Genomic DNA, 57,437 nt, shown 5'->3' on the forward strand with positions numbered 1-57,437 from the left:
ACAGGGCAATCTTAGAGCGCTCGGTAGCCGGCAGGGCGCCAACAGAACGGCAAACCAGGATGTCCGGTTGAATACCGATAGAACGCAGCTCTTTAACAGAGTGCTGAGTAGGCTTAGTTTTTACTTCGCCGGAAGCCGGCATGTAAGGTACCAGCGTCAGGTGCATGAACATGGCGCGCTCGCGGCCGACTTCTGTACCTAACTGGCGGATAGCTTCCAGGAACGGTTGTGATTCAATATCACCTACTGTACCGCCTACTTCAACAATTGCCACATCGTGACCTTCTGCACCGTCGATAACGCGACGCTTAATTTCGTTGGTGATGTGCGGGATGACCTGGATGGTTGCACCTAAATAGTCACCACGTCTTTCACGGCGTAATACTTCTTCGTAAACCCGGCCAGTGGTGAAGTTATTACGCTTGGTCATACGGGTGCGGATAAAACGCTCGTAGTGACCTAAATCTAAATCGGTTTCTGCGCCATCATCCGTGACAAACACTTCCCCGTGTTGAATTGGGCTCATTGTTCCCGGATCAACGTTGATATACGGATCCAGTTTTAACATCGTAACGGTGAGACCACGCGCTTCAAGAATGGCTGCTAACGAAGCGGCAGCAATACCTTTACCAAGCGATGATACGACACCACCGGTGACGAAAATATAATTTGTCATGCGAAACCTAAGGCTTTGGATTGTATGGCTAATGTGCTGAGAGTTGGCAAAACGGGATTCAGCACCTGGACGGCGCAATATTATAGCGAAAGAGTAGCAGGCAAACAATCTGTTTGCCTGCTGGTCTGGCGGGTTTATTTCAGGTAAGTTAATAAAGCCTTAAGTATCACGCCTGACTTAGCCGTTTTAGCGTATAAATTAAATCCAGTGCCTGCCTGGGAGAAAGCTCATCGGGAGACAAATTATTCAGTGCATCCCGCAGCGGGTCAGGCATATCGGTAAAGTGCATTTCCGATTGTCCGGCTCTGGTCGTGGGAGCACCGGAATCTGACGAAGTTTTTGTTGTCTTTGTGGCCGGGGCGTCTTCCTGTGGTGCCCGGTTTTCCAGTTCATGTAATTTAGCCCGGGCAGCATTGATTACCGGGCGGGGAACGCCGGCAAGCTGGGCAACCTGTAAGCCATAGCTTTTGCTGGCCGCACCGGTTTCTACAGTATGCATAAAGCGGATGGTATCGTCGTGCTCTACGGCATCTAAATGCACATTGACCACGCCTTCTTCAGAATCAGCTAATTGTGTCAGTTCAAAATAATGGGTGGCAAACAAGGTATAAGCATTAATCTCCCTTGCCAGGAAGCAGGCACATGCCCAGGCGAGAGATAAGCCATCGTATGTACTGGTGCCGCGCCCGATTTCATCCATTAATACCAGCGAGTGCTCAGTGGCATTATGCAAAATATTGGCGGTCTCGGTCATTTCCACCATGAAGGTAGAACGCCCTGACGCCAGGTCATCTGATGCACCAATACGTGTGAAAATACGATCCACACGGCCGATTTTTGCATTTTCTGCAGGTACGTAACACCCAAGGTATGCCATCAGTACAATCAGAGCGGTCTGACGCATGTACGTTGATTTACCGCCCATGTTCGGACCGGTAATAACAAGCATGCGCTGTTTGGTGTCCAGTGTTACCGGGTTGGCAATAAACGGGTCCGTCATGACCTGCTCAACCACAGGGTGCCGACCGGCTTCATAAGTGATTTCACGGTTATCTGTGAGGGTAGGGCAATGTAAGTCGAGCGCGGTCGCCCGGTCGGCAAAACACTGAATCACATCCAGTTTAGCCAGTGCTTCCGCTGTGTTTATCAGCTTAGTAAGCTGAGGCTGGAAGGCATCGAATAATCCTTCATAAAGTTGCTTTTCCAGAGCCAGCGCCCGGCCCTGACTGGTCAGTACTTTATCTTCATGTTCTTTCAGCTCAGGCGTAATGTAACGCTCGGTGTTCTTCAACGTTTGACGGCGGATATAATCTGCCGGGGCAGCGCCACTGTTTGCGCGGCTTAATTCGATAAAAAAGCCATGCACTTTGTTATAGCCCACTTTCAGTGTAGAGACGCCGGTACGCTCCCGTTCTCTGACCTCCAGAGCATCCAGGTAGTCCGTGGCTCCCCTTGACAGCGCCCGCAATTCATCAAGCTCTTCATTAAAACCTTCAGCGATAACACCACCATCGCGGATGACAACCGGAGGGTTATCTACGATAGCCTGATTTAACAGGCTTTGTAATTCAGGATAGGTGCTCACAGCATTGGCCAGATCTGCACATAACGGGTCCTCAAGAGAGGATAACTGGTCGAGTAGTCCGGGCAATTCGTTAAATGCATTGCGTAAACGGGAGAAATCCCTGGGACGGGCCGAACGCAGGGCTAACCGCGCCATGATACGTTCTATGTCACCAATGCGTTTTAATGTATCGGCGATATCTTCATGACCCTGTTCAATCAGTTTTCCGATGGCCTGCTGGCGTCGGGTGAGTTCATAATGATCGGTAATGGGGGCGTGCAAATAGCGTTGAAGTAATCTGCTGCCCATGGGGCTGGCGGTAGAATCCAGCACGCTGAACAGGGTATTTTCCTGACTGCCTGATAAGTTCGAGGTTAATTCCAGGTTTCTTCGCGTGGCGGCATCTAACTGAATACGTGTTTCCTGCTGTTCACGATGAATACTGCGAATATGGGGCAGGGCGGTACGTTGAGTATCTTTAACGTATTGCAGTACACAGCCGGCTGCACCGGTGGCTTTATCTAAGCCGTTGATCCCGAAACCATCCAGTGATTTTGTGCCGAATTGCTGATTGAGTTGCTCAGTTGCCGTTTGCTGATCAAACTCCCATTCGGGACGGCGACGTAAACCTTTTCGTTTTTCAATAAGAGGTAAACCCTCGAATCCTTCCGGATAAAGCAGTTCTGCAGGATTAAGGCGTTGCAATTCGGCCAGCAATTGTTCATCGCTGTCACATTCAACCACCAGAAAACGTCCGCTGCTGATATCGAGGGTGGCAACGCCGTACTGCATGCTGTGACCACACACTGCAGCAAGCAGGTTATCACGGCGCTCTTCTAATAGTGCTTCATCGGTGACTGTACCCGGGGTGACAATACGCTGAACCTGACGTTCTACCGGCCCTTTGCTGGTGGCAGGATCGCCAACCTGCTCACAAATCGCCACGGACTCGCCCATTTTTACCAGGCGCGCCAGGTAACCTTCTACTGCGTGATAAGGCACTCCCGCCATGGGAATGGGTTCACCGCCGGATTTGCCTCTGGCTGTTAATGAAATATCCAGCAGGTGTGCGGCCTTTTTGGCATCGTCATAGAAGAGTTCATAAAAGTCTCCCATCCGGTAAAACAGTAAAATATTAGGATGTTGTGCTTTTATGGCCAGATACTGGCGCATCATCGGCGTATGTGATTCCAAGAAAACCTCTTTGTTATGTTGATGCTGTTTGCGAAGGCGCTATTGTCCGGAAGACGGAACTGCATTTGAAACACGGCGTAAACCCATCCATGGGGCCTCGACTGCCGCTTCCCTGCGGCAGACGGTTTCAAATGCAGTCCTCGTATTCCGTACGCGCGCCTTCTCAGTCAGGCGCTTCCGGCCGGAGCATGGAACTGCATTGGAAACACGAAGCAATTCCTTCCCCGACAGGATTGAACTTAATCACTCCGGCGTCCGCTAAATGTGTAAAATGGTACAACGGAATTAATTCATTGGTGAGTATTATTCGTATGAGCGCAGATTTTTCAACTGTTTCACAAGACAGTGCCTTACTTAAACAGGTGGTTGCCACCGGAGATGTGCTTCGCCGGCGGAACTGGCATTTATCCTGTGCTGAGTCTTGTACCGGTGGTGGAATTGCTTACGTATTAACTTCTGTTTCCGGTAGTTCTGACTGGTTCAATCAATCCTGGGTCACTTATTCAAATGAGGCTAAGCAATCACTTATTGGAGTGAAAGCTGAAACGCTTGCGGAATTTGGCGCAGTGTCGGAACAAACTGTAGCTGAAATGGTGCAGGGTGTTGTTCAGGAGAGTGGTGCGCAGGTTGGCGTGTCGGTGAGTGGTATTGCAGGGCCTGGCGGCGGTTCGGCGGAAAAGCCGGTGGGTACAGTTTGGTTTGGCTTTATGATAGACGGTGAACTCATCACGCAGCGTCACGTATTTTCCGGTGACCGGTTAGCGGTGCGGGAACAGGCCATTGCCCATGCAGTTTCATATCTGTACCAACGACTGGTTGCTGTATAAAACGGGATTTGACAGACTAATTGTGAAATCTTACTTGACTGTATGCTTATACAGTATAAAATGCACTCAACATTCGAATTACGTTTCGTGAGTTACTGAAGCGCTGACCGAATCATATTTTGCGGAAGTTAAAAAATAACAGAAGTAAAAGTGGCAGCGTAATACGACAGGGTAACTACCGGACAGTCATTATCTTGAGGATAATATCGTGGACGACAACAAAAACAAAGCTCTTTCCGCCGCTCTTGGCCAAATTGAAAAGCAATTTGGTAAAGGTGCCATTATGCGTCTGGGTGACAATCAGGCGCATGATATCGAAGCCATTTCTACCGGTTCACTCAGTATCGACATTGCACTTGGAATAGGCGGTTTACCTTGCGGGCGTGTTGTTGAAATCTACGGTCCTGAGTCATCAGGTAAAACAACTCTGACACTGCAAGTTATCGCTGAAGCGCAAAAGAAAGGCAAAACTTGTGCATTCGTTGATGCTGAACACGCACTGGATCCTGTCTATGCAAGAAAGCTGGGCGTAAACATTGACGACCTGCTGGTCTCTCAGCCTGATACCGGTGAGCAGGCGCTGGAAATCTGTGACATGCTTGTTCGTTCCGGTGCAGTCGACGTAGTAATTGTTGACTCGGTAGCTGCGTTAACACCGAAAGCAGAGATTGAAGGTGAGATGGGTGATTCTCACGTGGGTCTTCAGGCACGTCTGATGTCTCAGGCACTGCGTAAGCTTACCGCTAACATCAAGAAATCGAATACGCTGTGTATCTTCATCAACCAGATCCGTATGAAGATTGGTGTTATGTTCGGTAACCCTGAAACCACAACAGGTGGTAACGCGTTGAAATTCTATGCCTCTGTGCGTCTGGATATCCGTCGTATCGGTGCGGTTAAAGAAGGTGATGAGGTTGTTGGTAACGAAACCCGTGTGAAAGTGGTGAAGAACAAAGTTGCACCACCGTTTAAGCAGGCGGAATTCATGATTCGTTACGGCGAGGGTATCAGTAAGGAAGCTGAACTTATTGACCTTGGTGTGAAGCAGAAGCTGGTTGATAAAGCCGGTGCCTGGTATAGCTACAACGGTGACCGTATTGGTCAGGGTAAAGCGAACGTAATGGCGTTCCTGAAAGATAACCCTGATATTGCGAATGACATCGAAACTAAGCTGCGCGCAGAGTTACTGGCTCAAAAAACAGTGAAGCCTGAAGAAGCCGAAGGCGAAACAGAAGAGAAATTGTAAGATTTATGTCCGGCAGCCTGTGAAAGGCTGCGCATGAAACGACAAATCAATAGACAGTAAATTAAATCAGAAGCCAGCTGAAAAGCTGGCTTCTTTTTTTGTGTGAAAAACCGGTTTTAAAAAAATCAATACCCGGAAAGGCGAGCCGTCCTGTAAGAAGGCCTCTGTAGACCATTTAGCTCCTTTTATTAGTGTTATCTAATGAAAAGAACAATAAAATCAGTAGGTAATGAACTGTACAAAAGACGAGGAATGCACTTTTTTATCGTTCAATTTACTGTAGAAGTGAAGATGACTGCCGTTAAAAACATAAACTTATAAAAAAGATTTCACCAGCTCCCGAATATGGAAGGTGAAACACAAACACGGGAACGCGTTATGAAATCACTCTCACTTCAGAAAAAATTTGTGCTCATTGTTGGCGGTGCTATCGCATTGTTACTGATTGTAGCAACGATTTTCCTGCTCAATATTGTCAGCGATAAAACCAGGCAGACCGTTGAGCGGGATCTCCATTTTCTCGTTACCAGTGAAGCGGAATCTGTAAAAGGTTTCTTTGCTACCTACGGAGGTGTCGCTTCTACATTTCTGAACAATCCTTTCTTCACTGACTTTTTTACTCAACACTCGCAGCGTGGCGGTACGTTAAGTGGTGAGGCTGCTGACGATATTTTTGCGTCATTCAGCGCCATCAGCAGTAATGACAAGCACATTAAGTCTGCTTTTTTCGGTACCGCCGGTACCGGAGAGTATTTTTATGAGCAGGGCCGTGTGGGTGAAGAAGATAATTACTTTGCAAATCAGCGCCCGTGGTTTTTGACCGCTGTAGAAAAAGGGGGCATCTATGTCACACCTCCGGCGACAGATTCACAGGATGGAAGCGTTTCGACGGTGGTTCAGGGGCCTGTGTACCGGGATGGTAAGCTTCTGGGAGTGGGTGGCGTGGATATTCTCATCACCACAGTCGCAGATATGCTGTCAGAGATCCAATATGAGAAAGCCGGCGCTGCGTTTCTTGTCGATGACGAACAAAATATTGTGTACTTCCCGGGGAGCAGGGAAGCCCTGCCACTATCATCTCCACTGGCGTCCATTGATAAAAGCCTGAAAGGTGCTGATGGCTTTGCAGCTTTAAGCGTAGATATTGCCCGCCATCCGGAAGGTATGACGCCAGTTTCATACAACAATGAAAATTATTTTGTTGTTTATAAACATGTCACTCTAGCTTCGCCGCAAATGAACTGGACATTGGGATTACTGGTTCCGAAGGCCGTGGTTGAAGCGCCGGTACAAGAGGCGTTACATACTTCACTAATTGTTGCTGTGGTTGTACTGGTTATCGCCGGAGCAGTTACCTGGTTTGCTGGTGCAGTGATCACCCGTCCGATTTTACAACTCAAAGACGCTATGGCTGATATTGCTTCAGGAGATGGTGACTTAACCCGTCGTCTTGAAATTAAGTCGGGCGATGAAGTCGGGCAACTGGCTGAACAATTCAATGTATTTACCGGTAAAATTCATACATTACTACAGGATATTGTTCAGCATACCAGAGCTGTCGCTGAGGCCGCAGACCACTTGCGTGATGTGTCCGGCGCCAGCAGCCGCGAAATCAATCAGGAAAGAACTGAAGTAGACAGTGTGTCGACGGCAGTAACGGAAATGGCGCATACCGTACAGGAAATTTCAGCTAATGCTGCCGAATCCAGCAGAGCCGCAACCGTAGCAGAGCAGCAGGCGACAGACGGCATGTCGCAGGCACAAAACATGTTAACTGAGATCCATGCTCTTGCAGACGCAATCAGTCAGGGCGTTCAGACAGTTAGTGGTTTGAGCCAGGAGTCAGATAATATCGGCGCGGTCGTTGATGTGATCAACAGCATAGCGGAGCAAACAAATTTACTGGCATTGAATGCGGCTATTGAGGCTGCCCGTGCCGGTGAACAGGGAAGAGGTTTTGCGGTCGTTGCTGATGAGGTACGCTCGCTGGCTTCGCGGACTCAGGACTCCACTGATGATATCCGCAAGATGGTAGAAAAGCTCCAGAAGATGGCATCAGAAACCGACACGGCGATGAAGGCTGGTAAAGAGCGCTCATTAAAAGGCGTAGAGAAAACCGAACTGGTGGTGTCTTCCTTGCGGGATATCAGCCACTCGATCAGTACTGTTCAATCGCAGAGTACACAAATTGCCAGAGCGACTGAGCAACAAACCGTGGTGGCAACTGAAATAGATGAGGCGCTGGTTAAAATCATTAATCTGAGTGAAAAGACCAGCGAACATTCAGAGGAGCTGGCTGCCGAGGCTACTCAGCTCAGCGATGTATCTACCGAGCTGAGAGATTTGGCGGGACAGTTTAAGTTGTAACTTTGCGGTCAGGCCGTATCGGGTAAACAGGCCGGCAGGTTTCTGTGCCGGCTTATACCCGCTGGGGAAGTTGCCCGCTGTTCTCCCAGCCTTCCGGCATTTTGCCCTGAAGCACATAGGACCAGGCAATCAATTCTGCAATTACATAATACAGAGATTCCGGGATTTCCTGCCCGAGATCTAATGTTGCCAGCAAGTCAGAAAGGTAGGGATCTTCGTGAATAAGAATGCCAGCATCTTCAGCGGCCCGAATGATTTCACCGGCCAGTTCACCGTACCCTTTTGACACGACTTTAGGTTTTGCTCCGGCTTCGCCACTGTTGTATCTCAAGCCAATCGCTTTACGTGTTTTGTCACTCATACCAGTGTCTCGAACAATTGATAGGGCGTGTCTTTGAGTGACGGTGGTATTTTTCCCCGTTGACAACTGTGCTGTTCAACCTCAAGTCCCAGGCTTTTTAATCGCTTTAACAGCCATGGCATGGTGTCCATAACTTTTATCAACAGTGCATCTGTCGATGTGTATACATTGATATGAATAACGTCCTTATCAATTTTAGTTTTTGCCAGCAGCTCTCCATACTCGCCTGCACTGAGTTTCATGGTCAGATGCCATATTCTCTGTGCGGATGACTTTGCCTGCTCTTCCCGCGCGTCCCGTTCTTCGACACGAATAAACAGTTCGGGAGGTGGCTGCTCATCACCGGCTACAGGCAACACATAATACAAGGTGTCCTGGCCCTGCAACCGGGCTTCTGCACTCTGGAGTTTTTGTTGCTGATGATTAGCGAGCAGTGACTTAACATGATCGAGCAAATGGGTTCTGCTGTCGATTTGCGCCATATCGCCGGCAGTTTTTGATGGCGGACTACCCCCGCCGGCGGAAGCACCACTTCTGACTATTACCGATTCAGCTTTATCCAGCGCTTTTGCAAGGTCGGGCTGATTTCGAACAGCACGGCCTGCAAAACTGATTTGTAATAGTGTGATAAGGGCATTCACGAAACCGGATTGTGATGGCGGATTAAGAATATTCGTTGGCGTTGTGACCAGGGCGGGTGTCTGCAACAGCTGTTTAATCGACTGCGCCGTATCCTGAGACGGAATGCCAGTCTCTGTTTGAACGGTAACGGCATGTTGAATATTGTCAGTTCCAGCGGCAGTTTTTATAACAGGAAGCGAAGCGGCTATCTGAGCGGATAAAGCACTCATTAAATCCTTTGTGCCGGCAGCCGTTCCCGGAGACGCTTTGGTAAGGATAGAAACCAGTTTAGTCAGTGCTTCTGATGTAGAACCTGTTTCTGCGAGAAGTTGCCGTGAAAGCTGACGGATATTTTCACTGACGCGGCTAAGCTGTTCGGGCGGCAGGTTCAGCGGCCCTGCAGAATGGACATCTTTTATATTATTAGATGTCGCGCCTGATATTTGCTGACCGGCTACCGGAGCCGCCAGATCCGGTGGCGGTTGGATATGCAATACCGGCAACCCTTTCCGGCTTGCAATGTCTGCCAGTTTAAGCGGGACCGGCGGAAGAGCCTGCAGAGTATTGCTTGCAGATGTCGCTAAAGCAGGTGGCAAATTGACCATAGCAAGGGGGCGTGTTTGGGTGCCCGTCGCTGATAGTTGCGTTCCGCGCATGCTGACATTCAGGGTTTGTAATGTTTCTCTTCCCATACTGCCTGATGGTCCATCGGGTAAATGCAATGAACGTTGCAGAGCCCCCTGCAATTTCCCCTCAATGCTGAGCCCTTCACTGACCAGCGCTTTTGCCAGAGCCAGTTTTACTACCGGCGCCGATGCCGGTACATTCACACTTTGAGCAGGCTGGGCAGAGCCTTTCCCTTGTGGCGTTAAGGTAATTTGCCATCCTGACTGCCTGTTGTCAGTTGAAGGCGTTATTTTTAACGAAAATTTATCGCCGGCCTCAGTGGCACCGTGTTGGGTTGCCGGTAAATCCAGTTTAATCACTGGTGCGCCGGGTAACTGTAACCTGAGTGTCAGTTGTTTGGGGGACGCCTGCTCAACTATGGCACCCAGAGATAAGGCCGGATTATTTTTGACAAGGCTGAGTTGCTGCGACTGTGCCAGCCCTTCTGCCAGTGCTGTAACCAGTCTTTGTGTGTCAGCCTGTGTCAGCACTGCACTGTGCTTCACAGGCAGAAGTTCAAATAACGTCATCTGACTGACTGATGTTCTGGCCAGGGAAACCTGCGGCTGAGATGTGCTGAGACCGGGATCTTTTACGACAAGTCCCTCCTGAGGGAGGGCGTTCCCGGTTAACTGAATAAGCGGACCGGGTAAACGGGTTATGGCTACTGCAGGCAGCTGCTGCAAGGTGTCTGAACGCAATGCTCCTGCGTCGGCATTAACCGGTGCGGCAGTGGCATTCGCCGAAAACAGTTGAGCAATCTGCAAGTTCATGTCAGATTTATCGGCAACTAATTGAAAAATTCAAGCATTTTGTGCATTTCACTGTTGTCAATGGTCCTTCAGTTTGAACTAAGTCATAAAAAAGTTTAATACGCCAATGGGCGTGATGTGTTCCGTTTTGCCTATGCTAGAATGCCAGACCGGAATATACAAAGATATGTTAAAGAGGATAGCGGTTTGTCGGGACTGGTTGCCAGCAAACTAACGTGCATTAAACGGGACAGAGTACTGTTCGAAGATCTGTCTTTTCAGCTCCTGCCAGGGCAGCTGATTTATTTGCGTGGGCCTAACGGTGCCGGGAAAACCAGTTTGTTGCGTATCCTCAGTGGATTAAGTCAGCCTCAAAGCGGCTCCCTTCTCTGGCAGGGGAAACCATTGGGCGAAGACTGGTTCACCAGCCTCATCTATATAGGACACAAAGCCGGCATAAACGGCATCTTGTCGCCTTTCGAAAACCTTCAATTCTGGTGTGCGCAGCATAAAGTCAGCTTTAACGAAGACAATCTTTATGACGTGCTGGCTCTGGTGGGGCTGGTGGGTATGGAAGATGTACCCTGCCGCACACTGTCTGCAGGGCAACTTCGCCGTGCCGCTTTGGCAAGATTATGGTTGAAGCAGGCAGACGTGTGGATCCTCGATGAGCCTTTTACCGCACTGGATACCCGTGGCGTTGCCCAACTGGAAGATAAAATGTGTGAACATGTAAGCACTGGCGGTGCTGTGTTGACTACCTCACACCAGACACTGAGCCATCGTGCGGGCGGGTATCAGACATTTGATTTGGAGTACCGGTTTTGAGCGGCCTGTATCAGGGGGTTTTTAAACGGGACCTGGCACTGGCATTTCGTCAGAAGGCCGAGCTGGTACAGCCGCTTATGTTCTTATTAATGGTAGTGACATTGTTTCCGCTGGGAATAGGACCCGGCCCTGAAACCCTGCAACGGATAGGACCGGGCGTTATCTGGATAGCCGCAATATTGTCCTCATTGCTCGGGATGGAGCGGTTATTCCGGGACGATTTCGCAGATGGTTCACTGGAACAGTTACAATTATCCGGACAGCCCTACTATGCCGTCGCCGCCCTAAAGGTACTTTGCCACTGGCTGGTGACTTTCATTCCGCTTTTGCTGTTGTCACCTCTGCTTGCGCTGTTTCTCAATCTCACTGTTGACATGTACATAGCGCTGGTACTCACCCTGGTGTTAGGAACACCGCTTTTGTCACTGGTGGGTGCAATCGGCATGGGATTAACAGTAGGGCTTCAGCGTGGTGGCGTACTCCTGGCGCTGCTTTTGATCCCGGTTTTCATTCCATTATTGATATTTGCTACCTCGGCAGTGGATGCAGCTGCGCTACAATTACCCTACAGGGCGCAAATTGCTATTATTGGCGCGATGTTGTTGCTGGCAATGGCATTAGCTCCGGCTGCCATTGCCTACTCTTTAAAAGTGAGTCAGAACTGATGTGGAAGTGGTTACATCCCTACGCAAAGCCTGAGCGGGCTTACCAGCTTTGTAATACGCTGCTCCCCTGGTTTTCAGTGGCTGCAGTAATCAGCTTGTTGTGCGGTACAGTATGGGGGCTTTTATTTGCGCCTCAGGATTATCAGCAAGGTGACTCCTTCAGGATTATCTACATCCATGTGCCATCTGCCATGTTGTCAATGAGTACCTATGTCGCCATGGCCGTAGCTGCACTGGTGGGAATGGTCTGGCAATGGCGGACCGCGTACATGGCCATGATTGCCATGGCGCCTGTGGGTGCTGCAATGACATTCATTGCTTTGCTTACCGGTGCGGCATGGGGGAAACCTATGTGGGGCGCATGGTGGGTGTGGGATGCACGGCTCACGTCAGAACTTATTCTGCTGTTTTTGTATTTTGGCGTCATTGCCTTGTATACCGCGTTTGAAGATAAGCAGCAGGCGGGTAAAGCGGCGGGTGTTATGGCGCTGGTGGGGGTTGTGAACATCCCGGTGATCCACTATTCAGTAGAATGGTGGAATACATTGCATCAGGGTTCCACCATCACCAAATTCGACAAGCCGTCTATTGCACCGGAAATGTTGTGGCCACTGCTGATTAATCTTGCAGGCTTTGCGCTGTTTATCGCCGCTGTTACGACCATGCGTATGAAAACTGAAATTCTGCGGCGGGAAATGCACCGGCCCTGGGTGCGGGATATCACCGGTTTGCGGGAGACATCTGATGCAATTTAACAGTTGGGCAGAATTTTGGGCTATGGGTGGTTACGGATTTTACGTCTGGCTGTCCTTTGGCATTGCCGCGCTGGTGATGACCGGCATTATTTGTCAAAGCTGGCTGGCGCATAAGCAACTCATCCGCCACATTGCTGCTGAGCAAAAACGTAAAGGGCGCATCCGTAAGGCTGCGCAAGCCGCTCAGGCCTTTTCCCCTAATTCTGACAGGAGCGTTTAGTATGAATCCGCGCAGAAAACAAAGGTTATTAGTTGTTACTCTGGTTGGCGCGCTGGTTACCGGTGCTGTGGGCCTGATGCTGTTCGCATTGACCGACAGCATCGATTTGTTTTACACGCCATCTCAAATCGTCGATGGCCGTGAAGGCGTGAAGCCACAGGTTGGCCAGCGACTGAAAATAGGCGGAATGGTTGTGCCCGGCACTGTCAACCGTGACAAAGAAAGTCTCGCGGTATCCTTCGACCTTGTCGATACAGGGCCCGCAGTAACGGTGCATTTCAAAGGCATTCTGCCGGACCTTTTCCGCGAAGGGCAGGGAATTGTGGCTACCGGTACACTGGTGGCAGACCGTGTCATTGAAGCGCAGGAAGTGCTGGCAAAACACGACGAAGATTATATGCCGCCGGAACTGGCTGAACAGATGAAAGGCATTAAACACGTGAAGCCGGCAAATACCGGAGCCGGACAATGATCCCTGAACTGGGTAATATTTCACTGACACTGGCACTGGTATGCGCGATTTTACTGGCTGTGTATCCGCTGTGGGGCGCACAGACAAAGCATACTTTTTTGATGGACACCGCCAAGCCGCTGGCCTCAGGCATGTTCCTGTTTACATTGCTGGCGTTTGTTGCGCTGGTGTGGGCCTTCGTCACCGATGATTTCAGTGTCGCTTACGTAGCGCAACATTCTAACAGCAGACTGCCGGACTATTACAAAGTGACAGCCGTGTGGGGCGGACATGAAGGTTCGTTCCTGCTGTGGGTACTGATGTTATCTGTCTGGACCATGGCTGTAGCAATATTTAGCAAAGGCATTCCGGATGAAATGGTATCCCGTGTTTTGTCGGTGTTGGGCGCTGTGGGGATCGGTTTCTACCTGTTTATGCTGCTCACTTCAAACCCTTTTGACAGCATGTTGCCTTTCTTTCCCGTGGACGGGCGGGACTTAAATCCTCTTTTGCAGGATTTCGGCATGATTATTCATCCCCCCATGCTGTATATGGGATACGTGGGTTTCTCTGTTTCCTTTGCCTTTGCCATTTCGGCACTGATTTCCGGTCAGCTGGATTCAACCTGGGCACGTTGGTCACGCCCCTGGGTGATTGCTGCATGGTCGTTCCTCACCGTGGGGATCGCGCTGGGAAGCTGGTGGGCCTATTATGAGCTCGGCTGGGGCGGATGGTGGTTCTGGGATCCTGTTGAGAATGCGTCCTTCATGCCATGGCTGGTTGGTACGGCGCTGATGCATTCTCTGGCTGTGACAGAAAAGCGTAAGGTGTTTAAGTCCTGGACCGTTCTGTTAGCCATCGCAGCGTTTTCATTAAGCCTGCTAGGCACTTTCCTGGTGCGCTCCGGCGTCATTGTATCTGTACACTCCTTTGCCAGTGACCCGTCAAGAGGACTTTTTATACTCGGTATTCTGGTAGTGCTGTCCGGAACCGGTTTATTGCTATATGCGCTGAGAGCATCACAGCTGAAATCACCAGGCCGTTATGGCCTGTTTTCCCGTGAAGTCCTGCTGATGGGGAACAATGTATTTTTGTGTGCAGCAACACTGGTGGTGCTTCTGGGCACGCTGCTACCTCTGGTTCATAAAGAACTGGGCCTGGGTTCTATATCCATCGGTGCGCCGTTCTTTAATCAGATGTTTACAGTGCTGATAGTACCTTTCGTGTTCTTTCTTGGCCTCGGCCCGCTGACAAGATGGAAGCACCAGGCGCCGGGTGCATTGCAAAAGCAAATTTCCATTGCCGCCGGGCTGAGTATCAGCGCCGGGTTACTGATTAATTTTACCTACGACTCTCCCACCTATATGGCTGCTCTCGGCCTGGTACTGGCTGCGTGGATCCTGGTGACCTCGGTGCTGGAAGTCATGCAGCGCACTGATGCAATGCCGCAGGACAGCTTGTGGCGGAAATTACGAAAGCTCACACCCAGCCACTGGGGCATGGTTCTTGGGCACCTTGGTTTTGCTGTGACGATCATTGGTATCACGCTTGTGTCAAATTACGCGCTGGAGCGTGATATCCGTATGGCGCCCGGAGAGACCGCAGAACTCGGCGGTTACACGTTCAAATTCAGTGAAGTGAAACCGTTTCAGGGCCCTAATTATACCGCTGATATCGGCGTTTTTGATGTGTATGTTGATGGTGAAAAACTTGTCCACCTGGAACCGGAAAAACGCATGTATACCGTGCAGAGAATGCCGATGACGGAAGCGGGCATTCACTCCACCGTCTTCCGTGACCTTTTCATTGCTATGGGCGAGCCTCTTGATGACGGAGCCTGGGCGGTGAGGGTGTACATTAAACCCTTTGTCACATGGATCTGGGCCGGAGCAGTTATTATGGCGCTGGGTGGGATCTGCTCTGTTTCAGACCGCCGCTACCGGATGGCAAGGCTGGCAAAAGTGAAAAAAGTCTTTCGTGCTTCAACGTCCGCTATGGCAGGAGAGCAGGGATGAAAAAAACAGGTTTATTTGTTATTCCGCTGGTGATTTTTCTGGCACTGGTGGTGTTTCTTTTTCAGGGATTGTTTTCCGATCCCAGAGCACTGGACTCACAAGTGCAGGATAAGGTGGTGCCGGACTTCTCGTTGCCCGATCTGATGCAGCCTGATGTTGTTTACACTCCCGACGTTTTTAAAGGCAAGGTCACGATTCTGAACGTGTGGGGCGTATGGTGTGTTACCTGTGCCGTTGAAATGCCTTATCTCACGGAACTACGTAATGAGCAGCAGGTTAACTTTGTCGGTTTGTATTTTGATCAGGACCTGGATCCTGACTTTGGCACGAAAACACTGAGCCGTGTGCAGCAGGAAGTCACATCAATGCTAAGCCGCTACGGCAACCCGTATCAGTATAATATCTTTGATGTTTACCGTGACACCTCGCTGGATTTAGGTGTGACCGGCGCTCCGGAGCACTTCCTGATAGACAGCCGCGGTATTGTCAGAATGCATCACATCGGTGATATCAATCCCAGAGTCTGGGAAACCAAAGTCGGGCCCTTGTACCGTAAGCTCCAGGCTGAGCAGGAATCGGAGCAAGCCGGAGGAGCCCGATGAATACTGTACGGATAGTTCTGCTAATACTGGTTTCAGTTCTGTCTGATACCGCGATAGCGGTGGAAGATAACTATGCTTTTGACGATCCGGCCCGGCGGGCACTTTTTCTCAAGCTGACCGGAGAGCTTCGTTGTCCCATGTGTCAGAACCAGAACATTGCCGATTCTGACGCCATGATTGCCCATGATATGCGCCGGAAAGTGTATTCACTGATGCAGCAGGGCAAGTCGGAAGATGAAATCATCGGCTACATGAAAGAACGCTACGGTGACTTTGTTTACTATAAGCCGCCGGTGAACATTGCCACATTCTGGTTATGGGCTCTACCCGTGCTGTTTATTGCAGTGGTGCTATTCTTCGTCACCCGTAAGTCAGGGCAGAGTATGCCGGTGGACACGGAAGAGAAATTAAAGCGCGCAGAAGCTATGTTAAAGCAGGATAAAGAATGAGCTGGACTGAATTCGGGCTGATTACCTCAGGACTTATCACACTGGTTCTGTTGCTCATTGCCTTCCCCTGGTTACGTCGTCGTGAAGTACGTCAGCGGGATGTATTGTCGAATATTGAAATTGTCCGTCAGCGGCTGACTGAACTGGAAAGAGAGGTCTCTGAAGGTCTCATTTCCGAAGCTGACAGGCAAAAAGCCAGTGATGAACTGAAGCTGGCTATGGTGGATGAGGCCGGTTCTGAAGCGACGGTGAAGAAACAGTCTGCATTTCTGCCTTTGCTGACCGGTGCAGTGTTGGCCATAGCAACGGGCACCATTGTTTACGGGTCGGTCAACCATCTGCAACAGGTCAAACAGGCTGAGGCAGCGATTGAGTCATTACCGGAATTGAGTGACAAGCTGGCATCCGGTGATGCCGGTAACTTCACCGCGCAGGATATTGCCAGCCTGACCTATGCTATCCGTCAGCGGCTACGCAGCGAACCCGAAGATGCTACCGGATGGATGTTTCTGGGCCGGTTGTGGATGTCTGTGGGGGAAGATGAACAGGCCTTACAATCCATTCAGCGGGCTATGTCACTCAAACCCGGTGACATGACTATCAGGATTACCTATGCACAGGCATTGATGGTATCTGATGACGCCGGAAAGCTGGCCGCTGCCCGGCGGGTTTTGCAGAGTCTGACAGAAGAAAACCCTGAGAATGACAACTTGTCTTTGATGATGGCTGTGGTATCGGCAAGGCTGGGTGATCTGGCCGGCACCGAACGGTACTTCGCGCTTATCCGCAATAAACTGCCGCCGCAACATGAAACCCGCCTGGCGCTGGAAGAACGTATTGCCGGTCTTAAAAAACAGCAACAAGCTGTGCCTGTTGCAGCAGAGCAAATGACTGCTAAAACCGGGTTTGATATTACGGTAACTATTGCTGATGAAATAAAAGATAAACTCCCTGACGATGGTTATCTGATTGTTTATGCGCAGGATGCACAGAGTGAAAACCGTATGCCGGCGGCAGTAGTTAAAATGCAGTTACAAAATTTTCCTGTATCTTTGTCTCTAAGTACGGATAATGCCATGGTGCCAACGTTCACTTTGGCATCTCTGCAGCAGGTTAAGCTTACCGCAAGAATATCGACCGGTGATGATGTTATGCCCGCTGCCGGAGACCTCAGTGGAGTACTTACGGTACCGGTGTCACCGGGCGAAGTGCTCCCGCTCCCGATACAAATCAACAAGGAATTGCAGTGATCAATACGTCTAAATCACTCTTCGCCTGCATTTTGCTGGGCATAACGTTAATGTCAGGTTGCGCCAGTCAGCGTGCGGTGGATGAGCAGGCACAGGCCACCAATGAGTTACCGGAAGGTGACCCGAGGGATCCGCTGGAGCCACTGAACCGTGTGGCCTGGAATTTCAACTGGGAAGTACTTGATCAATACATATTGCGCCCGGTAACAATTGGTTATGTGACGGTCATGCCGCAATTTGCCCGCACCGGACTTGTGAATGCCACCAATAACCTGGATGAGCCCGGCAATATGTTCAATAACTTTTTCCAGGGAAAAATTGATGAAGGGCTGGATAGCCTGGCCAGATTTATTATCAACTCTACCGTAGGATTGTTCGGTGCGTTTGATGTGGCCGACGCGATGGGTATCAAACGTCAGCGTGAGAATTTTGGAGAAGTACTCGGCTACTGGGGCGTGGAAACAGGTCCTTACCTTATGTTTCCTGCACTGGGGCCAAGCGACCCGCGCTCACTGGCCGGTGATGTAGCGGATAACGTGTATTATCCGATGACTGTGCTTACCGGTAGCATGAATGTGGCCCGTTTCGCTGTCTCTATTCTGGAAGGCCGAGCAGGGCTGATCGATCAGGAGCCGCAGCTTGAGCAGGCGATTGATGACTATGCCTTCATTAAAAACGCCTATTTCCAGAATCTGGAATTTCGTGTGACTGACGGAAAAAGTGGCGAAAAGGTGATTAAGCAGGAAGAGTTGGACGATTTCGAAGAATTTGAATCTATGCTTGATGATCTCGATTTGCCAGAAGAGCAGAACTAACCGTCATTCAGATTGCTGCTGTAATGAAAAGTATGCGGAGAAAGTTTCTCCGCACTTCGGTTACTTATTCCGGCACACATTTCAGTGTGCCGGCGGCTCATAATCAGTCCTGGTAACCTTTCGGGTTATTTGACTGCCAGTGCCACACATCTTTACACATGTCCTGCAGGTTCTTTTCAGCATGCCAGTTTAGCTCTTTTGCCGCCAGTGTGGGGTCGGCATAACAGGCGGCAACATCACCGCTGCGTCTGGGAGCTATCCGGTAGTTAACGGTTTGCCCGGAAGCCTCTTCAAATGCTTTAATCATCTCCAGCACGGAATAGCCTTGTCCGGTTCCCAGATTGTATACATCCAGTCCCATGTTAAGTGCCAGGCGGTCAAGTGCTTTCAGGTGTCCATTGGCAAGATCTTCAACATGAATGTAGTCTCTTACGCCTGTACCATCTTCTGTATCGTAATCATCACCGAATACACTCAGTTGTTCCAGTTTACCTGTAGCTACCTGAGAGATATATGGCATCAGGTTGTTCGGAATACCATTAGGATCCTCACCAATCAGGCCTGACTTATGTGCACCCACCGGATTGAAGTAACGCAACAACACGATATTCCATTGCTCATCTGACTTGTACAAATCTGTCAGCATGTGTTCCACCATGAGTTTCGACATGCCGTAAGGGTTAGTCGGATGGCCTGTTGCCATTTTCTCATGCAATGGTAACGACACAGGATCGCCGTAAACAGTGGCTGAAGAAGAAAAAACCAGATTCATGACATTGTGCTTTCGCATTGCCTTACACAGGCTCAGCGTGCCATACATGTTGTTTTCATAGTATTCCAGAGGCTTCTGTACAGATTCACCAACCGCCTTCAGACCGGCAAAGTGGATCACTGCATTGACCTGATGCTGGCTGAAAATGGTATTCAGTACATTGTCATCGCGGATGTCACCCTGTACGAATGTCACTTGTTTGCCAGTGATTTTTTCAACACGACGAAGGGATTCGGCACTGGAGTTAACCAGGTTGTCGAGTACGACAACATGATAATCCTGTTCCAGCAGCTGTAGCACTGTATGGCTGCCGATATATCCTGCACCGCCTGTTACCAGGATGGTTTTCATTGTCTCTCCTTAGATAATATTTGTGGCACATACTTGGCGCACAGTGAATATTGAATAGGTTTCACGACTAACGGATACAACAAAAATACCAGCAATGCCCACAGCAATGAGTGCCAGTTCGTCGTTGTCCGTATAATCAATGCAAACACCGGTACGATAACCAGTAGTTTTAAAATATTGAGCAGAGTTTTTTCGGGGACAGTGAGACATTTTGCGGCACTGTCCATCACAGTCATACGCTGAGCAAGGGGAAGAGCGGACAGGCCCGGAATTTGTCTGGTAGAAAAATAAATTGCCATTACTGCTTGATGATCCTGAAAAGAAAAAACCGCTGAACCAGGAATAACGTTACAGCGGTTTATAATAGATTAATCGGTAGCGGGATCAACCCGCCTTTGGTGGAAGGTGTTTAATCTTCCTGTGGCAGCTTCTCCCAGCTACGGGTTTTCAGCGAGAATACCAGAACCAGTACACCGATGACGCCGGCAAACATGGCGATATTGCTGAACAGTGCCGACACATTATCTGACTCTGTACCAAACGCACCGGCCATTACACCAGCAATCACACTACCGATAGAGTAAGTCAGTACGAACAGACCCATCAGCTGTCCTGAGAAGCGGCGGGGGGATAATTTACTTACCGCACTTAATGCTACGGGGCTTAAACACAGTTCACCCACAGTGTGCAGGAAGTAGGTAGCAACTAACCAGTAAGGCGCCACTTTCTGATCGCCCGCTGCATACATGGCTGCAAAAAACATTACGATGAAACCGCTGCCCATGATAAGGGTACCCAGGGCACACTTGATACCGTAGGAAGGATCCATCATTCGTTTACCTAACTGGATCCACAGGGCGGCAAAGAAAGGTGACAGTACAATAATGAACAACGAATTGAGTGACTGGAACCAGGCAAAAGGAATTTCAAAGTCGCCCCACATGCGGTCAGTATCTTCGTTAGCAAACACGTTCAGTGAAGAACCTGCCTGTTCGAAGCCGGCAAAGAAGCAGGAAGAGGCTACGCAGATTAAGAACAATGCAAGCATCCGCTTCTTTTCATTTTCACTTAAATCGCCGAAGAAATAGATGAAACCAAAATACAGCAGGAAAATAGCAGTAAACAGATAGGCTACCGATTCTGCGACTTCTGCAACATCAATGACCAGATAACCCATGCTCATGGCATAAGTGACGATGGACAGTGTGACGAGGAATAAAATAATGCCGGTCCAGCTTTTCTTCACACCGGCTGGTGTCATGTTCACTGTAGGACTCGCTGATTCTGAAGGCAGTTTATGCTGAGTCATTTTGTATTGAACAAGACCAATACCCATGCCCACTGCAGCAGCACCAAATGCCCAGTGATAACCCTGGTTAACGGCTAACCAGCCACACACCAGGTTACCGATAATTGACCCGATATTGATACCCATGTAATACAGGGTGTAACCACTGTCGCGGCGGGCATCATGTTCAGAATAAAGCTGACCGACCATTGCACTAATGTTGGGTTTCAATAAACCTGTGCCAAGCACAACCAGGATCAAACCGATGAAGAAGGTAGAGGTGGTAGGGATGGCCAGCACAATATGGCCGCACATAATAATAATACCGCCGTACCACACTGCATTCTGGCCACCAAACAGACGGTCTGCCAGCCAGCCGCCGGAAAGGCCCATGAAATAAACAGCACCGGTATACAAGCCATAAATGGCATAGGCGGTTTCTTTGTCGAACCCTAAACCTTCCTGCTGGATGGTGAGAGTCATGAAAATAACAAGCAGGGCGCGCATACCGTAGTAACTCATGCGCTCCCACATTTCAGTGAAGAACAGTGTCTGCAGGCCCCCCGGATGGCCAAAGAAACTGGAATCGTTAGATGTTTTTATTGTCACAATGTCGTTCCGTTTTGTAATGATTGTTATTGGTTTTGTAATTCATTGCCTGAGATAACGGCGGTTCTGTTTCCTTGCGGACTCAGTCAGGTGAATTAATGCCTGACTCCACTATACACAAGAGAATTACAGGGTAAAACGCTTAGTCTTTAAAAGGACTACCCTGTAAGGCAGGTGTAGCCCTTTTAGCTGTTTACAACTCTTTGATAGTCGCAATGATAATACGTGCTGTGCCATACAGGATGAGTAAAATGACCCCAAAAAGCACCAGGTTATAGACTATTTTAGGATAAGCATTGTCATCCGGCAGGGTGGGTGACTCGATGGTGACCAGATATTGTAATTTCTGATAGGCCTCGACCCTGGCATTTTCCAGCGACACCAACGAGGACGAAAAAGCCTGAATAGCCAGTTGCAGCTGGATTTGCAGGTCAGAGTACTTTGCCATCTGTTCTGTTACAGACAGCGATTCACCGGTTACCTGGTTGCTGAAGCCTTCCTTTTGAATATTAATCTGTTGTTGCAGGGCTCCAATCTGACGTTTGATGTTTTGTACCTCAGGGGCACTGGGTGACATCATCGTCTCCATGGTATTCAGCTCTGCCTTCTTTTGCGCCAGCGTGGCCTGCAAAGAGAACGCAATTTGCTGGGAAGCGGCACCTTCTGCGGTAGGGTCAAGCACATTATACTTAGACTGGAAAGCGAGGATGTCACGCTTTGCAGTTTGCAGTTTATCTTCTACAACCTGATGTTCGCCCTTAGCGAATTCCATTTTAGATTTGGCCAGATTGTTATTAATGTCGTTCAGAAATTGCTCGGCCTTATTCACAATGGTGCTGTTGACCTGCTGTGCAAATTCCGGCGTGTAAGCTTTTACATTCAGGGTGATAACAGAAGATGCTGAATCTACTTCCACTGAAATTTGTTGCAGGTAATACTCATAAAATTGTGTCTGGCTGTGGTCTTCCGGTAAACGGCTGAACATGTCCGCATGGTCTGCACCGTAATGACTGCTTAACGACACAGTCTGCTCCAGATAACGCATCATATCTTGAGATTTAATATAACTTTCGATGATTTGACTGTCGTTTGTCGACGCTACGCCGCCGATTGATGCGCCCAGTAAACTGGTGGGGTCAAAGGAACTGCCGCCGTCTGTGGATTTAATAATGAGCTTACTTGTACTCTCATATTGCGGTGCAGCCCACACAATCAGGTAGAACGCATATAACAGCCAGGGGGCAAGAATGAAAACCAGCTTGTTCTTTTTCAGTTTGTTGAGGGTTGCTTTCGCTTTCATAATTTTAATATCACTTAACCTAAATTTATTCTGCCATGTAGGCGCTGATGCCTTCTTCCAGGTCGCTGAAATAATTCAGCTTGCCGTCTTCAATAAGAATGGCTGAAGTACAAAATTCTCTGATCTGGTCCAGTTCGTGACTGACCATGATCATACCTGCTGTCAGATTTTTCTCTTTCAGGGCACTACGGGCCTTACGGCGAAACGTGGGGTCGCCCACAGAAGTTGCTTCGTCAATGAGATAAATATCAAAATCAATATTGATACAGCAGGCAAAAACCAGCTTGGCCCGCATACCTGAGGAATACGTCTTAACCGGTAAATCAAACTTCCCACCAATCTCGGCAAATTCCTGCACCTGTTTTTCATACTGAGTCAGCGATTCCACCTGGTTGATACGGCCAATAAACCGCGTATTTTCCCTGCCGGTCATTTGCGGATGAATACCGGTGGCCAGTGCAACCGGCCAGGACATGGATTTATTTGTCAGGATCCTGCCCTTATCCGGATATTCGCTTTTTGCCAGCATACGGAACAATGTGGACTTACCGGCACCGTTTTTACCCAATATGGCCACACTATGGTCGGTGGGGAATTCAAAGTTTAAATTTTTGAAAATGTATTGCGGCCCGAGCCTGCTCGGGTAACTCTTAGTCAGATTTTCTATTCTAATCACCGTGACAACACCTTCTTCCAGGTTGTGTGATAGAGCGCTAATCCGGTAAACAAACTGATTGCGGTAACTTCAACAGCAAACTGCAAAGACACACCGGCATCCCCATAGGTTTCGTAGCAGGCATATCTGGCGAGTTCTATAAAGTGAACAAGTGGGTTCCAGGTCAGCCAGGGCCAGACCTCAGGGGAGAAATCCTGCAGACTGAAAAAGGTACAGGAAATAAAAAAGATAGGCCGGTTAAGCATATTTTTGATTTTTTTAATTTCAGGTATGAATGCGATAAGCACACCGAATACCAGACTGATGGAAAAGCAAAAAACCCACAGTAATGCGAAAAGTGCGATTAAGAGTAGCGGATCATTTACCTCAAAATCAATCTCCATTAAATACACCGCACACACAATCAGGCAAACCACACCAACTTTTATCATAAATTCCATAAACGCCGAGGTGATAAGGGAAGCCATAGGCTGCACCTGCCTGAATGCATAGAGGGGTTTTGCTTTTCCGATAGAGTCTGGCACAACAGACGTACAGGTCATAAACGTTTGTACACCCATTAGACCCAACATCATAAAAACAAATAATGGGACCGAGTGAACGTCGTCACCGCTGATAAAACTGCGGAAATAGGACATGGCGAAAATGAACACGAAGGGCTCAATGAAGGCCCAGCCGAGTCCCAGCTTATCATTGAACTTACTTTGCAGCTCACGGAGAAACAGGGCGAAAATCACTCTTCGCCACGCTGCAACCTGTGATTTAAATGTAATATCCATCAGTTGGTAGCTACGTTGGCCGCCACAGCAATCTGATAAATGACTTGTGTGATATCTTTGATGGTCTGCAGAGACTTAACATCGATAGACGGCAATACCACAACCTGATCACCCGGACGGATAGAGAGCTTTCCTTCGCCCTCAGACCACAGGCTTCCGTGAATACTGTCAAATTCTACGATACCGTTTTGTCTGATAATAAGGATGCGCTCGTCGTCGGCACGTTGGGTAAACCCGCCGGCCCAGGCAACATAGTCAGCGGTGGTCGCATCTTTATTGAAGACAATAGCCTGAGGCATCATTACTTCGCCGCCCACATGAATGAGATCAGTGGCTTCAGGGATGACAATGGTATCATTCGGCTCCAGCAGTACATTGGCCACTTCACCGTTTTCAGCCACAATGACTTTACCCTGTGGCTCTACTTGTCTGGCCCGCTCAATGAAGTCGCTGACCAGTTGCGCTTCCTGAACACGGATAGAACCTTCTCCGGTAGAACTGATTGGTGCTGTATAGATGCTGCGCTCCAGGCGCTGCAGCGACTGTTCTATGAGCTCCCGTTGACTTTGTGCCACGCTTTCGCGACGCAGATAAACATCTGACGCACTGGCGAGTGACGGGTCAACATGAATGTAATCCAGGACATCCTGCAAACGGGTACCCCGGTCAACCATGATTTTGGAAGGACCAGTGTGACCACCTTCAATGTTTATCTGGTAAACCTTCGCGACGTGGTCATTAATGAAATTGACCTCATCACCGGACTGCAAAACAACATTGTTGAATTCATTTAGCGAAACGTACTGGGCAAACTGCTGATCGCTTCTGAGGCCTGCAACGGAAACATGGCTGATAAAATCCCGTGGTCTGGCATAGTCAAGCAAAGTCTCACCCATCAACTCGTCTTTTTTGAATTCAAAGGTATAGCTGTTATTAGCACCGTCGGCGACAGTAACTCTGTCACCTACCGGATGAACAACAATGGTATCACCGTCTTTAAAAGAAACGCCGGGCAGGGTGCCTTCACGGATAAATTCATAAAGGTCTGCCGTGGCAATTACTTTTCCTTCACGGCGGATATCGATTTTACGGAAGCTGCCACGGTTGAAATCAATACCGCCGGCACGCTTTAAATAATAAAGCACGCTGTCTGATGCCAGGCCAGCATACTGGCCGGGGCGGATAACGGGGCCGGTAAGATAAACCGCTACTGGCGTAGACGTGAGCAGATTCACGTAGGTGTTAACGTCGTTGGTATAGATTCTTTTAATACTGTTAGTGACCAGTGCATTCACCGAACCGGCTGGCGTGTCTGCAACATGCACAGGACCAATGTTAGGAATAAAAATATTTCCCTGGTTATCAACAGTTACCACATCGGAGAAGTTGACGGCACCCCACATCCAGATTGAAATCTTATCACCGGGCGCAATCAGATAGTTTTCATTAAGGCCTGAGCTGCGTTCAGATTCAAAACCGCCGATGAAGAGGTTGGCAGCGAATGGCGGGCTGACAAGTGGTTCGCTGTAAGGAAATACATCTTCTACGGTTGGTTCGCCGGGCAGAGACACACCGGAGCGGGGTTCTTTGTTGTACTGGCCGGTAGACGTTGACATGCTGCTGCGTGCGCCCGGCAAAGTACGGGAAGTCTGCACATTCATCGGCGACACGGCTTGAGTCTGGGCGTTCCCGGTTCCAGTGGTAGCGGAATTGCCCGAGTTTTGCTGTTGGGCCTGTTCACGTAATTGCTGAAGATCGGCCAGAGATTGTGCTGTTGCAAGAGAAGAAAAACAGGCACAGGCCAATACCACCTTACCCAAGGTGGAAAGTGTACGGATTACTGACATAGATTCTGCCATGATTATTTAGCTGAGATTTGAGTAAGAAGCGGAGCAAGCATTTGCCATTGCCCGTCCCGTTCGCAAATTGCACGACGGTTTGCCGGATTGGACAGATCCCGCAATGACATACAGGTTAATCCTGATGCAGAGATATAGCGGTTGTGGATCTGATACTGTTCGTTGCCAATCTGCAACATCTCACCCGGCGCCAAATTGCCTTGTGGTACCGGATATACCTGGCTGTCAGCTAGTCGCATTGAATCGCCTGAAACCAGCGGAATATTCGCATTCACCTGCGTAGGGGCTGAAGAACATCCGCTCAACAGTACGGTAAGACCTATCAGACCAGCACTTAAACTTCTGATAATACTCATGTCTTAATAATTCCTTGTCTAATCTGGCCGGATAGCATACCACATTCACCGGCTTTTGCAGTCTGCCCTTTATGCATCTGCGCTAAATCTGTAATTTGTCATGTTTAGTAACCAATTAAAGTGATGGCTTGATAATTGCTTAACAGCTCATGACATTTAAAATGGTGTTGTTACTCAGGAGTGCCTGCAGATGTTTCGTATCTGCATAAGACGGTTTCCCCGTGTAACGTTAAAACTAAAAAATGACGTCTGTGTGAGTCTGTGAAGCTAAAAAAGTTCGCAGTATGCTTTGTAAGGCGGTGGAATGTCAGATGTGTGTCAGAACAGGTAAAGCAGATTTAAAGATTTGAAAGAAAATTTCTCTGTTGTAATTTCAGGAGGTAGTCTTTTTGTCTTTAGTCTATTATTATATTGGCATGTTGGTGTTTGCTGATCAAAATGCTGCCCGGCATCAGGAAGTTTTAGACAAAATGGAATATCGCTATCAACACCGCTCACACACATTTCACATCTACCGGCAAGTCAGACCTATGGTTAGGGATTAGTACTTTGTATGTTTGATTATCTTCAAATTGTACCGTTGTTCACGGCATTTTTTGTCGCCCTGATTTTATTGATTGTGATGACACCACTGGCTCATCAGTTTGGCCTGGTTGATCATCCGACTTACCGTAAACGTCACGCAGGCATGGTGCCTTTGACTGGTGGTGTTGCCATTTTCATGGCTGTGCTGGTGGCGAGTGTTGCGACTGATGTGTGGATGAAAAACAATCCTCTGTTTTTCACTGCATCAGCGTTTATTGTCTTGCTTGGCATGCTGGACGACCGCTTCCAGTTAAGTGCCAAAGGCCGTCTCCTTTGTCAGTTTGGTGTTGCTGCCATCATGGCATGGAGTGCACAGAATTATATTACTTCCCTGGGTAACATTTTCGGCTTCGGTGAAGCGTATCTGGGGATTGCCGGTTACTTCTTTACCATCGTCTGCGTTGTGGGTGTAATTAACGCTTTCAACATGATTGATGGTATTGACGGGCTCGCCGGTGGCATGAGTTTGATTGTTCTGTTGACTGTTGTCGGTATTCTGCTGGGAACAGGTAACGGTGCGGCTATCATGGAGCCGCTGATTATTGTCGCTGCTATCGTGCCGTTTCTGGCTTTCAATCTGAGCTGGAAAGGATTCAAAGGCAATAAAATTTTTATGGGTGATGCCGGCAGTATGTTTGTCGGGCTCACTATTGTGTGGTTGCTGGTGGACCACACGCAGGGCGAGGCCGCCGCTTTCAGACCTATTACCGCTGTGTGGTTGATTGGTCTTCCGCTGATGGACATGGCAGCAATCATGTACCGACGTGCACGCAAAGGGCAGTCAATGTTGCGTCCTGACCGCAAGCATTTACACAATATCTTTATGCGCGCAGGGCTCTCCAGCAGACAAGCGCTGGCTGCGATTTTGTTCCTGGGTTTGTGTTACGCCGGTGTGGGTATTCTGGGAGAAATCCTGATGGTGCCTGAGTATGTCATGTTCTGGTCGTTCCTCGGCTTGCTGATGGTTTACAGCTATATCATTCAAAACATCTGGAAATTGATCCGTCACGTTAAACGATCATTGAAAACAAAACCTTAAAACCGTCAACTGCCCATAAATAGTGCAGACGACAGGGAATAATTTTGGTATGTTTGCTGCCAGTTAAAATAGTGATGTGTTACTGGCGGCTGCCTTGTCAAAAGCAAAAACAACGATAATTCATCAGGGTAAAATTCCTGCCGGTACCGGGTCTCTGGTGGCAATGGCGGTGTATCATAAAGACCAGTTGAACTGGTTGAAGCAAGCTGTCAGCAGCATTACCGGTCAATCCTACTCAACGTTTATTTTCCTTATCATCAAAGACGGTCCTGTCGACAGCAATATCAGTGATTTTCTGACGCATACCGCGGCCGGTGATGAACGTATTTTTCTCGCAGAGAACAGCTCTAATATTGGTCTGGCGGCCAGTATGAACTTTGCTATAGAGTGGGGCATGGCGTTGAACTTTGATTTCTTTTTCAGAATGGATGCCGATGATATTTCATTGCCGGATCGTATCGAAAAACAGGTGACATACCTCAGTAATCATCAGAATGTGGGGATCCTTGGTACAGCACTGACTGAAATCAATGAAAGTGGTGTGGTGGTAGGAGCGAGAATTATGCCGGCATCCCACAAGCAAATTGTTAAAGTCTTACCCCGCCGCTGTTCCATAAATCATCCTACAGTCGCTTTCAGATATGAAATATTCCGGAAGGGCTTTCGCTATGATGCTGAACTGATGAATACTCAGGACTACTTCTTGTGGATCCAACTGGCAGAGGAAGGTTTCGTATTCAGAAATCTCAGTGAGCGTTTACTGGAATTCCGCCGGGTAAATAATTTCTATAAACGCCGGGGCTTTTCCAAGTCGGTCAACGAATTTCGTGCAAGGCTCTACGCTATGCGTGCCTTAAAGCGGATGACGCCCTGGAATCTGTTTTATGCCAGTTGCGTACTGCTGATGCGGATGATGCCTTCAAAGCTGGTTAAACTGGCGTATAAACTGGACCGGAAGATGTTGGAGAGAGGCGAGAAGTCATGAAAACCGGGGTTGTTATAATCCTGTTTCATCCTGATACTTCGCATCTTAGCCGGATGTTAGAAACGCTGATTGATTCAGGTTACAGGGTGGTACTGGTAGATAATTCTCCCCATGAATTGAAGCTGGCATTGCCGCAGGAAGTGGTTTATCTCCACTATCCCCAAAACATCGGGATTGCCGCTGCTCAGAATCGCGGTTTGTTTCATCTTGCCGGGCAACAGTTCAGCCATGCTGTTTTATTCGATCAGGACAGTGCTGTTACGCCTGCGTTGATGGAAGGATTGTGCGCCGGTTTTGTTGAAGCGCAAGCATATTTCGGCAAGGTAGCGGCGGTAGGCCCGCAAATTATCTGCGAATTTTATAATCAGCCGGTAAAGCCAAAAGTGCAGCAGGCAGTAGATGTGCGGGAAGGCTTTGCCAGTGTTAAACAAATAATTGCCTCAGGGATGATGCTCAGCCTTTCTGAGCTGGAAACCATTGGTTACAAGGAAGAGTCATTGTTCATTGACGGAGTAGACCATGAATGGTGCTGGAGAGCCAGACTCAAAGGATTCTCTGTGGTTAAGTTGACGGACGTGACCATGTTGCATAAGCAGGGTGATGGCAGGCATAAGGTCCTGGGAATTACCTTTAAACGTGGTGCACCGGTCAGATTATATTATCAGGTACGTAATGTGCTTATATTAAGTCGCAGAAGCTACGTGCCGCTTTATTGGAAGCTGAGAAACATTCCGGCCATTCCGTTAAGGTGGCTCATTAACCGCTGGGTTTTCGACAATGGAAAGCAGCGGGGCCGGTATTTTGCGAAGGGGTTGGTTGACGGACTCAGAGGAAAAAAAGGACCTTTAGAATAGGTTTCATGTTTCGTCATCAATCCGTCACGGTGGTTAAGTAAACTGTCGCGATTTTAATACATTAGACGACATGAAGAAATTGTTCTAATGAAGTGCGTCTGTGTCTATTTTAGTGCGTGTGCACCGAAGCTGTGCGTAAGTGGCTGCTATTTTGTATTGGTTGCAGTAAATGCAAGTTGATTGAGCCATATTAACTCGTTTATCGTAGAAGCATGGGTAACGCATCCTGCTTATGTAAAATGATATTTAAAGCTGGTGTTAATCACTGACGGCAGCTTAAGTTGTGAACCATGTTGTAGAGCGGAATACGGATTGCATTACTACATCATCGGTTGAGGATTTTCAGTAAAAGGACACGAATATGAGTCAAGTAAAGAAAGCGGTTATTCCGGTAGCTGGTTTGGGAACACGTATGTTGCCGGCAACCAAGGCCATCCCGAAAGAGATGCTGCCAGTTGTTGATAAGCCGCTTATCCAATATGTAGTGAACGAATGTGTTGCTGCTGGTGTGAAAGAAATTATCCTGGTTACTCACGCGAGTAAAAACAGCATTGAAAACCATTTCGATACGTCCTTCGAGCTTGAAGCGACACTGGAAAAACGTGTTAAACGTCAGTTACTCGAAGCGGTACAGTCAATCTGTCCAAAAGACGTAACCATCATGCACGTCCGTCAGGGCCATGCTGCAGGTCTGGGTCACGCAATTCTGTGTGCGCATCCGCTGGTAGGTGATGCGCCGTTCGCGGTTGTTCTGCCTGACGTAATTATTGACGATGTTGCGAGTAATCCGAAGAAAGATAACCTGGCAGACATGGTTGCTAAATTTAATACCAGCCGTGTTAGTCAGGTTATGGTGGAGCAGGTGCCAAAAGAAGATATCTCTAAATTTGGTATTGCAGATCTGGAAGGCGTAGACATTAAGCCGGGTGAATCTGCGAAAATCCACAAAATGGTAGAAAAACCAGAACTGGAAGAAGCACCTTCAGATCTTGCAGTAGTCGGTCGTTATGTGCTGTCCGAGAAAATCTGGGATCTGCTGGAGTTCACGCCTCCAGGTGCCGGTGGTGAAGTTCAGTTAACTGACGCCATTGATTCACTGATGAAAATTGAGCAGGTTGATGCGTATTACATGAAGGGCAAGAGCCATGATTGTGGTAGTAAACTTGGTTATATGAAAGCAAATGTTGAATATGCTCTTCGTCACCCTGACCTGGGTGAAGAGTTCAAGCAGTACATTGCTTCACTGAATGGTTAATGCCGCAACGAGAATAATAATGGAGCCCGCGTTTTGCGGGCTTTTTTATGTGCGGTGATCAATGTTGAACTACTTTTACGCGGTCCCGTACTTTTGCCAGCAATTTTTCACCTATACCTCTTACTTCGGTGAGTTGGTCTACTTCATGGAAATAGCCCTTTTCATTGCGGTAAGCAATGATGGCTTCCGCTTTACTCAGTCCGATGCCAGGTAAGGCAGTCAATTCTTCTGCCGTAACAGTGTTTAAGTCTAATGCATCGGGCAGAGTAATTCCGGCTGCTTCAGTGACATCTGTTTCAATAGTATTGGCAAGAGTAGCGCCACTTTGACTCAAAAAGAGTGTTGCAAATAAAGCGGCCAGTGCCAGTCTGGATTTGTTCATTGTATCTTCCTTGTGTTGAATTAAGTGATTTGTGTGTACCGGTGTACATAAAAAGCTTAAATCCAAAGAAGATAAAATGAGAGGCCAGTTTTTGTACAGGTAAAGGTCAGGACAATAAAAAAGCGGACATGATGTCCGCTTTCTACAAAGTTCATTCAGCCGTTCGCTATCAGAGACGTTCCAGTACCGCGTCGGTAAACTCAGTCGTTCCGGCCTGGCCACCCAGATCACGGGTTGTACGGTCACCGGTTTCGATAACTTCTTTCAGTGCACTGCGGATTTTTTCTGCTTTGTCACCCATGTTGAGATATTCAAGCATCTGGATTGCAGCAAGGATCACTGATGTCGGGTTTGCCAGGTTTTTACCAGCGATATCCGGTGCAGAACCATGTACCGCTTCAAAGATGGCGCAGTCTTTACCGATGTTTGCTCCCGGAGCCATACCCAGACCGCCTACCAGACCGGCGCACAGATCAGACAAAATGTCACCGAACAGGTTGGTCGTAACAATGACATCAAACTGGTGAGGGTTCATAACCAGTTGCATACAGGTATTATCAACAATCATTTCTGTTGATTCGATGTCCGGATAACGCTCACCCACTTCACGGGCCACTTTCAGGAATAAGCCGGATGTAGACTTCAGGATGTTAGCCTTATGCACTGCAGTGACTTTCTTGCGTCCTTCACGGCGGGCAAGTTCATAGGCAAACGTTACGATTTGCTCTGCACCCTGGCGGGTGATTTTACTCATCGCTTCAGCTTCCTGGCCGTCTTCAGAGACCACCTGGCCAAGACCTGAGTACATACCCTGGGTGTTTTCACGTACAGTAATGATGTCGATATCTTCATAGCGGGCTTTGGTACCCTTGAAAGATAACACCGGACGTACGTTAGCATATAAAGAAAACTGCTTACGCAGGCTTACGTTGATTGATGTAAAACCTTCACCAACCGGCGTCGTCAGCGGGCCTTTCAGTGCCACTTTGTTTTTGGCGATAAGGTCGAGGGTTTCTTGTGGTAGCAGTTCGCCATGATTTTCCAGCGCTACCAGACCTGCATCAGCATAGTCATAAGCGAAGTTACATCCCACCTTGTCCAGAATTTTAATAGTGGCATCAATGATGTCCGGACCAATGCCGTCGCCGCGAATGACTGTAATGCGTTGCTGAGTCATGTTGAGGAATCCTTTGGGTTTCTGTTTTTAATTAATCGTCAGGTTGCCAGGCGCTACTGTGACAGCGGTAAAGTTGTGTCACCTACGGAGAGTCGCCAAAGCCGGAAATGCGTAAAACCGATGCCAGCGGCAAAAGTCTTAACCCCTCTATTTTATATCAAGACGACAGGGTGTAACAGAAAACTGCATGTCACTCGCCATAAATTTCATGAATGTTGGCTATGAGCGTTGGCGAAGAGGTAACCACATCAGATAGCCGGTAGCGCCGGCTATCTGTGACAAAGAAGAAGGTGTGAGCTTCAGAGTCTGTAATGCCTGACTTTGAAACAGCTTCGTATCCTCACATTCAGTGCCACCAAACAGCCATTTGTTAGCCAGTAGGATACTGAGTCCGGCTAAAGCCGCGTCTGCCCGTACCACTTCAGGCACATGAGCCGGTAACGTTGAACAATGGCTGATCACAGCCTGATAGCGCGCCGGCTGTTGCCACTGTTTTGCCAGTGAAGCAGACAGGGCAGGGAGGGGCTGGGTCTCCGTCTCCTGCAATGCTGTTAGCTGATACAGCCGCTGCCGCTGAAGCGGCCAGTGTTTTATAATCTTCAGTGCATGCAAAGTAAATAAAGGTGCGGTTGTGAAGGTGGCAATCAAAGCTGCCGTTTGCGGTGTCTGCTTAACATTACTCCTCTCAGCCAGTTCTGATGCAATCGCAGCAACAAGTTCAGCGAACCGGATACAAACAGCAAGCTGCGGGAAGTGCCGCTGGTGCAGACGCTGGTTCAGTGCCCGCATGATAAGCATATCGCCTACCCGGGTAAGGCCGTAAGTCATAATGGCTTGTTTAACGTCTTTCACCGGTAACTGAAGCCGGTTGTCCAGACTGGCCGTTTTCTTCAGATAGTCTGAAAATACCGGCATGCGTGAAAGCCTGCGTGAGAGCTTGTGAATGTCGGTATTGGTATCGTGCAAACTCGTAATGATAGTCTGCAGATCACCGGGTAAACGACTCACAGGGTAGGTATCGGGTATCAGTTGTCTGACGGCAGGTTTAAAAGCCGCATCGCAGGCTTTTACTTCTGATAGCCATTCATTCAGAGACAGAGCCTGATAGCGTGTTATTTTAATCTGACGAAGGTGTTTCTCTTCAACATCCCCGGAGGCTGTCAATACAGCACCTGTGGTGGACGTTAAAGTGAACAGGAAAACACCTTCGCCTTTAGGAAAAGACACTGCGCAGCCGGGCATAAATTCGCCGGGATACTTCAGCAAAGATTCAAACCGGTGCAGATCCCTCTCATTAGTGCGGGGGATAACCGGTTTCAATCTGCTTACCATTGAGCCCTGCTGATTTTTAATCAGTGAAATGACGGAGATAAACAAAGACTGTTCTTCGTTTAACCGGTGAGGATGCAGGAAACGGTGGGGGGCGGGTGCCTGAACCACTTTTTTAAGTTTCAGTAAACCGGAAAAAAAAAGCAGTCGCTTCCCCCGCCAGAAAAGATGACAACCTTCTTGTTGTTCAGCATTGTCCTTCAGACTGCAAACGGCGAAAGTAGCGGCTACGAGGTGCTGAAGATAGTGATCATTAAGTTGAAACTTAAGGCCCAGAAAGGTCATTAAACAAGCTGCACGTTGTGGCAACAGATTGTGAACAGAAGAGTCCTGCGGAAGCGATCCTATGGCAAGAAGTGAGTCGGGTAATGTGCGGCCGGATTTAATTAGCCGGATGGCCAGAGAGAGACTCTGCCTCGTTATTTCTGCGGGAGGACACGCCTGCGTAAACAGCAGGCTGGTTTGATGGATATGGTTTACAAGATCTTCAATGGCACTGTGCATTGCAGGGGAGTTATGACTTCAGATAACTCTGATAGGCACCTTCTCCCCAGGCGATCAACTGATCGCCCTCAAACAACAAAGGTGTGCACTCATCCTGAGTAGTCAGGCCATCAGCCCTGACATGTTGAGTACGGTAAAACATCACCTGGATAGTTGTGCCAGAGTCCATCTTTGCTTCGGTAATGTCCGGAGACCCGAGCAGGGCAAGTACTTCTTCACGGGTGGCACCTAACTTCAGTTTGGTGATTTGAACCTTGTTGTATTCTTCCCGATCCTGCCAGTCCATATTTTCCGGCTTGTCAGGGTAAAATGACATTACCAGAAAAACAAAGAGGGCGTAGGCGCACGCGCCCAGCAAAATCAGTTTTAAAACCTTGCCATTCATCCTTTTTCACTTTTAACTGCGAATTGCCCTCAGTGTACCTTAAAACACCGTTCAACTGTAACGACTAAATCGTAACAAGCTTTAACCGGAACTAGGTATTAATTGTATAGCAGGGAACGTAATCCGAACCGGGCAACTTCATTCGCTGTTGTGATACAAATGACTGCAACAGCGTATCAATGCGTTCCATCATGGCGGGATCGCCGGTAAGACGGAACGGCCCCTGTTCTTTAATCTGTTTTACACCGTCCGCTTTTACGTTACCGGCGACAATGCCGGAAAAGGCTTGTCTCAGTACTTTCGCTATTTCTGAAACCGGCTGGTCAGTGTGCAGAGGAAGGGCAGCCATACTCTCGTGAGTGGGCTCGAAAGGCATCTGGAATGACTCATCGATACGCACCGACCAGTTGAAGCTGAATGCATCCCCCATTGCGCGGCGGAAATTTTCTACTTTTTTCAAACCGGCGCTGAGCGTACGGGCGACTTCTGCGGCATCATCGATAATGATCTGATACTTATCCTGTGCTTCTTTACCGAGAGTTGCACCAATAAACTCGTCTATCGCTTCAAACCAGACTCTTGATTCAGCGGGACCGGTAAGAATGACAGGGAAAGGCTGCTGGGCGTTGCGGTCGTTCATCAAAATACCGAGAAGGTACAGCAATTCTTCTGCTGTACCCACGCCACCCGGGAAGATGATAATGCCGTGTGCAAGACGAACAAAAGCCTCAAGACGCTTTTCTATATCCGGCATGATAATGAGTTCATTGACGATAGCATTTGGCGGCTCGGCAGCAATAATGCCCGGCTCTGAAATGCCAATGTAGCGCCCTTTGGAATAACGCTGTTTGGCGTGGCCGATGGCAGCCCCCTTCATCGGCCCTTTCATGGCGCCGGGACCACAGCCGGTACAAATATTCATTTCTCTCAGACCCAGCTGGTATCCGACTTCCTTGGTGTATTTATATTCGTGCTGCCTGATGGAATGACCACCCCAGCAAACAATGGTATTCAGTTCATCATTGCCTTCCAGTGCCTGGGCGTGACGCAGCATATCGAACACCATATTGGTAACAGCACTGCCTTCTGTGGGCGCTTTTTCATGTACAAAAGCGTATTTATTGCCCATGAACAGTAAATCACGGAGCACCGCGAATATGTGCTCATGTACGCCACGCATGAGCTTGCCGTCCACAAAGGCAACCTCAGGGGGATTAATCAGCTCTATTTTGACTCCGCGCTCACGTCGTATCAGGCGAATATCAAAGTCGTCGTATGGTGCAAAGAGCAGTTCGAAATTGTCTTCGTCTACGCCGCTGTTGAGGACTGCGAGACAACATCGTTTAAAAACATCGAATAACTTGCTGTTAGTGGTGTCCTGAAGTCTGGCGACTTCGTCTTGTGACAGCTGGCTCATCCAGCCTACCGGGTTCAGTTGCACTTTATTCATATCACAGTCCTATTCGACTACAACGCGATTTCTGCCGTTCTTTTTCGCCTGATAGAGTAATTCGTCGGCCCGCTCAAACATGGAATGAGGTTCATCGTTCTCACGCAGGCAGGTACCACCGAATGATGCGGTTATACTGACTTTTTCCTGTTTAAATTTGAAAGGTAAACGGGATAGTGACTCCCGCATGTCATCCAGCTTTTTTTCCAGCGCTGAGGTTTCGATAAATGGCAGGATCATGACAAACTCCTCACCACCCCAGCGTGAAATAAACTCATCACCGTGAAGCTGTTTTCTCAGATGGTGTCCCACCACCTGCAAGGTTTTATCACCGGCCTGATGGCCGAAGCGATCATTAATAGATTTAAAAAAGTCGATATCAATCACAGCGAGTGATAACGCACGGTTGTCATTCAGGGCATCTTCATACTCGCGGTTGAAGCGTTCATTGTAAGCCAGTCTGTTTGGCAGGCGGGTAAGAGGATCAGTATGACTAAATGCAGTCTGCTCAGCCAGCTTGCGACGGTAAACCTGGGTTTGACGCTGCAGGGTTTCCATTTGCGTTTGCATAGCACTCAGCAAGCCCATCAGTGCCTGCTGTTCCTTATTGTCTGCCTCTTTCCGGCTAGCCACGGCCGTAGAAATAGACGTAATGTGTGCCTGAGCCTGCGTTTTCAGTTTCTCCAGTGAATCAGAGTCCTGAACGGTCTGACCCATTTCCGTCAGCTGGCTGGTAATGTCATCTGCACTGGCATTTCGCGCTTCAAAGGCTTTGCCCGACGAAGCCATACTGGCTTCAACGCCTTCCTGAATCCCGCCTAACGCGTGATGGATACGGTAGATCATACGTCCGGACAGGGTTGCCTCATGCATGGATTCCGTGACTACCAGCCTGATAACAATAATACAAGTCTGCAGCAGCTCTTCTTCAGAAAGTTGCGACTCCAGTTTCGTGCGCAAATCAACGACCTTCGGTTCATCAGGTTGCTTTTTTGCATAGCTGTCGATGAGCTGACTCAGTTCGTTCTGAATTTCCTCAAACAGTGAGCCGCTCGTCCGTGCTTCAGGCCTCTTGTGCAGTCGGGGAGATGAGCCGGCGTTTTCATCAACGGCTTCTGCTGACACAAGAGAGAACAGCTTGATTGCTTTAAGACACAATGACTGCAGCTGAAACAGGTTATCGACGGGCTGTTGAGCGGCAATCAGTAAATGCGTACTTTGCTGACGCAATGTCTTATTCTGCTGAAATGTGCTTTGAAACTGTTTGATCGCCTTTTCAAGTTCTTTAACGGTAAGTTGGGTGTGCTGTTTCACTGACGTGTCAGCATGCTGAATATGGGTATTCAGCTTGTTAATACTGACCGTGGCGAGAGTAAAATCAGGTTTTCCGGACAGGTGTCCCCGCAGAACCCGCAATTCTTTATCTGTCTCGGCTGACAAACCCTCATAAAAGGAACTTAACCGTATTATGAACTGTACCAGCGTCTCATTATGTGAAGCTAATGAAGATAATTGCTTAGAATCCATCATTTTCCTTTGCATACCGGCGGAGTGACCGCCCACTATTGGCGAGCCGAACGGGTGTTTAAACCTGCAGTTTCATAATTCGACCGGAACGGATTAATATCCAGTCCTCCCCGTCGGGTATAACGGGCAAAGACGGTAAGTTTTTCCGGTTTACACTGGCTCATAATGTCGCAAAATATTCGTTCAACGCACTGCTCATGGAATTCATTGTGTTGTCTGAAACCAATTAGATATTTCAGTAACGATGCGTGATTGATTTGTTTTCCGCTGTACCTGATTTGAATACTAGCCCAATCTGGCTGATTTGTGATTAAACAATTCGATTTAAGCAGATGACTGACTACTGTTTCGGCAACATCCTGATTTTCTGTAGTTAATAACCCGCTGTCAGGGGAATATGACGTCACCGTAATATCCAGATCGTCAATCACCTGCCCTGACAGTTCTTCCATTCCCAGCGTGTTGAATGCGTCTGGCAGGATAATTACGACATCGACAACTTCTCCGGCACAGGCAGATAAATCTCTGGTCAGGGCGTCCTTTACCGCTTCTGCATCATCAAATTTCGACTGATTAAAGCTGTTAAGGTAAAGCTTGAAAGATTTAGACTCAATTAATGAAGGAGACGTGACCGGTACTCTGCATTCAAGAATCGCCACACAGGGTTTACCTTTGCTGTTCAGCCATGACAACTCGTAGCCGGTCCAGATATCGCAGCCCTGAAAAGGCAAGGCTTCCGCTGATAATGACAGTGTATCTCTGCTCAGGCTCCGTGGTACAGCTTGTAGCAATGAAGGATTGTAGGACGTTTCATATTCAACCGTTTTTCCAAGGGAAAGATCTGAAGGCACCTTGAAAGGCTTTGGGTTTGTCATAATGTGTGATTCAACCTTAAAATAGCGGGCAGAAAAGTCAACGGGCCCGCAATCTGATAAAACCAGAATGAAGCAGGTCCTCAGTGTAACCAAAAGGCCACCGAAATGCCCGACCAATTAACACAAAGTTTAGATGCTTTTATTCAGCAATGCCTTACCGCTGCGTCACAAAATCCCGATTTTCTGACGATTGAATTTGATAAAGACTGGCCTTCACCGTGTTATTCACGGAATGCTGAAAATGGTGAAATGATAAACTGGCAACCTGTTAAGCAAACTGGCAACAATAACTTCAATGGTCTGGAAGAGGCGCTGGATATTAAATTGCACCCTGATTTTGTTACCTGGTTCACCCGCTACTTCAGCTTTCATTTACCGGCAAAGGCAGAGCAGGGCAACTGTGAACTGCTGCAGGTTTGCAGCGATGAAGATTTTGAAAGACTTCAGGAAAATCTCATAGGGCACATTATGATGAAACGTCGCCTGAAACAGCCTGCTACGTTATTCTTCGCACTCACAGACGACGATGACTACCTGATTTCACTGGACAATAGTACCGGAGAGGTGTTGCTGGAGAGAGTTGGCAAACGTGCTGAGCAGGTGCTTGCCCCTTCAATGGCTGATTTTCTGTCAGCGCTTATACCGCGTCCTTAATTTTTACGCTGTTTTATCGCTCAATTGTGCGAGACGTTGTTCAAGTATCGCAATAGCCGATTCCATTTCGCTGACACGTTTTTCCAGCGCAGCGACCCGGTCGCCGGCATCTGAAGCTGGTGTTGCCGGCATTTTGCTGCTGGCATTCCAGGCTTTTATGGCATCGATAGCCTGCGTCACTGAGACTTTGAAAGGAGCCCGCGCGCGCAACAACCCTACGCCGGGCTGCAAACCTTCCTGGTGCATTTTGTGGCAAATCATAACGAGTTGTTGTGACTGGTCGGCCTGAGACATCATTTTTCCTTACTTCGGTTACTGAGAATACAGAGGTTTCGGGAATAGTATAAAGCACCAGTTAATAGTGTAATACACTAAATTTTAACCCAGTTTGTTTTGCTAAATTTTATAATGTTAAACAAAATCAGTGAGTTAATTTGTGGTCTGAAATTTGATTCTTTAGGTGTTAATAAAACCACTGAAATTATTTTTTATAAAAAGGATTACAATGAAACATCTCATTCTGGCCGCTGCTCTTATTTCACCGTTCACACTCACCGGTTGTGTTATCTCTGTAGGCGGAGATGACGGACATTATTCTTCAGACTGGCAGGATCGTGAATACAATAACCGTAAGCATGTTTCGCAGTTAGAAACCGGTATGACCTACGAGTCTGTTGTCCGCAAAATGGGTGTAGCCGATTTTAACGAAATGCACGATAAGAATGATCACGCTTATCGCGTACTGTTCTACCGTACTCAACGCACCATGGATGATGGTGTCACATCTAAAGACGAATGTACGCCTCTGGTATTCCGTGACGGAATTCTTACGGGCTGGGGTGAGGGTGCTTACAACCAGCTCTGAACCGCTCAATAGTGTGAATTAACTTTTAGTTAACAAGTGAGGCGTTCTTCTGTAAAGTGATTAAAAAACAGGCTATAACTGTTTGTCAGGCGTCAGTAGTACATCCGCCTGTTCTCATTTACAGGAGATCGTCCCATGAATACCGTTCTTGAGCCAGATGTACATATCGAAGACGTGCGTGCAGTATTCCTCACTGCCGACAATCTGAAAGTAGCCGCTTCCATTCTTTATAACGCCTATCATGATGATCCTCTGTTCATGGACATCTTTCAGGCAGAAAAAGAAGGCTATGAAGGCCGTCTGCGCAGTGCCATCAGAGAAGAGCTGGATGCCTTCTGGGATGCAGGTCAACCCATGATAGGTTTGTTCGAAGACAGTCGCTTGCTGGCTGTCACTTGTCTGACGAAACCCGGAAGCAGCTTTTCCAGCGGGCGTTTCTGGCACTGGCGATTGAAAATGCTGCTGACAGCAGGCTATTTCAGTACCCGTGCTATGGTTGAGAAAGAAGAGAAGATCCGTAGTGCAATGCCCGCTGAACATTATCATATGGTGTCTTTTATCGCCGTCCATCCGGACCATCAGCATCATGGTCTGGGTCATTTGTTAATGGGGGCAATAGACAGTATTGTTAATGAAGACCCATCCAGCGAAGGGGTAGGCGTTTTTGTGAGCGTACCCAAATATCTGAAGTTCTTCAGAAGCGGGTTCTATCAACAGATCTCGGTGATCACAGTGTCTGACGTTACCGGAGAGATCCTCTTTAAGCCAAAGCCACTAGTCTGATCACTTAGCCTCTATCTCCCTGTTTTGAAAGCGTAACCTGATGGTTGCGCTTTTTTTCATCACTATTCTGCTACCGGTGTTTTTTCGCAGAATTCCCCAGGTAGACATTACCCAAAAGTTTGTAAGACATGTCTTACAAAAGTGTAGGACTTTGAAGTTTTTTTTATGACGTTTTTATTATACCAAAGTATAAAGCTACTGTTTTTGTTAGATTTTTTGATAATGCCGGTAATGACAGATTTATGACGGTGAAAATAATTGAAAAAAGCATGTAGCACAGATCTACAGGATCAGTACTATTAAACATGTCACAGGGAAACACGACGAGTCAGGGACGAACTTTACGACACTCATGGATGAACTGCGGACAACCGAAGGAACGGAATACTGACTCAGGAAGAGCCAGTTTTCAGGAGAACGGAAAAGGGATACGGTCAGGATGACCGTCAGGGACAACTTCAGGATGAAGAATACCACGGGGATTGCGGTCACAAGGACATTGGAAGCGCGAGGGAAAGCGCATAAGGGACAACCTCAGGAACGGGGATTACCACTGCACGGATGAGTGGTTAATATGGATTAAGGGATAAGGATAGCGTTCATGATGAACGCAATGGACAACTTCAGGGATTGAAGAATGCTGCACGAAGGATGTGTAGTTACTACAGGAAAAATGGAAAGGGATCCGCTCACGGAACAGAGTGGCCTGCTCAGGATGACGCAGGAAAAGAAGGAAAGGGGCGCATACGGATTTTTACTGGACGGTGAAAGTCGCAATGGATCGCAGAGAAGGACGCTCAAAATTCAGAAAAAGCGATAGCGTCGGGCTATCGCTTTTTTTGCGTTTTTATACGCGGTAAGGCGGTAATTGCGTTCTGAGTACCCGTTTTCCCACCATTTCCATTTCTCCAGTATATCTGTCTTCTCCGTTTCCGGAAAATTCAAACTCAAATCGTGAATGCCAGTCTGGCTTAGCATATTTGAAAGTCAGTCGTGTGGAGCGCCGGGCCAGTGTCAGCAACTGGAGATGATGCGTGTCGCAGTACCGGCGCGCGTGTTCGAATGCCGCCTCTGAAATGCTGCGGATCCGCCAGAACTGAAAGCCCGCAAATCCAATCAACAGAAATAAAGTTAATTCACCTAAAGTCATTTGTTTACTGCTTCTGTGCCTGGTTAAACAACCGCCCGAAGGCCAGCTTCAGCTTTTCGCTGCACGTATCTGTTCTCAACAGGGTCAATACCTGTAATCTCTGCACCGGTAACTGAACCAGGTCAGAGAAAAAACCGCCAAATACTGCGCCTTGCCTGCTTTCTTTATCATCCACAGCGGCAGCATTTTCAAAAAAGCGAACAAGAAGGGGTTCATCGAGCTGCGCATAGTGGCGGCCGGCAATCACGCTGAGCAGATGAATATCTGCCTGTTCCCCGTTCAGTAAATCTGTCAACAGTGCTGTGACACTTTCATCTGCTGTTTCGCTGGCCAGCGCCCGCAATGCTGCCAGACCCGTTACCGGGTTCTCAATCAGCGTTTCCTGACAGTAAACGGCGATGGCCTGTTTCAATGTTGGTGCCAGGTCGACGGGTTCGCAACTCTCCATCAGTGTCTTGACAAAATCCTGCTGAAAAAGTGACAGGTTAGTTATTACAGCGGTGACCGCGTCATCTGATGTCAGCGTAGTAGCATAATCGGCAATGGCCTGTACAGAGAGTTCCCGCCAGTCACTGACTGCCGGGGCTTTTACATACTGCGCAACTTTATCTGTGCCCGGCGCCGCCGGCAGGCCGAGCATATTTCGGGTCAGGGCGTTGAACTGCGCCATCTGCGACTGTACCGGCACAAAAGAGTAAGGATTATCCGGCAATGTATCCTGCTTTTCATTTTCCGGACTGCTACCGAGCACATCGACAATAATTTGCAAAAAATGATTACGGGCGGCCATGACCAGTAAACCCCGCTCATCAACCGGGAACTTCAGAAACCAGATATAATGATGTTTTACCGGCTTGCCCGACCAGAAGACAATGCCAAACCAGGCGTGTTGCTGGCGTGGTCTGGGGCAGGGGCGCATGCCGCTTTCCATTTCAAGGAATTGCTGTGTGTCCAGGGGGTGTACACCGCGGCCTAAATCAAACAATTGAAAGTCCGTTCCTGCGTGAAGCAGAAATTCGCTGAGTGTTTGAATAGATTGGGCTGACTGACCGGACATACTGAACTGCTCCACCTGAAAACAAAGGCGGTATGATAACGGTGTGCCGGGGCTTTTGCTACCGTAACAGTGACTCTATAATGGCCGCTTTTCATCATAAAGAGCCGTTATGTCACAGGTTGAACACATTGGTCTGTTACTGAAAGATTTGGAAATAGTCCTTAAAGCAAGTGGCTACTGGTCGTCAACAGCACCGGCGCCGGAAGCGTTGCAAAGTACGCAGCCCTTCGCCCGCGATACGCTGGCCTTTGAAGCATGGCTGCAATTTATTTTCATTCCCCGCTTTCAGCAATTAATCGCTGCAGGACAATCTTTACCCGCCAATATGGCTTTACTGCCGATGGCGCAAATTGCGTTGCCGGGCGAGGTGGATTTGCATCTGGTGCTGCAGCAACTTGACGAGGTTGTTTGTGGAGAGTGAAGCGGGATTGATAACCGGTCATCAGCCAGTGAAGATTTTATATCGGGATGATCACATTGTTGCCATGGACAAGCCTCCGGGTTTGCTGGTTCACCGCAGCCCGATAGATAAGCGGGAAACTGAATTTGCTGTTCAGAGATTACGGGATACTGTGGGGCAGCACGTTTATCCGGTCCATCGTCTGGACCGGCCTACTTCCGGTGTACTGGTATTTGCATTTAACGGACAGATCGCCAGTCAGCTGGGGCAGGCAATGATGGGCAAACAGATCCGTAAAGGCTATCTGGCCCTTGTGCGCGGATGGATGAATGGCTGTGGTTTAATCGATTATGCCCTCACATTTAAAAGGGACAAGTTTGCCGATGCTCACCGGGCAGAAGACGTAGCCCCGCAGCATGCAGTAACTGAATACACGGTTATGAAAAAATTCAGTGTGCCTGTGCCGGTGGGAAGGTATGATTCTGCGCGTTATTCGCTGGTGGCGCTGAGGCCGTTTACCGGACGCAAACATCAGTTGCGCAGACACCTTGTTCATTTACGCCATCCAATCATCGGTGACACCTCACACGGTGATGGCAAACAAAATAAATTTGCACGGGAGCAGTTTGGTTTTAATCAATTAGCCCTTATGTGTACTTTAATGCAATTTTCACATCCGGTGACGGGAAAAACCGTTACCATCAATACAACGCCTCATGCGCCTTTTGCCAGTATGCTCAGCAACCTGGCCGGGTACGAGGTGACTTAATGACTGATTAAAGAGGGCTGATATGACAGCATTAACCATTCTTGCCGGCAGTGTTTACGGAAATGCGCAGCATGCCGCAGAAACGGTAGCTGAATCCCTGAGTGCGCAAGGAATCGAGTGTCAGGTGTGCAGTGATCCGCAAGTTTCAGATGTGACTGACGCCGGTGCTTTGCTGGTGATCACATCAACAACCGGACAGGGAGATGTGCCACCGAATCTGGAATTTGTATTTTCAGATCTAAAAGACCAGTTTCCGTTGCTCGACAGAAAACCATTCGCTGTTTGTGCGTTAGGTGACAGCAGCTACGGAGATACGTATTGTGCAGCAGGACGCCAGTGGTTTGAATTGCTCAGCGAATTGCAGGGTAAAGCCGTGGCTGAGATGCTGGAGGTGGATGCTATTGAATGCTTTGAGCCGGAAAAGCCGGTGCTGGCGTTTGTTGAATCTATCAAAGATGAACTGGTGGTGTAATCGCCGTCAGTGTGTTTATAGCAGGCAGCTATAACGAAAAAAGCGCAGGCGGGTCAGTTTATACTCCCGGCTGCGCTTTTTATTTATGTGATCCGCAGAATTATTCTACCCCACGGAGCAGGGCGTTGATGCCTACTTTTGCACGGGTTTTTGCGTCCACTTTCTTCACGATGACCGCTGCATACAGGCTGTGAGAGCCATCTTTAGAAGGCAGAGAACCTGAAACCACAACTGAACCTGCCGGTACGCGACCATAAGTAATTTCGCCGGTTTCACGGTCATAAATGCGGGTGCTCTGGGAGATGTAAACGCCCATAGAAATTACCGCGCCTTCTTCTACGATCACGCCTTCAACGATTTCAGAACGTGCACCGATAAAGCAGTTATCTTCAATAATCGTCGGGTTGGCCTGCAGTGGTTCCAGTACACCACCAATGCCTACGCCGCCAGACAGGTGAACATTTTTACCGATTTGTGCACACGAGCCAACAGTTGCCCACGTATCTACCATAGTGCCTTCATCAACAAATGCGCCGATGTTTACGTAAGACGGCATCACAACCACATTCTTACCGACAAATGAACCGGTACGTACTGCAGCCGGTGGCACAACACGTACGCCTTCCGCGGCAAATTGTTCAGCAGTGTAGCCGGTATATTTTAAAGGTACTTTATCGAAGTATGTTGTTTCAGCACCATCGATAATGTCATTGTTGTGAAGACGGAAGTACAGTAATACCGCTTTCTTCAGCCATTGATGAACAACCCATTCACCGGCAATTTTTTCCGCTACGCGGGCTTTACCGCTGTTCAGCATAGCGATAGCGTCTGCAACAGCTTGTCTTACTTCGTCCGGCGCAGAAGAGGGTGACAAAGCGTCACGGTTTTCAAACGCATCTTCAATGATGGATTTCAATTCAGTCATGATATGTTGATGTCTTCAAGTTGATCGAGTTTAAACAGGATTTGCTTTTTAAGGGCAACCTGCTGCTCCTGGGTTAATGATTTGCCAGCGTCGTTGCTGACAATAAAAATATCTTCGGCACGCTCCCCGATGGTGGCAATCTTTGCCAGTTTCAGAACCACGCTTTTATCCACGAATGCATGGCCAATTTTAGCCAGAATCCCGGGGGCGTCCAGCGCTTCCAGTTCTATCAGTGTGCTTTCATCATTTAATGTAAAAAAGCGGACTTTCGTGGGGACATCCAACTGACGCATCTGGCGGGAAAGTTTGCGCTTGTTGTCATGGGCCCGTCCCGGCTTTTCCAGTTGAGAAAGAATGGCGTTCTCCAGACTCTTCGTACGGTTTTCACCGCTTAATCTGGAACCGTCATTTTCCAGCACCAGAATGCTGTCAAACACATAGCCGTCACGGGTGACTGTAATGTGGGCATCGTGAATTGAACAGTTTCTGCTGTCTATGACTGAGGCAACCTGAGCGAACAGTGCTTTCCGGTCCCGCCCGTAAATAAGAATTTCAGTGCCGCCTTTTGCGGAGTTGTCATTAGCTTTAACAACCAGAGCGTCGGGATTGTCTGCCAGTACGGATTTTTCCCCGTTTAAAATCTCCAATGTATGCCAGGCAATCTGCGCCGGCTTGAAGCGCACGAAGTAATCGTCTTCCAGACGATCCCACAGCGACTGAATATCGTTTTCCGGCACGCCTTGCGCGTCCAGAATAATACGCGCTGTGTGTTTATGTTCTTTTACCCGGTCGTCCAGCGTGACCTGGCATTGCAAACCATTGTCCAGTGCCTTTTGGGTCATGAGATACAACTCTCTGAGCAGCGATGATTTCCAGTCGTTCCACAGGTTATCATTGGTGGCGCGGATATCCGCCAGAGTGAGTACGTATAAAAGGTTCAGGTGGGTGTGGCTGCGCACGGCGGTGGCAAATTCGCTGATCACATCCGGATCATAAATATCACGACGCTGGGCAACCACTGACATCAGCAGGTGGTTTTCGACCAGCCATTCAATCAGCTCTGCATCTTTCGGCTTTATGCCATGTAGTCCGGCAAACTTTGCCACATCTTCAGCGCCCAGTTCTGAGTGGTCGCCGCCCCGGCCTTTTGCAATGTCGTGAAATACTGCGGCAATATAAATCAGCTCAGGTTTGTCCAGGTTACGGACAATTCTGCCGCACCGGGGAAATTCAATGTTTTCCGGCTGGAAGTAATGATTCACATTTTTCACCACACGGTGGGTGTGTTCATCAACGGTGTAGGCATGGAATAAATCGAATTGCATCATGCCAACAATCTTATCCCATTCAGGCAGGTAACATTCCAGAATGCCGTACTGATGCATGATATCCCATGCGAAATCGAAAAAGTGCGGATGGCGGAAAAGAAGCATCAGCCGTTCGCGGCAACCTTCCCGTTCTACGTAGTAGTTATTTTCAAACTTTCTGCGGACATTCCTGAGCTGGCGGATGGTATCGGTGTCCAGTCCCTGTACCGCAGGGGTGTCGGCCACGACTTTGAGAAAATCCAGCACAGCTTCCGGGCAATCAAATACACCGGAGCGGGTAGGGGATATCATTCCGTCCAGGAGTTTGAAGTCTGCGTTAACCGGCGTTTCAGACTGCACACTCTGATTCAGCATATCGTAGCGGAACCGTTGCAGCAGCATTTTATTCAGTTCACTCACACGGCGGATAATGCGAAAAAAGTCCCGCATCATTTTTTCTACTGATGCTTTTCCGTCGCGGCCGTAACCCAGTTTTTCTGCTACATCCGGCTGGTAATCAAAAAGTAAGCGGTTCTCACTGCGTCCGGCTATAAGGTGCAGAGCAAAACGCATACGCCAGAGGTGCATGCGGCAGCTTATCAGTTCGCCATGTTCTTCTTCGGTAAAATAACCGTGGCCAACCAGATTAAAGCCGTCATATTCTTTAAAGTGCTTTTTTGCGACCCAGCCAATGGACTGGATATCACGTAAACAGCCCGGGTTCTCTTTAATATTAGGCTCAAGGTTGTAAGACGTGCCATTGAATTTGGCATGGCGGGCCATTTGCTCGTCGTACTTGGCTTTGAAAAAGTCTTTCGATGAAAGGGCTTTGCGGCTGTTCAGCTTATCCCACAGTGTTTCAAACACATCCATATCACCGGTGAGCAGGCGGCTCTCCACAAGATTTGTGGTGATCGTGATATCTTCTTTAGCAAGTTGCAGTGTTTCTTTCACTGTACGGACAGATTGACCCACATCCAGTTTGATATCCCATAACAGCGTGATGAACTGACTGATACGCTCCTGCACATCTTTATTGAGCTTTTTGTGACTGACAATTAATAAGTCGATGTCTGAATGCGGTTGAAGATGACCGCGGCCATATCCCCCTACCGCACAAAGCGCCAGGCCGGATACAACATCCAGACCCATCAGTTGCCAGAGGTGGGCAAGCATGGCATCCACAAACTTCGCACGGCCGGTGACCAGTTGATCCACCGGTGTCGTATCAAACGCACTTTCGAGCCACTGATTAGACGCGGTAATACGCGCTTTGATACCTGCGATATCTTCAGCGGAGGTGATGGTTTCGGCCTGTTCGATTAGTCTTTGTAAGCTCAAAATGTACCTTTTATTACTTCAGAAAGGAAAAATCTCGCGAACAATAACACGAAACGTCATATTTTCGCATTATGCAAAGGTGATGAAAATGAGCTAAAAAGTGAATAATTAGTCGAAAAAGTTATAACTAAGGGAGAAGGACAGGCGCCGGGATACGCCTGTCGGAAAAACTTACCGGCCGGAATTAACTGTGGCTGATGACTCTGGGCAAATCTTCTTCTTCACGCAGCGTCAGTACTTCAACGCCGTCTTCAGTAACCAGCAAAGTATGCTCCCACTGGGCGCTCAGGCTACGGTCTTTAGTGACCACAGTCCATTGATCCGGCAGTACCTTTGAGTGGCGCTTACCGGCATTTACCATGGGTTCGATTGTGAAGCACATACCCGGAACCAGTTCATCACCCGTGCCCGGACGGCCATAGTGAACAATCTGAGGTTCTTCATGGAAACCTGCACCAATACCGTGTCCGCAGTACTCACGGACGATAGAATAATTATGCGATTCAGCATGTGTCTGGCAAAGGTGACCGATGTCCCCCAGGCGCATGCCGGGCTTTACTTGCCTGATGGCGTTGTATAAACACTCCTGTGTTACCCGCACCAGGCGTTCAGCCAGAATGGCGGGCTTGCCGACGATAAACATCTTTGAGGTATCGCCGTGGTAACCGTCTTTTATCACGGTTACATCAATATTAATGATATCGCCGTCTTTAAGTTTTTTATCCGACGGGATGCCATGACAAATACAATGGTTTACCGACGTACAAATAGATTTAGGAAAGGGCGGATGACCATAGTTTAATGGTGCCGGAATCGCTTGTTGCTCATTGACAATAAAGTCGTGGCATAAGGCATTCAGTTCGTCAGTGGTTACACCTTTTTTTACATGTGGTGTAATCATCGTCAGCACGTCTGCGGCGAGTTTGCCGGCAACGCGCATTTTTTCAATTTCTTCAGCGGTTTTAATAATAGCTGCCACTGTACCCTCGATCATTGATAACAGAGAAAACGGGAATGCGCCGGAAATGTGTTTAGTCTGATGATATACCTGACTCAGGTATTTGAAGTTATCACAAATTAAAACGGCAGGCGCATGATTGCTATTATGGTAACGTCTGACAGCGCAACTGTATAGTCATCCCGCATTTCGACTGCCTAAGATGACGTTAAAACTTGAGCATGGGGGGCTGTTGTGGTATAAAGCGCCCGCGTTTTGTGAGAGTCGGAAAAACACTGTTTATCCGGACCGCAATATTCGTAAATTAACTTTTTAAATAACACACATATACCGACACTTGTCATCGGGGTGTCTGCAAGGTCTTCACAGACTGCGCGGATCGATGGAAGGGGTATATGGAGGCCTAACCCCAAGAGGAAAATATCATGGCTAACGTATCAATGCGTGACATGCTGAAAGCCGGTGTGCATTTCGGTCACCAAACCCGCTACTGGAACCCTAAGATGAAGCCTTTCATCTTCGGTGCCCGTAACAAAGTTCATATCATCAACCTGGAAAAAACAGTACCTCTGTTCAACGAAGCAATGAACTACCTGTCTGGTGTTGCTTCCAAGAAAGGTAAAATCCTGTTTGTTGGTACTAAGCGTGCGGCTGGTGAAGCTGTAAAAGATGCAGCACAGAAATGTGACCAGTTCTACGTGAATAAGCGTTGGTTGGGCGGTATGCTGACTAACTGGAAAACAGTTCGCCAGTCTATCAAGCGTCTGAAAGATCTTGAGCAACAAGCACAAGACGGTACTTTCGACAAGCTGACCAAAAAAGAAGCGCTGATGCTGCAACGTGAAATGGACAAGCTGGAAAGCAGCCTTGGCGGTATCAAAGACATGGGCGGTCTGCCTGACGTGATCTTTGTTATCGACGCTGACCACGAGCACATTGCAATCACTGAAGCACGTAACCTGGGTATTCCTGTAGTTGGTGTTGTAGATACTAACTCTAACCCTGACGGTGTTGACTTTATCATCCCTGGTAACGACGACGCGATCCGTGCTATCCAGCTGTATCTTGATGCTGCTGCTGATGCAGTAAACAAAGGTCGCGAAAGCAACCTTGAAGTTCAGGCTGAGCAAGACGACTTCGTAGAAGCCGCTGAGTAATCAGACCTGACCGGTGACAGTGGTCATGGCAATGACATGCCACTGTCATCAAAAATACCGAATATCTCAAGAGGGGCACCAATAGCCCCTTTTACCTTATTAAATGTTTAATGCTGAGGAATTGAAAAATGGCAGTGACTGCAGCACTTGTTAAAGAACTGCGTGAGCGTACCGGCGCAGGTATGATGGATTGTAAAAAAGCGCTTGTTGAAACCGACGGTGACATCGAACTGGCCATCGAAAACATGCGTAAGTCTGGTCAGGCTAAAGCCGCTAAAAAAGCTGGCCGTATCGCCGCTGAAGGTGTAATCCTGACTCAGGTTGAAGGCAACCGCGCTACCATGATGGAAGTAAACTGTGAAACTGACTTCGTTGCCCGTGACGAAGGTTTCCTTGGCTTCGGTAACAAAGTTCTGGCCGTTGCACACGCTGGCAACATCAACTCTGTTGAAGAGCTGAACGAAGCTGAATTAGACGGCGCGAAAGTTATCGAAGTACGTGACGCGTTAGTTGCTAAAATCGGTGAAAACATTTCTCCTCGTCGCGTTATCAACGTTGAAGGCGACAACCTGGGTGCATACGTGCACGGCGGTCGTATCGGCGTAATCGCTATCTTAAACGGTGGCGACGAAGAACTGGCTAAAGACGTAGCAATGCACGTTGCAGCGGCAAGCCCTCAGTTCGTTAAGCCTGAGCAAGTGCCAGCTGAAGTAGTAGAAAAAGAGAAAGAAATCCAGGTAGAACTGGCTATCCAGTCTGGTAAGCCTGCTGATATCGCTGAAAAAATGGTTGCTGGCCGTATGAAGAAATTCACCGGCGAAATCAGCCTGACAGGTCAGCCTTTCGTTAAAGATCCTTCTGTTTCTGTTGGCGAACTGCTGAAGAGCAAAGGTGCTGACGTTGTTAACTTCATCCGTTTTGAAGTGGGTGAAGGTATCGAGAAGAAAACTGAAGACTTCGCAGCTGAAGTTGCGGCTCAAATGGAAGCGGCGAAGAAATAATTCTGCGTTTCGCTTTTTCATTCGGCCAATGTCGGATACACTACAGAGCACCTCTTCGGGGGTGCTTTTTTATGAGTGAGGCAATCAACTGCCTGACAGTAAAAATATCGCTTGTAACGAGTCGGCTTGCGTCATTTCTTGTTATGTATAACGAGGCATGAGACAAGCCGAATTCATAAGGACTATTCAAACAATGAGTATCACACCAAAATCAGCCTATCGACGTATTTTGTTAAAACTCAGCGGTGAAGCGCTAATGGGTTCCGAAGGATTCGGTATCGACCCTAAAGTGCTCGATCGCATGGCTCAGGAAATTAAAGAGCTGGTTGAATTGGGTGTACAGGTAGGCTTAGTTATCGGTGGCGGTAACCTGTTCCGTGGTGAAGGCCTGGCGAAAGCGGGTATGAACCGTGTAGTGGGTGACCACATGGGTATGTTAGCTACTGTCATGAACGGTCTGGCTATGCGTGATGCATTGCACCGTGCTTTTGTAAACGCCCGCCTGATGTCTGCTATTCCTTTAAATGGTGTTTGTGACGCCTACAACTGGGCAGAAGCTATCAGCTTATTAAAATCCGGCCGCGTTGTGATCTTCTCTGCAGGTACCGGTAATCCTTTCTTCACTACCGATTCTGCTGCCTGTCTGCGCGGCATTGAAATTGAAGCTGAAGCCGTATTGAAAGCCACTAAGGTAGACGGTGTATACAGTGACGACCCGGTAAAAAATCCTGACGCTACACTGTATGGCCAACTGTCTTATCAGGAAGTGCTGGAAAAAGAACTCAAAGTGATGGATTTATCTGCTTTCACTCTGGCACGTGATCACCGTATGCCTATCCGCGTATTCAACATGAACAAACCGGGCTGTCTGAAGCGGGTTGTCATGGGTGAGCAGGAAGGTACGTTGATTGACCATCCTGAAAATTTTAAGTAAGAAATAGGAAACAACTGTGATTGATGAAATTGAATTAGATGCGCAAGAGCGTATGGATAAAAGCATCAGTGCACTGAAAAGTCAGTTAAGCAAAATTCGTACAGGCCGTGCTCACCCGAGCCTGCTTGACGGCATCATGGTGCCTTACTACGGTGTGGATACGCCGCTGAAGCAAGTTGCGAACGTTGTCGCAGAAGACAGCCGCACGCTGGCGCTGAGTGTATTTGATAAAAGTGCTATTCAGGCTGTAGAGAAAGCTATCATGCAATCTGATCTGGGCCTCAACCCGATGAGTGCAGGAGCGTCGATTCGTATCCCGTTACCTCCGCTGACGGAAGAGCGTCGTAAAGATCTTATCCGCGTTGTACGTAACGAGGCGGAAGGTGGTCGTGTTGCTATCCGTAACATCCGCCGTGACGCAAACGGTGACATTAAAGATTTGCTGAAAGAAAAAGAAATCAGTGAAGATGAAAGCCGCGCTGCGGAAGAAAACATTCAGTCTCTGACGAATGATTTTATTAAAAAAGTGGATGCCATGCTGGCAGACAAAGAAAAAGAACTGATGGAAATTTAAAAAGTTACTATGTTAGGAATGCGGTCTAACACAGCGCCTGAAACCACTGAGACCCCGGTCAATGTACCGGGTCCTCAGCATGTTGCGATCATCATGGACGGAAATGGTCGATGGGCGCAGAAAAAGGGCAAAATCAGAACGTTTGGCCATAAGGCCGGCGTTGAGTCTGTTCGCGCGGTAGTGCGTTTTGCCCGCCAGAACAAAATACAATCACTGACGCTGTTCGCTTTCTCCAGTGAAAACTGGAAGCGTCCCGAAGAAGAAGTGTCGGTGCTGATGGAACTGTTCAATCTGGTATTGAACAATGAAGCGAAGCGATTACATAAAAACGGTGTACGTTTAAAAGTGATCGGTGACGTTTCAGCTTTTGATGATAAATTGAAAGATAAGATCCGTAAAGCAGAAGAAATGACTGCTGACAATAAGGATCTTGTTCTCAATATTGCTGCCAATTATGGTGGCCGCTGGGATATCGTTAATGCGGCACGGGAGTTATCTCAGGCTGTAGCAGAAGGCTCGATGACTGCTGCAGATATCACTGAAGAGGCTTTCGACGCAAAAATGTCAACAGCAGGGCTGCCGGAGCTGGATTTACTTATCCGCACAGGCGGTGAGCATCGCATCAGCAACTTTTTGCTGTGGCAATGTGCCTACGCTGAACTCTATTTTACTGACGTGTTATGGCCTGATTTTTCTGAAGATGTTTTTCAGCAGGCAGTCAATGATTTCAAACAACGCCAGCGCCGTTTCGGTCTTACGGGCGAACAGGTCAGCGTTCCACGGAACTGAAGCCTGCAACTAACGGCGGTGCCGGCACCGCCATCAGGAGCACATCGCCAATTATGCTAAAACAACGAATAATAACAGCATTAATTCTGGCGCCTCTGGCGCTGATAGCCATCCTTTTTTTACCGGTCTGGCAGTTTGAAGTTGCCATTGCCGGTGTCGTCGGGTTGGGTGCTTATGAGTGGGCGAATATGTCCGGCATCACAGCACGTCCCCGCAAAGCCATGTTCGCTGCTTTTGTTTTTGCGCTGTGTCTGGTGCTGTCGTCCATTGTGGATGCTCAATACATCTGGTACCAGGGGCAACTCCACGGGCTTTACCATTTCATCCTTGGCGTATCCGTTATCTGGTGGATGTTCTCGCTGTGGATGATCATTTTCTATCCCCGTTATTCAGCCTTCTGGCGGAACAATAACCTGATTCGTTTAGGCTTCGGTCTGCTGACCTTAATCCCGACCTGGGTTGCCGTTATCAGTCTCAGAACCAGTCTTCATGATGTTGACACCTTATATGGCTCATCGCTGATTTTCTATGTGCTCGGTATTGTCTGGGCGGCAGATATCGGCGCATTCTTCAGCGGCGTTAAATTCGGTCGCCATAAACTGCGGCCTAATGTGTCACCCGGCAAAACGCTGGAAGGTTTAATCGGTGGTATCGGTGCATCTTTCGCTATTATCGCTTTTGCAGCATTACATTATCAGGTAGCAACAGACCGCATCTGGCTGCACTTGCTTATTGGTGGCATTACCGTGGCGGTATCTGCGCTGGGTGATTTAAACGAAAGCATGCTGAAGCGCTGTGCAGGCATTAAGGACAGTGGCAAATTATTGCCCGGACACGGTGGTATTCTTGACCGTATCGACAGCCTCACTGCGGCCTTTCCCGTATTTGCATTTTGCTATGTTACCTGGATGGCTTGATGCAGACAGTTACCATACTTGGCGCAACAGGCTCCATCGGTTGCAGTACCCTCGACGTTATCAACAGACACCCGGATAAATACCGGGTTTTCGCTGTTACCGGCAACAGTCAGCTTGAAAAGCTCATGCAGCAGGCAATCAGCTGCGCAGCACGTTACGTGGTAGTCGCAGACGATAATTTGTATGACGATGCGGTGAAGCTGGCGCAGTCGATGAAAGTCAGTTCGGAAATTCTTTGTGGCCCTAAGGCGCTGGAAGAAGTTTCCAGTGCACCGGAGGTGACTTCGGTGATGGCGGCCATTGTTGGCGCAGCAGGCTTATTACCAACCCTTGCAGCGGTAAAAGCAGGTAAGCGTGTATTGCTGGCAAACAAAGAAGCGCTGGTTATGTCCGGTGCGCTTTTCATCGATGCCGCTAATCAGAGCGGGGCAGAAATTCTTCCCATAGACAGTGAACACAATGCCATATTCCAGTGTTTGCCTGAAGGATTTCGCTATGGTGAATTGCAGCAGGCAGGGATCAGTCAAATTTTGCTCACCGGTTCCGGCGGACCTTTCCGTCACCGCGATATTGACACCTTTCACAGCATCACTGTAGAGGAAGCCTGTCATCACCCGAACTGGTCCATGGGCCGGAAAATCACGGTGGACTCGGCGACCATGATGAATAAGGGACTGGAATTTATTGAAGCCTGCTGGTTATTCGGTGCTTCTTCAAAAGATATTACGGTGGTACTGCATCCTCAAAGTGTGATCCATTCCATGGTACAGTACACCGATGGTTCGGTGATTGCCCAGTTAGGCAACCCTGATATGCGTACGCCCATTGCTTATGGCCTCGCCTGGCCTGAACGTATTGATGCCGGCGTTGAACCGCTGGATTTTGCGAAAATGGCAAGCCTTACTTTTGAGTCACCCTGTTACGCGCGGTATCCTAACCTGAAACTGGCGATTGATGCCTGTGACAGCGGTCAGGCTGCCACAACGCGCCTTAATGCGGCCAACGAAATTGCCGTTGCCGCCTTTCTGGATGGCGCCATTGGTTTTACCGATATTGCAGCAATTAACGAGGAAACGTTAAACAGAATGGAACCTGTAACGGTATCGTCACTCCAACAGATCCTTGAAGAAGACAGAATGGCGAGAGAAGTCGCCACAGAACTGGTACGGAGTAAGGTGTAGTGTTCACGTTTCTGTGGAGTTTAGGTTCATTCATAGTCGCACTGGGTATTTTAGTCGCGGTGCACGAGTGGGGACATTTTATTGTTGCCCGGATGTGTGGCGTGCATGTCGAACGGTTTTCAATCGGCTTTGGTAAACCGTTCTGGACACGAAAAGATAAGAAGGGCACCGAATTTGCGGTAGCCGCTATACCGCTGGGCGGATATGTACGTATGCTCGACGAGCGTGTGGATGACGTGCCTGCGGAAAAACGTCACCTGGCGTTCAATAACAAACCTGTATTACAACGTATGGCAATTATTGCCGCTGGCCCCGGTGTAAATTTTATCTTTGCAGTGCTCGCATTGTATATGATGTTCCTGATTGGTCAGAATACAGTAAAACCGGTGATTGGCGATATAACGCCGGACAGTTTCGCCGCGCAGGCTCAGATAAAAGCCGGTGATGAAATTATTGCAGTGGGTGGTCATGAAACGCCTGACTGGGAATCGGTAAATCTGGAATTGATTTCTGCGATTGGTACACCTCAGGTGGTAATTACCGTGAAATCTGCCCAAGGTGTGACCAGTCAGACGAATTTACACATTGCCGGCTGGAACTTTGACCCGGAAAAACAGTCTGCTTTAAACAGTTTGGGCATCGTACCTTTCAGACCTGAAATTACCACCGTGGTGGCATTCATTTCTGAAGACAGTCCTGCAGAGCAGGCGGGGTTACTGGTCGATGATGAACTGATTGCGCTAAATGGCGAAAAGATAGAAAGCTGGATGTCTCTGGTTGACACTATTAAAGGGTTACCCGGTGAAACCGTCAGCATTACATTAATGCGGGGCGGTCAGCAACAGACAGTTAGTGCTACAATAGCGCGCCGGGATACCCCTGACGGTCAGGATGGTTTCTTAGGGGTAAGCCCTAAAGCTGAACCCTGGCCTGAAGGTTATGTCTTTACTCATCAGTACGGTCCTGTTGAAGCCGTGAGTAAAGCACTGGATAAAACCTGGCGGCTGACTGCCGTCAGCGTGGAAATGCTCGGCAAGCTGGTTACCGGCGATGTATCGCTGAATAATCTCAGCGGACCAATTTCCATTGCGCAGGGCGCAGGCGTCAGTGCCGGATACGGACTGGCATACTTTTTAAGTTTTTTAGCGTTGATCAGTGTCAGTCTCGGCATTATCAATTTGTTGCCAATCCCCATGCTGGATGGCGGTCACTTGCTGTTTTATTTCATCGAGTGGGCATCGGGCAAACCTGTACCGGAACATGTGCAGGAGTGGGGGTTTAAAATTGGCGGCGCACTGCTTTTCATGATGATGAGCATCGCCATATTTAACGATATTAGTCGCTTTGTTTCTTAGGGACAAAACGGCAGTTTTACATTAGAACAGCAAACGCGGCCAGGAATAAAAGAATAGATGAAGTTAAATCAGTTAGTAGCAGCCGGAATCATGGTTTCCAGTGCTAGCTTCGCCAATGCTGCAGCGTCTGACAGTGAATTCGTTGTTGAAGATATTAAAATTACCGGCCTGCAACGTGTGGCACTGG

At 48.4% G+C, this 57,437-nt stretch carries 57 protein-coding genes (2 of these 57 cut by a window edge); 32 read left to right on the forward strand and 25 right to left on the reverse strand.

The features are described from left to right. A protein-coding gene (locus ACXAGR_RS13260) for a CTP synthase (RefSeq protein WP_303574471.1) crosses the window boundary here: on the reverse strand, positions 1-676 show its 5' portion. 956 nt of this gene lie to the left of the window's left edge; 676 of the gene's 1,632 nt are visible here — the first part of the coding sequence; its start codon is at positions 674-676; its stop codon lies beyond the left edge, outside the window. 166 nt (positions 677-842) lie between these two features. Further along, positions 843-3,416 carry a DNA mismatch repair protein MutS gene (mutS, locus tag ACXAGR_RS13265; protein WP_474851166.1) on the reverse strand — a complete coding sequence of 858 codons (2,574 nt, stop codon included), beginning with the start codon at positions 3,414-3,416 and terminating at the stop codon, positions 843-845. Positions 3,417-3,745: 329 nt separating this feature from the next. Here mutS and ACXAGR_RS13270 point away from each other — a divergent pair, with 329 nt between their 5' ends. The 3 genes from ACXAGR_RS13270 (at position 3,746) to ACXAGR_RS13280 (ending at position 7,874) form a co-directional block, all read left to right on the forward strand. After that, positions 3,746-4,261, forward strand: a complete 516-nt coding sequence (locus ACXAGR_RS13270; protein ID WP_474850951.1) for a CinA family protein — start codon at positions 3,746-3,748, stop codon at positions 4,259-4,261. Between the two features lie 208 nt (positions 4,262-4,469). Continuing rightward, positions 4,470-5,507, forward strand: a complete 1,038-nt coding sequence (recA, locus tag ACXAGR_RS13275) for a recombinase RecA (RefSeq protein ID WP_119500446.1) — start codon at positions 4,470-4,472, stop codon at positions 5,505-5,507. A 378-nt stretch (positions 5,508-5,885) separates the two neighbouring features. After that, positions 5,886-7,874: a methyl-accepting chemotaxis protein gene (locus ACXAGR_RS13280; RefSeq protein WP_474850953.1), complete on the forward strand. Its 1,989-nt coding sequence runs from the start codon at positions 5,886-5,888 to the stop codon at positions 7,872-7,874. A gap of 52 nt (positions 7,875-7,926) precedes the next feature. On the opposite strand, the gene ACXAGR_RS13285 is transcribed toward ACXAGR_RS13280, so the two are convergent. Together ACXAGR_RS13285 and ACXAGR_RS13290 are read right to left on the reverse strand one after the other, a co-directional pair. Next, complete coding sequence (locus tag ACXAGR_RS13285; RefSeq protein WP_474844574.1) at positions 7,927-8,235, reverse strand: EscU/YscU/HrcU family type III secretion system export apparatus switch protein; 309 nt, start codon at positions 8,233-8,235, stop codon at positions 7,927-7,929. Next, entirely contained in the window at positions 8,232-10,295 is a 2,064-nt protein-coding gene (locus ACXAGR_RS13290) for a flagellar hook-length control protein FliK (RefSeq protein ID WP_474850955.1), read from the reverse strand. The genes ACXAGR_RS13285 and ACXAGR_RS13290 overlap by 4 nt, the downstream gene beginning before the upstream one ends. A gap of 141 nt (positions 10,296-10,436) precedes the next feature. Here ACXAGR_RS13290 and ccmA point away from each other — a divergent pair, with 141 nt between their 5' ends. Genes ccmA through ACXAGR_RS13340 form a run of 10 tightly spaced genes read left to right on the forward strand, consistent with a single transcriptional unit; the run spans position 10,437 to position 18,324 of the window. After that, positions 10,437-11,102, forward strand: coding sequence for a cytochrome c biogenesis heme-transporting ATPase CcmA (gene ccmA, locus ACXAGR_RS13295; RefSeq protein WP_474851167.1), 666 nt, complete (start codon positions 10,437-10,439; stop codon positions 11,100-11,102). After that, complete coding sequence (gene ccmB / locus ACXAGR_RS13300; protein WP_474850957.1) at positions 11,099-11,767, forward strand: heme exporter protein CcmB; 669 nt, start codon at positions 11,099-11,101, stop codon at positions 11,765-11,767. The genes ccmA and ccmB overlap by 4 nt, the downstream gene beginning before the upstream one ends. Continuing rightward, positions 11,767-12,522: a heme ABC transporter permease gene (locus ACXAGR_RS13305; protein WP_474850959.1), complete on the forward strand. Its 756-nt coding sequence runs from the start codon at positions 11,767-11,769 to the stop codon at positions 12,520-12,522. Before ccmB ends, ACXAGR_RS13305 begins: the two co-directional genes overlap by 1 nt. Continuing rightward, complete coding sequence (gene ccmD, locus ACXAGR_RS13310; RefSeq protein WP_474850961.1) at positions 12,512-12,742, forward strand: heme exporter protein CcmD; 231 nt, start codon at positions 12,512-12,514, stop codon at positions 12,740-12,742. The genes ACXAGR_RS13305 and ccmD overlap by 11 nt, the downstream gene beginning before the upstream one ends. A 1-nt stretch (position 12,743) precedes the next feature. Further along, on the forward strand, positions 12,744-13,214 hold the full coding sequence (gene ccmE, locus ACXAGR_RS13315; protein WP_474850963.1) for a cytochrome c maturation protein CcmE: 471 nt from the start codon (positions 12,744-12,746) through the stop codon (positions 13,212-13,214). Further along, positions 13,211-15,208: a heme lyase CcmF/NrfE family subunit gene (locus ACXAGR_RS13320; RefSeq protein ID WP_474850965.1), complete on the forward strand. Its 1,998-nt coding sequence runs from the start codon at positions 13,211-13,213 to the stop codon at positions 15,206-15,208. Before ccmE ends, ACXAGR_RS13320 begins: the two co-directional genes overlap by 4 nt. After that, positions 15,205-15,810, forward strand: coding sequence for a redoxin family protein (locus ACXAGR_RS13325; RefSeq protein ID WP_474850967.1), 606 nt, complete (start codon positions 15,205-15,207; stop codon positions 15,808-15,810). Before ACXAGR_RS13320 ends, ACXAGR_RS13325 begins: the two co-directional genes overlap by 4 nt. Then, positions 15,807-16,259, forward strand: coding sequence for a cytochrome c-type biogenesis protein (locus tag ACXAGR_RS13330; protein ID WP_474850969.1), 453 nt, complete (start codon positions 15,807-15,809; stop codon positions 16,257-16,259). Before ACXAGR_RS13325 ends, ACXAGR_RS13330 begins: the two co-directional genes overlap by 4 nt. Beyond that, complete coding sequence (gene ccmI / locus ACXAGR_RS13335; protein WP_474850971.1) at positions 16,256-17,509, forward strand: c-type cytochrome biogenesis protein CcmI; 1,254 nt, start codon at positions 16,256-16,258, stop codon at positions 17,507-17,509. Before ACXAGR_RS13330 ends, ccmI begins: the two co-directional genes overlap by 4 nt. Continuing rightward, a complete protein-coding gene (locus tag ACXAGR_RS13340) occupies positions 17,506-18,324 on the forward strand; it encodes an MlaA family lipoprotein (RefSeq protein ID WP_474850973.1) in 819 nt (272 codons plus the stop codon). The genes ccmI and ACXAGR_RS13340 overlap by 4 nt, the downstream gene beginning before the upstream one ends. A 103-nt stretch (positions 18,325-18,427) precedes the next feature. On the opposite strand, the gene galE is transcribed toward ACXAGR_RS13340, so the two are convergent. The 8 genes from galE to ACXAGR_RS13380 form a co-directional block, all read right to left on the reverse strand. Next, positions 18,428-19,447, reverse strand: coding sequence for a UDP-glucose 4-epimerase GalE (gene galE, locus ACXAGR_RS13345; RefSeq protein WP_474850975.1), 1,020 nt, complete (start codon positions 19,445-19,447; stop codon positions 18,428-18,430). Further along, positions 19,444-19,746, reverse strand: coding sequence for a DUF6170 family protein (locus ACXAGR_RS13350; RefSeq protein WP_303574457.1), 303 nt, complete (start codon positions 19,744-19,746; stop codon positions 19,444-19,446). The genes galE and ACXAGR_RS13350 overlap by 4 nt, the downstream gene beginning before the upstream one ends. Before the next feature lie 110 nt (positions 19,747-19,856). Continuing rightward, entirely contained in the window at positions 19,857-21,338 is a 1,482-nt protein-coding gene (locus ACXAGR_RS13355; RefSeq protein ID WP_474844842.1) for a peptide MFS transporter, read from the reverse strand. A gap of 199 nt (positions 21,339-21,537) precedes the next feature. Further along, positions 21,538-22,644 carry a KpsE/RkpR family capsule polysaccharide export protein gene (locus tag ACXAGR_RS13360; protein ID WP_474850977.1) on the reverse strand — a complete coding sequence of 369 codons (1,107 nt, stop codon included), beginning with the start codon at positions 22,642-22,644 and terminating at the stop codon, positions 21,538-21,540. Between the two features lie 25 nt (positions 22,645-22,669). Further along, positions 22,670-23,320 (reverse strand): ABC transporter ATP-binding protein, encoded by a 651-nt coding sequence (locus ACXAGR_RS13365; RefSeq protein ID WP_474850979.1) that lies wholly within the window; start codon positions 23,318-23,320, stop codon positions 22,670-22,672. Further along, complete coding sequence (locus ACXAGR_RS13370) at positions 23,317-24,099, reverse strand: ABC transporter permease (RefSeq protein WP_474850980.1); 783 nt, start codon at positions 24,097-24,099, stop codon at positions 23,317-23,319. The genes ACXAGR_RS13365 and ACXAGR_RS13370 overlap by 4 nt, the downstream gene beginning before the upstream one ends. Beyond that, positions 24,099-25,958, reverse strand: a complete 1,860-nt coding sequence (locus ACXAGR_RS13375; RefSeq protein ID WP_474850982.1) for a polysaccharide biosynthesis/export family protein — start codon at positions 25,956-25,958, stop codon at positions 24,099-24,101. Before ACXAGR_RS13375 ends, ACXAGR_RS13370 begins: the two co-directional genes overlap by 1 nt. Before the next feature lie 2 nt (positions 25,959-25,960). Next, positions 25,961-26,314 (reverse strand): hypothetical protein, encoded by a 354-nt coding sequence (locus ACXAGR_RS13380; RefSeq protein ID WP_474850984.1) that lies wholly within the window; start codon positions 26,312-26,314, stop codon positions 25,961-25,963. A 553-nt stretch (positions 26,315-26,867) separates the two neighbouring features. Between ACXAGR_RS13380 and wecA the strand changes: the two genes are divergently transcribed. From wecA to galU, 4 genes are all read left to right on the forward strand, one after another. Beyond that, positions 26,868-27,938: a UDP-N-acetylglucosamine--undecaprenyl-phosphate N-acetylglucosaminephosphotransferase gene (gene wecA, locus ACXAGR_RS13385; RefSeq protein ID WP_119500465.1), complete on the forward strand. Its 1,071-nt coding sequence runs from the start codon at positions 26,868-26,870 to the stop codon at positions 27,936-27,938. Positions 27,939-28,032: 94 nt separating this feature from the next. Beyond that, positions 28,033-28,923 carry a glycosyltransferase gene (locus tag ACXAGR_RS13390; RefSeq protein ID WP_474850986.1) on the forward strand — a complete coding sequence of 297 codons (891 nt, stop codon included), beginning with the start codon at positions 28,033-28,035 and terminating at the stop codon, positions 28,921-28,923. Next, on the forward strand, positions 28,920-29,777 hold the full coding sequence (locus ACXAGR_RS13395) for a glycosyltransferase family 2 protein (protein ID WP_474850988.1): 858 nt from the start codon (positions 28,920-28,922) through the stop codon (positions 29,775-29,777). Before ACXAGR_RS13390 ends, ACXAGR_RS13395 begins: the two co-directional genes overlap by 4 nt. A 361-nt stretch (positions 29,778-30,138) precedes the next feature. After that, entirely contained in the window at positions 30,139-31,032 is an 894-nt protein-coding gene (gene galU / locus ACXAGR_RS13400; RefSeq protein ID WP_119500467.1) for a UTP--glucose-1-phosphate uridylyltransferase GalU, read from the forward strand. Positions 31,033-31,090: 58 nt separating this feature from the next. Here the strand turns inward: galU and ACXAGR_RS13405 are convergent, their stop codons facing one another. The 7 genes from ACXAGR_RS13405 to queF all read right to left on the reverse strand — a co-directional run bounded on the left by ACXAGR_RS13405 (position 31,091) and on the right by queF (position 38,664). Continuing rightward, entirely contained in the window at positions 31,091-31,414 is a 324-nt protein-coding gene (locus ACXAGR_RS13405; protein ID WP_119500468.1) for a ComEA family DNA-binding protein, read from the reverse strand. Between the two features lie 169 nt (positions 31,415-31,583). Next, positions 31,584-32,591, reverse strand: coding sequence for an isocitrate dehydrogenase (locus ACXAGR_RS13410; protein WP_119500469.1), 1,008 nt, complete (start codon positions 32,589-32,591; stop codon positions 31,584-31,586). 219 nt (positions 32,592-32,810) lie between these two features. After that, a complete protein-coding gene (locus ACXAGR_RS13415; RefSeq protein WP_474850990.1) occupies positions 32,811-34,424 on the reverse strand; it encodes an HDOD domain-containing protein in 1,614 nt (537 codons plus the stop codon). 10 nt (positions 34,425-34,434) lie between these two features. Then, positions 34,435-34,809, reverse strand: coding sequence for a DUF3192 domain-containing protein (locus ACXAGR_RS13420; protein ID WP_119500471.1), 375 nt, complete (start codon positions 34,807-34,809; stop codon positions 34,435-34,437). A 91-nt stretch (positions 34,810-34,900) separates the two neighbouring features. Beyond that, positions 34,901-36,259: a nucleotide 5'-monophosphate nucleosidase PpnN gene (gene ppnN, locus ACXAGR_RS13425; protein ID WP_474844593.1), complete on the reverse strand. Its 1,359-nt coding sequence runs from the start codon at positions 36,257-36,259 to the stop codon at positions 34,901-34,903. Between the two features lie 9 nt (positions 36,260-36,268). Then, on the reverse strand, positions 36,269-37,789 hold the full coding sequence (locus ACXAGR_RS13430; RefSeq protein WP_474850992.1) for a GGDEF domain-containing protein: 1,521 nt from the start codon (positions 37,787-37,789) through the stop codon (positions 36,269-36,271). 32 nt (positions 37,790-37,821) lie between these two features. Continuing rightward, positions 37,822-38,664 carry an NADPH-dependent 7-cyano-7-deazaguanine reductase QueF gene (queF, locus tag ACXAGR_RS13435; RefSeq protein ID WP_474844843.1) on the reverse strand — a complete coding sequence of 281 codons (843 nt, stop codon included), beginning with the start codon at positions 38,662-38,664 and terminating at the stop codon, positions 37,822-37,824. Between the two features lie 102 nt (positions 38,665-38,766). On the opposite strand from queF, the gene syd reads away from it, so the two are divergent. Continuing rightward, positions 38,767-39,315 (forward strand): SecY-interacting protein, encoded by a 549-nt coding sequence (syd, locus tag ACXAGR_RS13440; protein WP_474844595.1) that lies wholly within the window; start codon positions 38,767-38,769, stop codon positions 39,313-39,315. A 3-nt stretch (positions 39,316-39,318) separates the two neighbouring features. Here the strand turns inward: syd and ACXAGR_RS13445 are convergent, their stop codons facing one another. Next, positions 39,319-39,612 (reverse strand): hypothetical protein, encoded by a 294-nt coding sequence (locus ACXAGR_RS13445; protein WP_474844596.1) that lies wholly within the window; start codon positions 39,610-39,612, stop codon positions 39,319-39,321. 208 nt (positions 39,613-39,820) lie between these two features. On the opposite strand from ACXAGR_RS13445, the gene ACXAGR_RS13450 reads away from it, so the two are divergent. Both ACXAGR_RS13450 and ACXAGR_RS13455 read left to right on the forward strand, forming a co-directional pair. Beyond that, complete coding sequence (locus ACXAGR_RS13450) at positions 39,821-40,180, forward strand: DUF3192 domain-containing protein (protein ID WP_474844597.1); 360 nt, start codon at positions 39,821-39,823, stop codon at positions 40,178-40,180. 135 nt (positions 40,181-40,315) lie between these two features. Beyond that, positions 40,316-40,963 (forward strand): GNAT family N-acetyltransferase, encoded by a 648-nt coding sequence (locus tag ACXAGR_RS13455; RefSeq protein ID WP_474844598.1) that lies wholly within the window; start codon positions 40,316-40,318, stop codon positions 40,961-40,963. A gap of 847 nt (positions 40,964-41,810) precedes the next feature. Here the strand turns inward: ACXAGR_RS13455 and ACXAGR_RS13460 are convergent. Beyond that, positions 41,811-42,113: a DUF3301 domain-containing protein gene (locus tag ACXAGR_RS13460; protein WP_303574442.1), complete on the reverse strand. Its 303-nt coding sequence runs from the start codon at positions 42,111-42,113 to the stop codon at positions 41,811-41,813. Positions 42,114-42,117: 4 nt separating this feature from the next. After that, complete coding sequence (locus ACXAGR_RS13465) at positions 42,118-43,170, reverse strand: DUF3549 family protein (RefSeq protein ID WP_474844599.1); 1,053 nt, start codon at positions 43,168-43,170, stop codon at positions 42,118-42,120. A 109-nt stretch (positions 43,171-43,279) separates the two neighbouring features. On the opposite strand from ACXAGR_RS13465, the gene ACXAGR_RS13470 reads away from it, so the two are divergent. From ACXAGR_RS13470 to ACXAGR_RS13480, 3 genes are read left to right on the forward strand one after another with little or no spacing between them, the layout of a single operon-like run. Beyond that, positions 43,280-43,591, forward strand: coding sequence for a YqcC family protein (locus ACXAGR_RS13470; protein WP_474850994.1), 312 nt, complete (start codon positions 43,280-43,282; stop codon positions 43,589-43,591). Next, positions 43,566-44,339 carry a pseudouridine synthase gene (locus ACXAGR_RS13475; RefSeq protein WP_474850996.1) on the forward strand — a complete coding sequence of 258 codons (774 nt, stop codon included), beginning with the start codon at positions 43,566-43,568 and terminating at the stop codon, positions 44,337-44,339. The genes ACXAGR_RS13470 and ACXAGR_RS13475 overlap by 26 nt, the downstream gene beginning before the upstream one ends. Positions 44,340-44,361: 22 nt before the next feature. Beyond that, a complete protein-coding gene (locus ACXAGR_RS13480; protein ID WP_349584919.1) occupies positions 44,362-44,811 on the forward strand; it encodes a flavodoxin domain-containing protein in 450 nt (149 codons plus the stop codon). A gap of 100 nt (positions 44,812-44,911) precedes the next feature. Here the strand turns inward: ACXAGR_RS13480 and dapD are convergent, their stop codons facing one another. From dapD to map, 3 genes are all read right to left on the reverse strand, one after another. Next, entirely contained in the window at positions 44,912-45,736 is an 825-nt protein-coding gene (gene dapD / locus ACXAGR_RS13485; RefSeq protein ID WP_119500480.1) for a 2,3,4,5-tetrahydropyridine-2,6-dicarboxylate N-succinyltransferase, read from the reverse strand. Continuing rightward, on the reverse strand, positions 45,733-48,384 hold the full coding sequence (gene glnD / locus ACXAGR_RS13490; protein WP_474844602.1) for a [protein-PII] uridylyltransferase: 2,652 nt from the start codon (positions 48,382-48,384) through the stop codon (positions 45,733-45,735). The genes dapD and glnD overlap by 4 nt, the downstream gene beginning before the upstream one ends. Before the next feature lie 184 nt (positions 48,385-48,568). Further along, entirely contained in the window at positions 48,569-49,363 is a 795-nt protein-coding gene (gene map / locus ACXAGR_RS13495) for a type I methionyl aminopeptidase (RefSeq protein WP_474844603.1), read from the reverse strand. A 404-nt stretch (positions 49,364-49,767) separates the two neighbouring features. On the opposite strand from map, the gene rpsB reads away from it, so the two are divergent. From rpsB to bamA, 9 genes are all read left to right on the forward strand, one after another. Next, entirely contained in the window at positions 49,768-50,499 is a 732-nt protein-coding gene (gene rpsB / locus ACXAGR_RS13500) for a 30S ribosomal protein S2 (RefSeq protein WP_119500484.1), read from the forward strand. Positions 50,500-50,627: 128 nt separating this feature from the next. After that, a complete protein-coding gene (gene tsf / locus ACXAGR_RS13505; RefSeq protein WP_474844604.1) occupies positions 50,628-51,500 on the forward strand; it encodes a translation elongation factor Ts in 873 nt (290 codons plus the stop codon). 193 nt (positions 51,501-51,693) lie between these two features. Beyond that, positions 51,694-52,434: a UMP kinase gene (gene pyrH / locus ACXAGR_RS13510; RefSeq protein WP_119500486.1), complete on the forward strand. Its 741-nt coding sequence runs from the start codon at positions 51,694-51,696 to the stop codon at positions 52,432-52,434. 16 nt (positions 52,435-52,450) lie between these two features. Then, entirely contained in the window at positions 52,451-53,008 is a 558-nt protein-coding gene (gene frr, locus ACXAGR_RS13515; protein WP_119500487.1) for a ribosome recycling factor, read from the forward strand. A gap of 9 nt (positions 53,009-53,017) precedes the next feature. Next, positions 53,018-53,797, forward strand: coding sequence for a polyprenyl diphosphate synthase (gene uppS, locus ACXAGR_RS13520; protein WP_474844605.1), 780 nt, complete (start codon positions 53,018-53,020; stop codon positions 53,795-53,797). Between the two features lie 53 nt (positions 53,798-53,850). Then, the gene (locus tag ACXAGR_RS13525; RefSeq protein ID WP_119500489.1) at positions 53,851-54,714 is read left to right on the forward strand and encodes a phosphatidate cytidylyltransferase; all 864 of its coding nucleotides are present in this window, start codon (positions 53,851-53,853) and stop codon (positions 54,712-54,714) included. Next, positions 54,714-55,895, forward strand: coding sequence for a 1-deoxy-D-xylulose-5-phosphate reductoisomerase (ispC, locus tag ACXAGR_RS13530; protein WP_474844606.1), 1,182 nt, complete (start codon positions 54,714-54,716; stop codon positions 55,893-55,895). The genes ACXAGR_RS13525 and ispC overlap by 1 nt, the downstream gene beginning before the upstream one ends. Continuing rightward, on the forward strand, positions 55,895-57,250 hold the full coding sequence (gene rseP, locus ACXAGR_RS13535; protein ID WP_474844607.1) for a sigma E protease regulator RseP: 1,356 nt from the start codon (positions 55,895-55,897) through the stop codon (positions 57,248-57,250). Before ispC ends, rseP begins: the two co-directional genes overlap by 1 nt. A 57-nt stretch (positions 57,251-57,307) precedes the next feature. Beyond that, on the forward strand, positions 57,308-57,437 hold the beginning of the coding sequence (bamA, locus tag ACXAGR_RS13540; protein ID WP_474844608.1) for an outer membrane protein assembly factor BamA. It continues 2,348 nt past the right edge of the window; 130 of the gene's 2,478 nt are visible here — the first part of the coding sequence; it begins with the start codon at positions 57,308-57,310; its stop codon lies off the right edge, out of view.

The organism is Alteromonas sp. ABH4_457, from assembly GCF_056160625.1.

What these genes read in the sequence shown, in the direction of transcription:
- syd (WP_474844595.1), top strand. Translation starts at nt 38,767, where the DNA reads ATGCCCGACCAATTAACACAAAGTTTAGATGCTTTTATTCAGCAATGC.
- tsf (WP_474844604.1), top strand. Translation starts at nt 50,628, where the DNA reads ATGGCAGTGACTGCAGCACTTGTTAAAGAACTGCGTGAGCGTACCGGC.
- ACXAGR_RS13420 (WP_119500471.1), bottom strand. Translation starts at nt 34,809, where the DNA reads ATGAATGGCAAGGTTTTAAAACTGATTTTGCTGGGCGCGTGCGCCTAC.
- ccmD (WP_474850961.1), top strand. Translation starts at nt 12,512, where the DNA reads ATGCAATTTAACAGTTGGGCAGAATTTTGGGCTATGGGTGGTTACGGA.
- dapD (WP_119500480.1), bottom strand. Translation starts at nt 45,736, where the DNA reads ATGACTGAATTGAAATCCATCATTGAAGATGCGTTTGAAAACCGTGAC.
- pyrH (WP_119500486.1), top strand. Translation starts at nt 51,694, where the DNA reads ATGAGTATCACACCAAAATCAGCCTATCGACGTATTTTGTTAAAACTC.
- ppnN (WP_474844593.1), bottom strand. Translation starts at nt 36,259, where the DNA reads ATGAATAAAGTGCAACTGAACCCGGTAGGCTGGATGAGCCAGCTGTCA.
- ACXAGR_RS13465 (WP_474844599.1), bottom strand. Translation starts at nt 43,170, where the DNA reads ATGTCCGGTCAGTCAGCCCAATCTATTCAAACACTCAGCGAATTTCTG.
- ACXAGR_RS13415 (WP_474850990.1), bottom strand. Translation starts at nt 34,424, where the DNA reads ATGCACAGTGCCATTGAAGATCTTGTAAACCATATCCATCAAACCAGC.
- wecA (WP_119500465.1), top strand. Translation starts at nt 26,868, where the DNA reads ATGTTTGATTATCTTCAAATTGTACCGTTGTTCACGGCATTTTTTGTC.
- ACXAGR_RS13450 (WP_474844597.1), top strand. Translation starts at nt 39,821, where the DNA reads ATGAAACATCTCATTCTGGCCGCTGCTCTTATTTCACCGTTCACACTC.
- ccmI (WP_474850971.1), top strand. Translation starts at nt 16,256, where the DNA reads ATGAGCTGGACTGAATTCGGGCTGATTACCTCAGGACTTATCACACTG.
- ACXAGR_RS13305 (WP_474850959.1), top strand. Translation starts at nt 11,767, where the DNA reads ATGTGGAAGTGGTTACATCCCTACGCAAAGCCTGAGCGGGCTTACCAG.
- ccmA (WP_474851167.1), top strand. Translation starts at nt 10,437, where the DNA reads ATGCCAGACCGGAATATACAAAGATATGTTAAAGAGGATAGCGGTTTG.
- ACXAGR_RS13290 (WP_474850955.1), bottom strand. Translation starts at nt 10,295, where the DNA reads ATGAACTTGCAGATTGCTCAACTGTTTTCGGCGAATGCCACTGCCGCA.
- ACXAGR_RS13525 (WP_119500489.1), top strand. Translation starts at nt 53,851, where the DNA reads ATGCTAAAACAACGAATAATAACAGCATTAATTCTGGCGCCTCTGGCG.
- ACXAGR_RS13360 (WP_474850977.1), bottom strand. Translation starts at nt 22,644, where the DNA reads ATGAAAGCGAAAGCAACCCTCAACAAACTGAAAAAGAACAAGCTGGTT.
- ispC (WP_474844606.1), top strand. Translation starts at nt 54,714, where the DNA reads ATGCAGACAGTTACCATACTTGGCGCAACAGGCTCCATCGGTTGCAGT.
- ACXAGR_RS13445 (WP_474844596.1), bottom strand. Translation starts at nt 39,612, where the DNA reads ATGATGTCTCAGGCCGACCAGTCACAACAACTCGTTATGATTTGCCAC.
- ACXAGR_RS13460 (WP_303574442.1), bottom strand. Translation starts at nt 42,113, where the DNA reads ATGACTTTAGGTGAATTAACTTTATTTCTGTTGATTGGATTTGCGGGC.
- ACXAGR_RS13280 (WP_474850953.1), top strand. Translation starts at nt 5,886, where the DNA reads ATGAAATCACTCTCACTTCAGAAAAAATTTGTGCTCATTGTTGGCGGT.
- ACXAGR_RS13330 (WP_474850969.1), top strand. Translation starts at nt 15,807, where the DNA reads ATGAATACTGTACGGATAGTTCTGCTAATACTGGTTTCAGTTCTGTCT.
- ACXAGR_RS13380 (WP_474850984.1), bottom strand. Translation starts at nt 26,314, where the DNA reads ATGAGTATTATCAGAAGTTTAAGTGCTGGTCTGATAGGTCTTACCGTA.
- ACXAGR_RS13350 (WP_303574457.1), bottom strand. Translation starts at nt 19,746, where the DNA reads ATGGCAATTTATTTTTCTACCAGACAAATTCCGGGCCTGTCCGCTCTT.
- ACXAGR_RS13405 (WP_119500468.1), bottom strand. Translation starts at nt 31,414, where the DNA reads ATGAACAAATCCAGACTGGCACTGGCCGCTTTATTTGCAACACTCTTT.
- ACXAGR_RS13470 (WP_474850994.1), top strand. Translation starts at nt 43,280, where the DNA reads ATGTCACAGGTTGAACACATTGGTCTGTTACTGAAAGATTTGGAAATA.
- galU (WP_119500467.1), top strand. Translation starts at nt 30,139, where the DNA reads ATGAGTCAAGTAAAGAAAGCGGTTATTCCGGTAGCTGGTTTGGGAACA.
- ACXAGR_RS13430 (WP_474850992.1), bottom strand. Translation starts at nt 37,789, where the DNA reads ATGATGGATTCTAAGCAATTATCTTCATTAGCTTCACATAATGAGACG.
- ACXAGR_RS13395 (WP_474850988.1), top strand. Translation starts at nt 28,920, where the DNA reads ATGAAAACCGGGGTTGTTATAATCCTGTTTCATCCTGATACTTCGCAT.
- mutS (WP_474851166.1), bottom strand. Translation starts at nt 3,416, where the DNA reads ATGATGCGCCAGTATCTGGCCATAAAAGCACAACATCCTAATATTTTA.
- ACXAGR_RS13320 (WP_474850965.1), top strand. Translation starts at nt 13,211, where the DNA reads ATGATCCCTGAACTGGGTAATATTTCACTGACACTGGCACTGGTATGC.
- ACXAGR_RS13410 (WP_119500469.1), bottom strand. Translation starts at nt 32,591, where the DNA reads ATGACTCAGCAACGCATTACAGTCATTCGCGGCGACGGCATTGGTCCG.
- ccmE (WP_474850963.1), top strand. Translation starts at nt 12,744, where the DNA reads ATGAATCCGCGCAGAAAACAAAGGTTATTAGTTGTTACTCTGGTTGGC.
- ACXAGR_RS13370 (WP_474850980.1), bottom strand. Translation starts at nt 24,099, where the DNA reads ATGGATATTACATTTAAATCACAGGTTGCAGCGTGGCGAAGAGTGATT.
- ACXAGR_RS13480 (WP_349584919.1), top strand. Translation starts at nt 44,362, where the DNA reads ATGACAGCATTAACCATTCTTGCCGGCAGTGTTTACGGAAATGCGCAG.
- ACXAGR_RS13375 (WP_474850982.1), bottom strand. Translation starts at nt 25,958, where the DNA reads ATGGCAGAATCTATGTCAGTAATCCGTACACTTTCCACCTTGGGTAAG.
- rpsB (WP_119500484.1), top strand. Translation starts at nt 49,768, where the DNA reads ATGGCTAACGTATCAATGCGTGACATGCTGAAAGCCGGTGTGCATTTC.
- galE (WP_474850975.1), bottom strand. Translation starts at nt 19,447, where the DNA reads ATGAAAACCATCCTGGTAACAGGCGGTGCAGGATATATCGGCAGCCAT.
- ACXAGR_RS13285 (WP_474844574.1), bottom strand. Translation starts at nt 8,235, where the DNA reads ATGAGTGACAAAACACGTAAAGCGATTGGCTTGAGATACAACAGTGGC.
- ACXAGR_RS13270 (WP_474850951.1), top strand. Translation starts at nt 3,746, where the DNA reads ATGAGCGCAGATTTTTCAACTGTTTCACAAGACAGTGCCTTACTTAAA.
- uppS (WP_474844605.1), top strand. Translation starts at nt 53,018, where the DNA reads ATGTTAGGAATGCGGTCTAACACAGCGCCTGAAACCACTGAGACCCCG.
- ACXAGR_RS13455 (WP_474844598.1), top strand. Translation starts at nt 40,316, where the DNA reads ATGAATACCGTTCTTGAGCCAGATGTACATATCGAAGACGTGCGTGCA.
- ACXAGR_RS13325 (WP_474850967.1), top strand. Translation starts at nt 15,205, where the DNA reads ATGAAAAAAACAGGTTTATTTGTTATTCCGCTGGTGATTTTTCTGGCA.